The sequence below is a fragment of the Frondihabitans sp. GW821-FHT04F02 genome (genome assembly GCF_059420045.1).
Map to the genome: position 1 here is coordinate 305,339 of NZ_JBWKSZ010000001.1, position 54,880 is coordinate 360,218.

57 protein-coding genes (1 of these 57 only partly in view) are annotated in these 54,880 nt (G+C 70.7%); 24 read left to right on the forward strand and 33 right to left on the reverse strand.

The features are described from left to right. Positions 1 to 101: 101 nt before the first annotated feature. The 6 genes from AC07TY_RS01460 to aroA form a co-directional block, all read right to left on the reverse strand. A complete protein-coding gene (locus tag AC07TY_RS01460) occupies positions 102 to 848 on the reverse strand; it encodes an ABC transporter permease (protein ID WP_494784122.1) in 747 nt (248 codons plus the stop codon). Next, the gene (locus AC07TY_RS01465) at positions 845 to 1,957 is read right to left on the reverse strand and encodes a sensor histidine kinase (RefSeq protein WP_494784123.1); all 1,113 of its coding nucleotides are present in this window, start codon (positions 1,955 to 1,957) and stop codon (positions 845 to 847) included. Before AC07TY_RS01465 ends, AC07TY_RS01460 begins: the two co-directional genes overlap by 4 nt. Next, positions 1,954 to 2,622: a response regulator transcription factor gene (locus tag AC07TY_RS01470; RefSeq protein WP_494784124.1), complete on the reverse strand. Its 669-nt coding sequence runs from the start codon at positions 2,620 to 2,622 to the stop codon at positions 1,954 to 1,956. The genes AC07TY_RS01465 and AC07TY_RS01470 overlap by 4 nt, the downstream gene beginning before the upstream one ends. 90 nt (positions 2,623 to 2,712) lie before the next feature. Next, a complete protein-coding gene (locus AC07TY_RS01475) occupies positions 2,713 to 3,480 on the reverse strand; it encodes an inositol monophosphatase family protein (protein ID WP_494784125.1) in 768 nt (255 codons plus the stop codon). A 23-nt stretch (positions 3,481 to 3,503) separates the two neighbouring features. Then, a complete protein-coding gene (rsgA, locus tag AC07TY_RS01480; protein WP_123504900.1) occupies positions 3,504 to 4,562 on the reverse strand; it encodes a ribosome small subunit-dependent GTPase A in 1,059 nt (352 codons plus the stop codon). Positions 4,563 to 4,593: 31 nt separating this feature from the next. Then, positions 4,594 to 6,021 (reverse strand): 3-phosphoshikimate 1-carboxyvinyltransferase, encoded by a 1,428-nt coding sequence (gene aroA, locus AC07TY_RS01485; RefSeq protein ID WP_494784126.1) that lies wholly within the window; start codon positions 6,019 to 6,021, stop codon positions 4,594 to 4,596. 51 nt (positions 6,022 to 6,072) lie between these two features. Between aroA and AC07TY_RS01490 the strand changes: the two genes are divergently transcribed. The 3 genes from AC07TY_RS01490 to AC07TY_RS01500 all read left to right on the forward strand — a co-directional run bounded on the left by AC07TY_RS01490 (position 6,073) and on the right by AC07TY_RS01500 (position 7,535). Further along, positions 6,073 to 6,795, forward strand: coding sequence for a sigma-70 family RNA polymerase sigma factor (locus tag AC07TY_RS01490; RefSeq protein WP_123504898.1), 723 nt, complete (start codon positions 6,073 to 6,075; stop codon positions 6,793 to 6,795). Then, positions 6,792 to 7,031 carry a zf-HC2 domain-containing protein gene (locus AC07TY_RS01495; RefSeq protein WP_123504897.1) on the forward strand — a complete coding sequence of 80 codons (240 nt, stop codon included), beginning with the start codon at positions 6,792 to 6,794 and terminating at the stop codon, positions 7,029 to 7,031. The genes AC07TY_RS01490 and AC07TY_RS01495 overlap by 4 nt, the downstream gene beginning before the upstream one ends. A 63-nt stretch (positions 7,032 to 7,094) precedes the next feature. After that, complete coding sequence (locus AC07TY_RS01500; protein WP_123504896.1) at positions 7,095 to 7,535, forward strand: GNAT family N-acetyltransferase; 441 nt, start codon at positions 7,095 to 7,097, stop codon at positions 7,533 to 7,535. Between the two features lie 125 nt (positions 7,536 to 7,660). On the opposite strand, the gene AC07TY_RS01505 is transcribed toward AC07TY_RS01500, so the two are convergent. Then, entirely contained in the window at positions 7,661 to 11,461 is a 3,801-nt protein-coding gene (locus AC07TY_RS01505) for a multifunctional oxoglutarate decarboxylase/oxoglutarate dehydrogenase thiamine pyrophosphate-binding subunit/dihydrolipoyllysine-residue succinyltransferase subunit (protein WP_494784127.1), read from the reverse strand. 121 nt (positions 11,462 to 11,582) lie between these two features. Between AC07TY_RS01505 and guaB1 the strand changes: the two genes are divergently transcribed. The 3 genes from guaB1 to AC07TY_RS01520 all read left to right on the forward strand — a co-directional run bounded on the left by guaB1 (position 11,583) and on the right by AC07TY_RS01520 (position 15,614). Next, positions 11,583 to 13,022 carry a GMP reductase gene (gene guaB1 / locus AC07TY_RS01510; RefSeq protein ID WP_494784128.1) on the forward strand — a complete coding sequence of 480 codons (1,440 nt, stop codon included), beginning with the start codon at positions 11,583 to 11,585 and terminating at the stop codon, positions 13,020 to 13,022. A 124-nt stretch (positions 13,023 to 13,146) separates the two neighbouring features. Then, positions 13,147 to 14,580, forward strand: a complete 1,434-nt coding sequence (locus AC07TY_RS01515; protein ID WP_494784129.1) for a hemolysin family protein — start codon at positions 13,147 to 13,149, stop codon at positions 14,578 to 14,580. Further along, on the forward strand, positions 14,577 to 15,614 hold the full coding sequence (locus tag AC07TY_RS01520; RefSeq protein WP_494784130.1) for a hemolysin family protein: 1,038 nt from the start codon (positions 14,577 to 14,579) through the stop codon (positions 15,612 to 15,614). The genes AC07TY_RS01515 and AC07TY_RS01520 overlap by 4 nt, the downstream gene beginning before the upstream one ends. A 74-nt stretch (positions 15,615 to 15,688) precedes the next feature. On the opposite strand, the gene AC07TY_RS01525 is transcribed toward AC07TY_RS01520, so the two are convergent. Beyond that, entirely contained in the window at positions 15,689 to 16,864 is a 1,176-nt protein-coding gene (locus AC07TY_RS01525; protein WP_123504891.1) for an NADH:flavin oxidoreductase/NADH oxidase, read from the reverse strand. Between the two features lie 27 nt (positions 16,865 to 16,891). Next, complete coding sequence (locus AC07TY_RS01530) at positions 16,892 to 17,512, reverse strand: HAD family hydrolase (RefSeq protein ID WP_494784131.1); 621 nt, start codon at positions 17,510 to 17,512, stop codon at positions 16,892 to 16,894. Positions 17,513 to 17,549: 37 nt separating this feature from the next. On the opposite strand from AC07TY_RS01530, the gene AC07TY_RS01535 reads away from it, so the two are divergent. Beyond that, positions 17,550 to 18,371, forward strand: coding sequence for an ADP-dependent NAD(P)H-hydrate dehydratase (locus tag AC07TY_RS01535; RefSeq protein ID WP_494784132.1), 822 nt, complete (start codon positions 17,550 to 17,552; stop codon positions 18,369 to 18,371). On the opposite strand, the gene AC07TY_RS01540 is transcribed toward AC07TY_RS01535, so the two are convergent. Then, positions 18,368 to 19,057 (reverse strand): YceI family protein, encoded by a 690-nt coding sequence (locus tag AC07TY_RS01540; RefSeq protein WP_488626479.1) that lies wholly within the window; start codon positions 19,055 to 19,057, stop codon positions 18,368 to 18,370. The genes AC07TY_RS01535 and AC07TY_RS01540 overlap by 4 nt on opposite strands. 112 nt (positions 19,058 to 19,169) lie before the next feature. Here AC07TY_RS01540 and AC07TY_RS01545 point away from each other — a divergent pair, with 112 nt between their 5' ends. The 3 genes from AC07TY_RS01545 to AC07TY_RS01555 all read left to right on the forward strand — a co-directional run bounded on the left by AC07TY_RS01545 (position 19,170) and on the right by AC07TY_RS01555 (position 22,180). Beyond that, positions 19,170 to 20,420: a glycosyltransferase 87 family protein gene (locus AC07TY_RS01545; RefSeq protein WP_494784133.1), complete on the forward strand. Its 1,251-nt coding sequence runs from the start codon at positions 19,170 to 19,172 to the stop codon at positions 20,418 to 20,420. Next, positions 20,417 to 20,749 (forward strand): thiamine-binding protein, encoded by a 333-nt coding sequence (locus AC07TY_RS01550; protein WP_494784134.1) that lies wholly within the window; start codon positions 20,417 to 20,419, stop codon positions 20,747 to 20,749. Before AC07TY_RS01545 ends, AC07TY_RS01550 begins: the two co-directional genes overlap by 4 nt. A 156-nt stretch (positions 20,750 to 20,905) precedes the next feature. Further along, on the forward strand, positions 20,906 to 22,180 hold the full coding sequence (locus AC07TY_RS01555; RefSeq protein ID WP_494784135.1) for an MFS transporter: 1,275 nt from the start codon (positions 20,906 to 20,908) through the stop codon (positions 22,178 to 22,180). A 246-nt stretch (positions 22,181 to 22,426) separates the two neighbouring features. Here the strand turns inward: AC07TY_RS01555 and AC07TY_RS01560 are convergent, their stop codons facing one another. The 5 genes from AC07TY_RS01560 to AC07TY_RS01580 form a co-directional block, all read right to left on the reverse strand. Continuing rightward, positions 22,427 to 23,104: a response regulator transcription factor gene (locus AC07TY_RS01560; RefSeq protein ID WP_255410931.1), complete on the reverse strand. Its 678-nt coding sequence runs from the start codon at positions 23,102 to 23,104 to the stop codon at positions 22,427 to 22,429. Between the two features lie 102 nt (positions 23,105 to 23,206). After that, a complete protein-coding gene (locus AC07TY_RS01565) occupies positions 23,207 to 24,463 on the reverse strand; it encodes a hypothetical protein (protein WP_494784136.1) in 1,257 nt (418 codons plus the stop codon). A gap of 67 nt (positions 24,464 to 24,530) precedes the next feature. Next, positions 24,531 to 25,682 carry a sensor histidine kinase gene (locus AC07TY_RS01570; RefSeq protein WP_123504885.1) on the reverse strand — a complete coding sequence of 384 codons (1,152 nt, stop codon included), beginning with the start codon at positions 25,680 to 25,682 and terminating at the stop codon, positions 24,531 to 24,533. A 181-nt stretch (positions 25,683 to 25,863) separates the two neighbouring features. Further along, the gene (gene metX, locus AC07TY_RS01575; protein WP_494784137.1) at positions 25,864 to 27,069 is read right to left on the reverse strand and encodes a homoserine O-acetyltransferase MetX; all 1,206 of its coding nucleotides are present in this window, start codon (positions 27,067 to 27,069) and stop codon (positions 25,864 to 25,866) included. Positions 27,070 to 27,145: 76 nt separating this feature from the next. After that, a complete protein-coding gene (locus tag AC07TY_RS01580) occupies positions 27,146 to 28,465 on the reverse strand; it encodes a bifunctional o-acetylhomoserine/o-acetylserine sulfhydrylase (RefSeq protein WP_123504883.1) in 1,320 nt (439 codons plus the stop codon). Between the two features lie 292 nt (positions 28,466 to 28,757). Here AC07TY_RS01580 and AC07TY_RS01585 point away from each other — a divergent pair, with 292 nt between their 5' ends. Then, on the forward strand, positions 28,758 to 29,525 hold the full coding sequence (locus tag AC07TY_RS01585; protein ID WP_488626473.1) for an SDR family oxidoreductase: 768 nt from the start codon (positions 28,758 to 28,760) through the stop codon (positions 29,523 to 29,525). A 22-nt stretch (positions 29,526 to 29,547) separates the two neighbouring features. Here AC07TY_RS01585 and AC07TY_RS01590 read toward each other — a convergent pair whose 3' ends face one another. Further along, the gene (locus AC07TY_RS01590) at positions 29,548 to 30,339 is read right to left on the reverse strand and encodes a transglutaminase-like domain-containing protein (protein WP_123504881.1); all 792 of its coding nucleotides are present in this window, start codon (positions 30,337 to 30,339) and stop codon (positions 29,548 to 29,550) included. A gap of 65 nt (positions 30,340 to 30,404) precedes the next feature. On the opposite strand from AC07TY_RS01590, the gene AC07TY_RS01595 reads away from it, so the two are divergent. The 7 genes from AC07TY_RS01595 to AC07TY_RS01625 all read left to right on the forward strand — a co-directional run bounded on the left by AC07TY_RS01595 (position 30,405) and on the right by AC07TY_RS01625 (position 35,988). After that, on the forward strand, positions 30,405 to 31,982 hold the full coding sequence (locus AC07TY_RS01595; RefSeq protein WP_494784138.1) for an FAD-binding oxidoreductase: 1,578 nt from the start codon (positions 30,405 to 30,407) through the stop codon (positions 31,980 to 31,982). Positions 31,983 to 32,030: 48 nt separating this feature from the next. Then, the gene (locus AC07TY_RS01600) at positions 32,031 to 32,693 is read left to right on the forward strand and encodes an alpha-ketoglutarate-dependent dioxygenase AlkB (RefSeq protein ID WP_494784139.1); all 663 of its coding nucleotides are present in this window, start codon (positions 32,031 to 32,033) and stop codon (positions 32,691 to 32,693) included. 95 nt (positions 32,694 to 32,788) lie between these two features. Beyond that, a complete protein-coding gene (locus tag AC07TY_RS01605; RefSeq protein ID WP_123504878.1) occupies positions 32,789 to 33,343 on the forward strand; it encodes a phosphoribosyltransferase in 555 nt (184 codons plus the stop codon). Continuing rightward, positions 33,340 to 34,086 carry a Type 1 glutamine amidotransferase-like domain-containing protein gene (locus AC07TY_RS01610; RefSeq protein ID WP_233579788.1) on the forward strand — a complete coding sequence of 249 codons (747 nt, stop codon included), beginning with the start codon at positions 33,340 to 33,342 and terminating at the stop codon, positions 34,084 to 34,086. Before AC07TY_RS01605 ends, AC07TY_RS01610 begins: the two co-directional genes overlap by 4 nt. A 52-nt stretch (positions 34,087 to 34,138) precedes the next feature. Next, the gene (locus tag AC07TY_RS01615) at positions 34,139 to 34,819 is read left to right on the forward strand and encodes a uracil-DNA glycosylase (protein WP_494784140.1); all 681 of its coding nucleotides are present in this window, start codon (positions 34,139 to 34,141) and stop codon (positions 34,817 to 34,819) included. Between the two features lie 74 nt (positions 34,820 to 34,893). Continuing rightward, the gene (locus AC07TY_RS01620) at positions 34,894 to 35,487 is read left to right on the forward strand and encodes a GNAT family N-acetyltransferase (protein ID WP_123504876.1); all 594 of its coding nucleotides are present in this window, start codon (positions 34,894 to 34,896) and stop codon (positions 35,485 to 35,487) included. Positions 35,488 to 35,496: 9 nt separating this feature from the next. Beyond that, positions 35,497 to 35,988 carry a hypothetical protein gene (locus AC07TY_RS01625; RefSeq protein ID WP_494784141.1) on the forward strand — a complete coding sequence of 164 codons (492 nt, stop codon included), beginning with the start codon at positions 35,497 to 35,499 and terminating at the stop codon, positions 35,986 to 35,988. 33 nt (positions 35,989 to 36,021) lie between these two features. On the opposite strand, the gene AC07TY_RS01630 is transcribed toward AC07TY_RS01625, so the two are convergent. After that, positions 36,022 to 36,540, reverse strand: a complete 519-nt coding sequence (locus tag AC07TY_RS01630; RefSeq protein WP_123504874.1) for a MarR family winged helix-turn-helix transcriptional regulator — start codon at positions 36,538 to 36,540, stop codon at positions 36,022 to 36,024. Positions 36,541 to 36,777: 237 nt separating this feature from the next. On the opposite strand from AC07TY_RS01630, the gene AC07TY_RS01635 reads away from it, so the two are divergent. Continuing rightward, on the forward strand, positions 36,778 to 36,933 hold the full coding sequence (locus AC07TY_RS01635) for a hypothetical protein (RefSeq protein WP_158614140.1): 156 nt from the start codon (positions 36,778 to 36,780) through the stop codon (positions 36,931 to 36,933). Between the two features lie 76 nt (positions 36,934 to 37,009). Beyond that, positions 37,010 to 37,240 (forward strand): hypothetical protein, encoded by a 231-nt coding sequence (locus AC07TY_RS01640; protein WP_123504873.1) that lies wholly within the window; start codon positions 37,010 to 37,012, stop codon positions 37,238 to 37,240. A gap of 253 nt (positions 37,241 to 37,493) precedes the next feature. On the opposite strand, the gene AC07TY_RS01645 is transcribed toward AC07TY_RS01640, so the two are convergent. Further along, on the reverse strand, positions 37,494 to 37,871 hold the full coding sequence (locus tag AC07TY_RS01645) for a hypothetical protein (protein ID WP_488626469.1): 378 nt from the start codon (positions 37,869 to 37,871) through the stop codon (positions 37,494 to 37,496). A 198-nt stretch (positions 37,872 to 38,069) separates the two neighbouring features. On the opposite strand from AC07TY_RS01645, the gene AC07TY_RS01650 reads away from it, so the two are divergent. Then, complete coding sequence (locus tag AC07TY_RS01650; RefSeq protein WP_494784142.1) at positions 38,070 to 38,366, forward strand: DUF4193 family protein; 297 nt, start codon at positions 38,070 to 38,072, stop codon at positions 38,364 to 38,366. Between the two features lie 28 nt (positions 38,367 to 38,394). Here AC07TY_RS01650 and AC07TY_RS01655 read toward each other — a convergent pair whose 3' ends face one another. Continuing rightward, positions 38,395 to 38,724 carry a DMT family transporter gene (locus AC07TY_RS01655; RefSeq protein WP_494784143.1) on the reverse strand — a complete coding sequence of 110 codons (330 nt, stop codon included), beginning with the start codon at positions 38,722 to 38,724 and terminating at the stop codon, positions 38,395 to 38,397. A gap of 2 nt (positions 38,725 to 38,726) precedes the next feature. Next, positions 38,727 to 39,221 carry a DinB family protein gene (locus AC07TY_RS01660; protein ID WP_488626467.1) on the reverse strand — a complete coding sequence of 165 codons (495 nt, stop codon included), beginning with the start codon at positions 39,219 to 39,221 and terminating at the stop codon, positions 38,727 to 38,729. A gap of 190 nt (positions 39,222 to 39,411) precedes the next feature. Between AC07TY_RS01660 and AC07TY_RS01665 the strand changes: the two genes are divergently transcribed. After that, positions 39,412 to 40,839 carry an amidase gene (locus AC07TY_RS01665; protein ID WP_494784144.1) on the forward strand — a complete coding sequence of 476 codons (1,428 nt, stop codon included), beginning with the start codon at positions 39,412 to 39,414 and terminating at the stop codon, positions 40,837 to 40,839. Positions 40,840 to 40,860: 21 nt separating this feature from the next. Here AC07TY_RS01665 and AC07TY_RS01670 read toward each other — a convergent pair whose 3' ends face one another. Genes AC07TY_RS01670 through AC07TY_RS01690 form a run of 5 tightly spaced genes read right to left on the reverse strand, consistent with a single transcriptional unit; the run spans position 40,861 to position 45,765 of the window. Next, positions 40,861 to 41,643 (reverse strand): ABC transporter ATP-binding protein, encoded by a 783-nt coding sequence (locus AC07TY_RS01670; protein ID WP_494784145.1) that lies wholly within the window; start codon positions 41,641 to 41,643, stop codon positions 40,861 to 40,863. Next, positions 41,640 to 42,434 (reverse strand): ABC transporter ATP-binding protein, encoded by a 795-nt coding sequence (locus AC07TY_RS01675; protein WP_494784146.1) that lies wholly within the window; start codon positions 42,432 to 42,434, stop codon positions 41,640 to 41,642. The genes AC07TY_RS01670 and AC07TY_RS01675 overlap by 4 nt, the downstream gene beginning before the upstream one ends. Next, positions 42,431 to 43,294, reverse strand: coding sequence for an ABC transporter permease (locus AC07TY_RS01680; protein ID WP_494784147.1), 864 nt, complete (start codon positions 43,292 to 43,294; stop codon positions 42,431 to 42,433). The genes AC07TY_RS01675 and AC07TY_RS01680 overlap by 4 nt, the downstream gene beginning before the upstream one ends. After that, positions 43,291 to 44,244 (reverse strand): ABC transporter permease, encoded by a 954-nt coding sequence (locus AC07TY_RS01685; protein ID WP_494784148.1) that lies wholly within the window; start codon positions 44,242 to 44,244, stop codon positions 43,291 to 43,293. Before AC07TY_RS01685 ends, AC07TY_RS01680 begins: the two co-directional genes overlap by 4 nt. Continuing rightward, positions 44,245 to 45,765 carry an ABC transporter substrate-binding protein gene (locus AC07TY_RS01690; RefSeq protein ID WP_494784149.1) on the reverse strand — a complete coding sequence of 507 codons (1,521 nt, stop codon included), beginning with the start codon at positions 45,763 to 45,765 and terminating at the stop codon, positions 44,245 to 44,247. A gap of 241 nt (positions 45,766 to 46,006) precedes the next feature. Between AC07TY_RS01690 and AC07TY_RS01695 the strand changes: the two genes are divergently transcribed. Beyond that, the gene (locus AC07TY_RS01695) at positions 46,007 to 46,429 is read left to right on the forward strand and encodes an SIP domain-containing protein (protein WP_494784150.1); all 423 of its coding nucleotides are present in this window, start codon (positions 46,007 to 46,009) and stop codon (positions 46,427 to 46,429) included. Between the two features lie 158 nt (positions 46,430 to 46,587). Here the strand turns inward: AC07TY_RS01695 and AC07TY_RS01700 are convergent, their stop codons facing one another. The 7 genes from AC07TY_RS01700 to AC07TY_RS01730 all read right to left on the reverse strand — a co-directional run bounded on the left by AC07TY_RS01700 (position 46,588) and on the right by AC07TY_RS01730 (position 53,399). After that, positions 46,588 to 47,382 (reverse strand): ABC transporter ATP-binding protein, encoded by a 795-nt coding sequence (locus AC07TY_RS01700; protein WP_494784151.1) that lies wholly within the window; start codon positions 47,380 to 47,382, stop codon positions 46,588 to 46,590. Then, positions 47,382 to 48,473 (reverse strand): FecCD family ABC transporter permease, encoded by a 1,092-nt coding sequence (locus tag AC07TY_RS01705; protein ID WP_494784152.1) that lies wholly within the window; start codon positions 48,471 to 48,473, stop codon positions 47,382 to 47,384. Before AC07TY_RS01705 ends, AC07TY_RS01700 begins: the two co-directional genes overlap by 1 nt. Next, entirely contained in the window at positions 48,470 to 49,531 is a 1,062-nt protein-coding gene (locus tag AC07TY_RS01710; RefSeq protein ID WP_494784153.1) for a FecCD family ABC transporter permease, read from the reverse strand. The genes AC07TY_RS01705 and AC07TY_RS01710 overlap by 4 nt, the downstream gene beginning before the upstream one ends. Further along, entirely contained in the window at positions 49,524 to 50,579 is a 1,056-nt protein-coding gene (locus tag AC07TY_RS01715) for an iron-siderophore ABC transporter substrate-binding protein (protein ID WP_494784154.1), read from the reverse strand. Before AC07TY_RS01715 ends, AC07TY_RS01710 begins: the two co-directional genes overlap by 8 nt. A 35-nt stretch (positions 50,580 to 50,614) precedes the next feature. Next, positions 50,615 to 51,637 carry an iron-siderophore ABC transporter substrate-binding protein gene (locus AC07TY_RS01720; protein ID WP_494784155.1) on the reverse strand — a complete coding sequence of 341 codons (1,023 nt, stop codon included), beginning with the start codon at positions 51,635 to 51,637 and terminating at the stop codon, positions 50,615 to 50,617. Continuing rightward, a complete protein-coding gene (locus AC07TY_RS01725; RefSeq protein ID WP_494784156.1) occupies positions 51,634 to 52,551 on the reverse strand; it encodes a siderophore-interacting protein in 918 nt (305 codons plus the stop codon). The genes AC07TY_RS01720 and AC07TY_RS01725 overlap by 4 nt, the downstream gene beginning before the upstream one ends. A 167-nt stretch (positions 52,552 to 52,718) precedes the next feature. Beyond that, positions 52,719 to 53,399, reverse strand: coding sequence for a hypothetical protein (locus tag AC07TY_RS01730; RefSeq protein ID WP_494784157.1), 681 nt, complete (start codon positions 53,397 to 53,399; stop codon positions 52,719 to 52,721). Between the two features lie 216 nt (positions 53,400 to 53,615). Between AC07TY_RS01730 and AC07TY_RS01735 the strand changes: the two genes are divergently transcribed. After that, entirely contained in the window at positions 53,616 to 54,086 is a 471-nt protein-coding gene (locus tag AC07TY_RS01735) for a hypothetical protein (RefSeq protein ID WP_494784158.1), read from the forward strand. Between the two features lie 35 nt (positions 54,087 to 54,121). On the opposite strand, the gene AC07TY_RS01740 is transcribed toward AC07TY_RS01735, so the two are convergent. Then, positions 54,122 to 54,880 carry the 3' portion of a hypothetical protein gene (locus AC07TY_RS01740; RefSeq protein WP_494784159.1) on the reverse strand. Its footprint extends 45 nt past the window's final position, so the window shows 759 of its 804 coding nt (coding positions 46–804); the start codon falls outside the window, past its right edge; it ends in the stop codon at positions 54,122 to 54,124.

A 54,880-nucleotide genomic window follows, 5' to 3' on the forward strand; every position in this document is an offset into this window, starting at 1 on the left:
GGGCGGGGCGGAGCCGATCCGGTAGGGCGGAGCCGATCCGGTAGGGTGGGGCCGATCCGGCGGGGCGGGGCCGATCCGCCGGGGCGGGTCGGCCGCACGGGTCACGCGAGCGGCGCGGGCTCGACGGGCAGCCGGCGGGGCGCACCGAACCGCCAGGTCATGAGGGCGACGGCGAGGGCGCCGGCCGCCAGGAGCGCGGCGAGCACGACGACCTGGAACTGCGCGGCGGCGAGCGGCGACGCCCCGCCGAACACGGCGCCGACGAACGCCCCGGGGAGCGTCACCAGCCCGGTGGTGCGCGTCTGGTCCGTCGCCGGGATGATGGCCGACGACGCGGCCGTCCGGGTCACGTGCGCTGCCGCCTGGCGCGGGCTGGCACCGAGGGCGAGCCAGCCCTCCACCTCGTCGCGCGCCGCTAGGAGCCCCGACGCGAGCAGGCGGCCCATCAGCGTCAGCACGCCCATGACTCCGCCGACGATGATCCCGCCGACGGCCAGGAGGTAGCGGGGCGTGGCATCGACGGCTCCGACGGCGAAGACGAGCGTCACGGGAACCGCCGCCGCGACGGCCACGCTCGCCAGCACGAACCAGGCGTGCCGCCGGAGAAGGCGCAGGCGGCTCTGCACCGTCCAGGCCGCCGCGATCACCATCACCGTCAGGAACGCGGCGACGAGCCGAACATCATCGATGATCCCGTGCAGGATCAGGCTGAGGACTCCGAGCTGAACGACCGCCCGCAGAATCGCCCACGGCTGCAGCCACGGCTTCTCGAGCCGGAGCCCGAAGACGACGGCGGCGGTGACCGCAGTCAGCACGGCGACCGCGATCGCGGTGGTGGCGAGCGTCACTCGACGGTCTCGCGCCCCGCCGGGGAGGTGGGCGCAGCCGGCAGCAGCAGCCGGAACGTCGTCCCTGCGCTCGAGGTGTCGACCACCTCGACGGAGCCGCCGTACCGGGTAGCGATGTCGCGCACCAGGGCGAGCCCGAGGCCGAAGCTCGCGCGCACCGGCGCCGCCGCTGCAGAGCCCGGCGCCGCCGCCCCAGCACCCAGCGCAGCCGAGCCAGCGCCACCCGGCGCCGCCACCCCGTGCCCATCCGCCGCCGCCGCAGCCACCGGCCCCGAGTGCGCGAACCGCTCGAACACGCGCGACGGGTCGATGCCGACGATGCCCGGCCCGTCGTCTGAGACGGTGAGCTCGACACGCTTTCCGCGGGGGGCGAGGGCGACGCGGACCGTGCCGCCCGCGGGGGAGTGCGCGACGGCGTTGTCGACGAGGGCGACCACGGAGCGGCGGAAGCTGGTAGGCGGGATTCTGACCGCCAGGAGTTCCTGCGCCCGGGGCATCGACGCGTGCAGCGAGAGGGTCACATCGCGCTCGGCCGCCAGGATCCGGAGGGAGTCCACGGCCTCGGCGGCCACCGCTGCGGCGTCGATCGGCGGGCCGGATCGAGGCGTGCCCTCGCCGCCGGCCGCCAAGAGCAGGTCGTCGACGATCTCGATGAGCGAGCGGGAGTCGGCCCTCAGCTCGGCCAGCGCTTCGGGGCTGACCGGAGTCCCTGCGCCGAGCCGCCGCTCCACGACCTGCAGCCGCGCGTCGAGGACGGCCAGCGGCGTGCGGAGCTCGTGCCCGGCGTCGGCGACGAACTGCCGCTGCAGGCGCAGAGCCTCGCCGAGCGGCTTGACGGCGCGCCGGGCGATGACGAGGCTGACGAGTCCGGCGAAGACGATGGCGCCGGCGCCGATCAGCGCGATGCCCTGCACCGTGTCGGTGAGATCGACGTAGACGTGGGGCGTCGCCGACGACGACTGCTCGAGCTGCTCGCTGGGCCGCGCCTGGTGCGTGAGGTAGACGATGGCGACCAGGATGATCCCGATCACGATGACGGCGCTGGCCAGCATGATCTGCCAGCCGATCGAGTAGGCCGCCCGTCCGGTGGATCGATCCTGCGCGGTCACAGTGCGCCCAGGCGGTAGCCGCGGCCGCGTACGGTGAGCACGACGTCGCGCTCGGTCTTTCGGCGCAGGTAGTGCACGTAGGTGTCGACGGTGCCGGGCATCTCGCCGGACGGGAACACGACCCGCAGCAGGTGCTCGCGCGAGAACGTCGTATCGGGTGCGGCCGCGAGAACCCGCAGCAGCCCGGACTCGCGCTCCGACAGCACGACACGGTCGCCGTACGGCGACGAGAGCAGGCGATCGTCGGGCAGGAACTCCCACTCGCCGACCGGCAGCCGGGGCCCGGACGACGCGAACGTCCGGGTCAGCGCCCGCAGCCGCGCGAGCAGCTCGTCGAACTCGAACGGCTTCACCAGGTAGTCGTCGGCGCCCGCGTCGAGACCGTCGACCCTGTCGGCGACGGTGCCGAGGGCGGTCAGCATCAGCACGGGCGTCGTGACACGGCCGCGGCGCAGCGCCGTGACGATGTCGGCGCCCTCGATCGACGGCAGCCGGCGGTCGACGACCATCGCGTCGAAGTCGCCGTCGAGCCCGGCGATCAGCCCGGCACGGCCGTCTGCGTGCCGCACGACGTCGTAGACCTCGGCCAGCACCTCCTCGATGAGCGGGCCGAGGGCCGGGTCGTCCTCGATGAGGAGCACCCGGAGGCGCGCGGTGCGATCCATGCGTCGAGGGTACTGCGCGGGTCTCCCAGAAAGTCCCCAGGAGGGACGAGAGCCTGAGAGGCGCAGGGCGCAGGAACTGCCTGCCGGGGCCTACGGCGCGACGGCCCGCACCGCGGCGTCGTGCAGCAGCCCGTTGGTCGCCAGCGCGCTTCCGTGCCAGATGCCGTCGCCGCCGTCGATCCCGCCGAACCGCCCGCCGGCCTCGGTCACGATCGGATAGAGCGCCGCCATGTCGTACGGCTGCAGGTCGAACTCGCCCGAGATGTCGACGGCTCCTTCGGCGACGAGCATGTACGACCAGAAGTCGCCGTACGCGCGCGTGCGCCAGACCTGCTCGGCGAGGACGAGGAGCTGCTCGACCCGGCCGGCCTTCATCCAGTACTGCAGGCCGTTGTAGCTGAGCGACGCCTTGTCGAGCGTCGCCACGTCCGAGACCCGCACGGGCCCGGCGTCGCTGAATGCGCCCCGACCCTGGGACGCCCACCAGCGCCGTCCGAGCGCGGGAGCGCTCACGACGCCGACGACCGGCGTGCCGTCGACGACGAGCGAGATCAGCGTCGCCCAGACGGGAACCCCGCGCAGGAAGTTGGCGGTGCCGTCGATCGGGTCGACGATCCACTGGCGGGAGCTCTCGCCGGTCGTGCCGCCCTCCTCGCCGTAGAACGAATCGCCGGGGCGCTCCTTCGCGAGTCGATCGCGGAGGGTCGCCTCGACGGCCCGGTCGGCGTCGGTGACGTGCGTGTGGTCGGCCTTGAGCAACACGTCGAGGTCGGCGGCCCGGTAGCGGGCGAGGCTGATGGCGTCGGCGGCGTCGGCGAGCCGGAGGGCGAGGTCGAGGTCGGCTGCGTAGTCGGTCACCTCCCCAGCGTATCGGCAGGGGGTCAGCCGACCGACGAGCCCCGGTTTCCGAGCAGCGTCTGCAGCGACTCCATGCGCTCGCGCCCGACCTGGCCGAGCTCGCCCGCCGCCACGCGGTCGACGATCTCCCAGTCGTGCGCCTGATCGAGGGGGATGCCGTCGCGGGGCCGGTAGCCGTCGGGGAAGACGGCGTGCGACGCGAACGACTGGAGGATGTTCTCGGGGTTCACATGGCCGAGGCCGAACGACCGGACGCCCGGCGTGTCGATGATCCAGCCGCCTGACGGCACCTTGAACGACACGGTGGACGACGAGGTGTGGCGGCCACGGCCGGTGACCGTGTTCACGACGCCGACGGCGCGGTTCGAGCCGGTGAGCGCGTTGACGAGGGTCGACTTGCCGACGCCGGAGTGACCGACGGTCACGGTGACGTGGCCGTCGAGGATCGAACGCAGCTCGGCGAGTTCCTGCTCGGTGAACTTCGTGGAGGAGGTCGTCACGACGCGGAGGTCGAGGCAGGAGAAGTGGGCGGCAAAGGGCTCGGGGTCGGCGAGGTCGGTCTTCGTGATGCAGAGGATCGGCTGCACTCCGGCGTCGAACGCCGCCACGAGGTAGCGGTCGACCAGGCGCGGCCGTGGTTCCGGATCAGCAGCCGCCACCACGATGAGCATCTGGTCGGCGTTGGCGACGATCACGCGCTCCACGGCATCGGTGTCGTCGGCGCTGCGGCGGAGGAGGGTGGTGCGCTCGTGCACGCGGACAATGCGGGCCAGCGAGCCCTCGGCACCGGTCGTGTCGCCGACGACGTCGACGCGGTCGCCGGTCACGACCGACTTCTTGCCGAGCTCTCGGGCGCGCGCCGTCGTGATCTCGCGCTCCTCGGGCGTTCCGGCGTCCATCAGCACGCCGTAGCGGCCTCGGTCGACCGTCCAGACGACGCCCTCCTCGGCCTCGGCGTAGGCGGGGCGCTGCTTGGTGCGGGGCCGGTTGGCCTTGGGGTTGGGGCGCACCCGCACGGACGACTCGTCGTACTCGGAGTACTCCTCGTCGTCGGCCTCGTCGCCGTCCGACCACCAGCTCATCGGAGACCCGCTCCGGCCGTGCCGCGACGGATCACAGGAAGCCCAGCAGATCGGAGGCCGGAGACACCGACACGCTGCGGCCCAGGAGGTCGTTCCACAGCTCGACGAACTGGGGGAGCGTCTTCGACACGACGCGGACGTCGTCGAGCTCGATGTCGGGCACGGCGAGGCCGATCACCGCGGCGGCGTGCGCCATGCGGTGGTCGCCGTACGTCTTCCACTTGCCGGCGTGGAGCGGTGCGGGCTCGAGGTGGATGCCGTCGGGCAGCTCGGTCGCGCGGCCGCCGAGCCCGTTGATCTCGGCGACGAGGGCCGCGAGACGGTCGGTCTCGTGACCGCGGAGGTGGCCGATGCCGGTGAGGGTGCTGGGGCCGGAGGCGAGTGCCGCGAGGGCGACGAGCGCCGGGGTCAGCTCGCCGCCGCGCGAGAGGTCGATGTCGACGCCGGGGAGCGCGCTGCCGCCGACGAGGCCGTCGCCGCCGTCGACGGTGAGCACGTCGCCGTCGCGCGTGACGGTGGCACCCCAGAGCGGGAGCAGCGTCTCGAGGTCGGCGCCGACCTGGGTCGTCTCGGTCGGCCAGTGGCGGATCGAGACCCTGCCGCCGGCGACGAGTGCCGCGATGAGGAAGGGCGCCGCGTTCGACAGGTCGGGCTCGATCGTGACGTCGCGCCCGGCGATCGGCCCTGCGGGCACGACCCACGTGCCGACCTCGGGAGTCTCGACGGTCACGCCGCGCTCGGCCAGGGCGTCGATGGTCATCTCGATGTGGGGGAGGCTCGGGAGCGTCTCCCCGGTGTGGTGGAGGGTCAGCCCGTCGGCGAACCGCGGGGCGGAGAGCAGGAGACCGGACACGAACTGGCTCGAGGAGGAGGCGTCGATGGCGACCGTGGCGGCTGCGACCTCGCCGGTGCCCTGGACCACGAAGGGCAGGGTGCCGCGGCCCTCGTCGCCGACCTCGACGCCGAGGCCGCGGAGCGAGTCGATCGTCGTGCGCATCGGGCGGCGCCGGGCCGCCTCGTCGCCGTCGAACGTGACCGGGCCGGTCGCGAGGCCCGAGAGAGGGGGCAGGAAGCGCATGACGGTGCCGGCGAGGCCGCAGTCGACGGAGACGCCGCCGGTGAACGCGGCGGGGACGATCTCGAGGTCGGGGCCGAACGGCTCGCCGTTCTCGACCTCGGTGATCGAGGTGCCCAGGGCGCGCAGGGCCTCGACCATGAGGGAGGTGTCGCGCGAATGCAGCGGCAGGCGCAGCCGCGACGGCTCGGACGCGAGAGCCGACAGCACCAGCTCGCGGTTGGTCAGCGACTTCGAGCCGGGGAGCGAGAGCGTCGCCCGCACCGGGCCGGTGACCGTGGGCGCGACCCAGAACCCCTCGTCGACGGTCGAGCCGTCTTCGGACTCGCGTGCGCCATCGCCGTAGGGGTTGAACTCGGGACCGGAATACCTGAATACCTGCATCGGTTGTCAAGGGTAATGCAAGCATCGACACGCACCCCGGGAGGTCGCGGCATGGCAACGACCACTTTCGCTGACGCCCCCGTCATGGTCGACCTAGAATTGGCCCTGATGAGCACCTCCGACGGCGCAGCCGCGAATTCCACCCCCACCGCTCCTGCCGAGCGCAGCGTCGACGAGACGCGGGCTCTCTTCGAGGAGCAGGCTCTGCCGTTCATGGACCAGCTGTACGCCGCCGGCATGCGCATGACGCGCAATCCCGCCGATGCCGCCGACCTGGTCCAGGAGACCTACGTCAAGGCGTTCGCGGCGTTCGGCCAGTTCACCCAGGGCACCAACCTGAAGGCCTGGCTGTACCGGATCCTGACGAACACGTTCATCAACACGTACCGCAAGAAGCAGCGCGACCCCTACCAGGGCACCATCGACGAGCTCGAGGACTGGCAGATGGGCGGCGCCACCTCGGCGACTCTGACCACGACGTCGCGCTCGGCCGAGGCCGAGGCCATCGACCACCTGCCCGACAGCGCCGTGAAAGAGGCTCTCCAGAAGGTGCCGGAGGACTTCCGACTGGCCGTGTACCTGGCCGACGTCGAGGGATTCTCGTACCAGGAGATCGCCGACATCATGAAGACGCCGGTCGGCACCGTGATGAGCCGACTGCACCGCGGGCGCCGATTGCTTCGCGATCTGCTGGGCGACTACGCCCGCGACCGCGGCATCGTCGTGCCCGAAAAGACGACCCGTGCATCATCCACGAAGGGGAAGAAGAAATGACCGACTGCGGCTGCGACAAAGCCAAGGCCGAGCTCGAAGAGTACCTGCACAACGAGCTGGCCCGTGACGACGCGAAGGACATCCGCGAGCACATGGACGGCTGCGCCGACTGCTCGAGCGAGTTCCACGTCAACGTCGTCATGACGGAGGCCGTCCAGCGCGCCTGCCGCGAGACGGCACCCGAAGACCTGCGTCTGCAGGTGCTGACGAAGATCAGGGATCTCCAGGCGCACTGACGCTCCTGCGGGTTGCGAAGCGACCGTTCGTCACACCGTGCGCGTGTCCTGTAGCTTCGCTTCATGACCGCCACCGTGGAGCCCCTGGGCGCACCCACCCCTGACGACCTTGACGACGTGGTCGACCTCATCCGCACCCTGGGCTACTCGCTCGATCGAGACGATCTGTCGTCCCGGCTGGCCCGGCTGACCCCCGAGGCCGGCCACGAGACCTGGGTGGTCCGCGACTCCGCCGGTCGCGTCAGCGCCGTCGCCGGCGCCCATGTCATGTGGGCCTACAACGCCGACCGGCCGACCGCGCAGCTCCTGCTGCTCGTGGTCCGCACCGACGTCCGCCGCGATGGGCTCGGGTCGCAGCTCCTCACCCACTTCGAGGAGTGGGCGCACGGACACGGCGCCCTCGCGCTCTCCGCCGTCTCAGCCGCGGCAACCGACAGCGCGCATCGCTTCTACCAGAAGCGCGGGTACCACGAGAGCGGCACCCGCTACACCAAGCTCGGCTAGCCGGCTCGGCGGCGGCGGCCCCCTCGAATATCAGGGGCCGCAGCCGTCGCACCGCCGCCGCGCTCCCGCGTCGTTGCCGCTCGTCAGGCTCCCTGCCGTCTGCGCCGCGGTGTGGTCTTCGTCGACTACAGCGTGAGTGCGCGGCTCACCAGATCGGCGAGCTCCGCGGCGCTGCGCTTGGGCGAGCCCGTCGCCGGCGCCGCCGACGCAGGGCGCGACGCGACCGTGATCGTACGGCCGAGCTTCGGAGCGAGCTCCAGCGCGATGAACGGCCACGCGCCCTGGTTCTCGGGCTCCTCCTGAGCCCAGACGAGCTCGGCGTTCGGATAGGCGTCCAGCACACCGCGCATCTCATCGAGGGGGAGCGGGTAGAGCTGCTCGAGGCGCACCAGGGCGATCTCGTCGCCGATCTCGCGCTTGTCGAGCTCGGCGAGCAGGTCGTAGTGCACCTTGCCCGAATGCAGCACGACCCGCTTGGTGGCCGACCTGTCGCCGACGCGGGTGCAGTCGAGCACGGGTTCGAACCGGCCGCTCGTGAACGCCTCGACGTCGCTGGTCGCCCCGCGCAGTCGCAGCATCGCCTTCGGGGTGAAGACGACCAGGGGGCGGCGGGGGCGCGCGTAGGCCTGGCGGCGCAGCAGGTGGAAGTGCGACGCCGGCGTCGACGGGCGCGCGATCGTCATGTTGTCCTCGGCGCAGAGCTGCAGGTACCGCTCGATGCGGGCCGACGAGTGGTCGGGGCCCTGGCCCTCGTAGCCGTGCGGCAGCAGGAGCACGACGCTGGAGCGCTGCCCCCACTTCTGCTCGGCGCTCGAGATGAACTCGTCGATGATCGTCTGGGCGCCGTTCGCGAAGTCGCCGAACTGCGCCTCCCAGAGCACGAGGGCGTCGGCGCGCTCGACCGAGTAGCCGTACTCGAATCCCATGGCGGCGTACTCCGAGAGCAGGGAGTCGTAGATCCAGAGCTTCGCCTGGTTGTCGGCGATGTTCTGGAGCGGGATCCACTCCTGGTCGTTCTCGCGGTCGTGCAGCACGGCGTGGCGCTGGACGAAGGTGCCGCGACGGGTGTCCTGGCCGGCCATGCGGACGGGCGTTCCCTCGGTCAGCACGGAGCCCAGGGCGAGGAGCTCGCCGAACGCCCAGTCGATCTGGCCCGAGCGGGTCATCTCGACGCGCTTCTTCAGCAGCTGCGTGAGCTTCGGGTGCACGGTGAATCCGGCCGGAGGGTTATCGAACGCGTCGCCGATGGCCCGCACCAGGTCGTCGGGGATGGCCGTCGCGAACGACTCGCCGGTGACGCCGGTGTCGTCCTGCTGGGCCTTGGGGCGCTCGAGGTCGGCCACGGCGCTGCCGTCGGTGATGACCGGGATGGAGCCGGTCTGGGCGGCGTGGGTCTCGCCGAACGCGCGCTCGAGGCGGTCCTGGAAGTCGCGGTGCGCGCCCTCGTACTCCTCCTGCGTGATGTCGCCGCGACCGACGAGGGCCTCGGTGTAGAGGGTTCGGACGGACCGCTTCGCCTCGATGAGGCTGTACATGAGCGGCTGGGTCATCGAGGGGTCGTCGCCCTCGTTGTGCCCGCGGCGGCGGTAGCAGATCAGGTCGATCACGACGTCGCGCTTGAACTCCTGGCGGTAGGCGAACGCGAGCTCGGCGACACGGGCGACGGCCTCGGGGTCGTCGCCGTTCACGTGGAAGATCGGCGCCTGGATGGTCTTGGCGACGTCGGTCGAGTAGATCGACGAGCGCCCCTCGGAGGGCGACGTCGTGAAGCCCACCTGGTTGTTGATGACGATGTGGATCGTGCCGCCGACGCGGTAGCCGCGCAGCTGCGACATCTGCATCGTCTCGACGACGATTCCCTGGCCGGCCATGGCCGCGTCGCCGTGGACCAGGATCGGGAGCACGGCGAAGGCGAGCGGGGCGCCGCGATCCTGCTTCGCCCGCACGATGCCTTCGAGGACGCCGTCGCCGGCCTCCAGGTGCGACGGGTTGGCGGCGATGTACACGGGGATCGTCTTGCCCGACGCGCTCGTGAACTCGCCCTCGGTGCCGAGGTGGTACTTGACGTCGCCCGAGCCCTGCACGGTCCTGGGGTCTTGCGTGCCCTCGAACTCTCGGAAGATCTGGCCGTAGGTCTTTCCGGCGATGTTGGTCAGGACGTTGAGGCGGCCGCGGTGCGCCATCCCGATCGCGACCTCCTGGAGGCCGGCCGACGCCGCCTCCTGGATGACGGTGTCGAGCAGCGAGATCGCCGACTCGCCGCCCTCGAGGCTGAAGCGCTTCTGCCCGACGTACTTCGTCTGCAGGAAGGTCTCGAACGCCTCGGCCTCGTTGAGCTTGCCCATGATGCGCATCTGCTCATCGTGGGTCGGCTTCGTGTAGGGCACCTCGACGTGCTGCTGGACCCAGCGGCGCTGCTCGGGGTCCTGGATGTGCATGTACTCGATGCCGATCGTGCGGCAGTACGAGTCGCGCAGGACGCCGAGCACGTCGCGAAGCAGCATCGACGCGCGACCGCCGAAGCCGCCCGTGACGAACTCGCGGTCGAGGTCCCAGAAGGTGAGCCCGTGGCTCTCGATCTCGAGGTCGGGGTGGGTGCGCTGGCGGTACTCGAGCGGGTCGATGTCGGCCATCAGGTGGCCGCGCACGCGGAAGCTGTTGATGAGCTCCTGCACGCGCGCCGTCTTGCCGACGCGCTCGGCGAGGTTGACGTTGATGTCGGGGTTCCACTTGATCGGCGCGTAGGGGATGCGCAGGGCGCGGAAGATCTCGTCGTAGAAGTCCCGCTGGCCGATGAGCATTTCGTGCACGATCTTGAGGAACTCGCCCGATCCGGCGCCCTGGATCACGCGGTGGTCGTAGGTCGATGTGAGGGTGATGGTCTTGCCGATGCCGAGCTCGACGAGCGTCTTCGGAGACGAGCCCTGGAACTCGGCGGGGTACTCGAGCGCGCCGGCGCCGATGATCGCGCCCGCGCCCTTCATCAGGCGGGGCACGCTGTGCACGGTGCCGATGCCGCCCGGATTGGTCAGCGAGATCGTGTTGCCGGCGAAGTCGTCGGCCGTGAGCTTGTTGGCCCGCGCCTTCTTGACGATGTCTTCATAGGCGCTCAGGAACTGGGCGAACGTGAGCGTTTCGGCCTTCTTGATGCCCGGCACCAGCAGTGCGCGCGTGCCGTCGGGCTTCGGGATGTCGATGGCGAGCCCGAGGTTGATGTGCGCCGGCGTCACGACCGACGGCTTGCCGTCGACGACGTCGTAGAAGACGTTCTGGCTCGGGAACTCCTTGAGCGCCTGCACCAGCGCCCAGCCGATGAGGTGGGTGAACGAGATCTTGCCGCCGCGGGCGCGCTTGAGGTGGTTGTTGATGACGATGCGGTTGTCGATCATCAGCTTCGCCGGGATCGTGCGGACGCTCGTCGCGGTCGGCACGGTGAGGCTGGCGTCCATGTTGGTCGCGAGGCTCTTCGACATGCCGCGGAGGGGCTGGACCACGTTCTCGGGTTCGGCGGCGGGCTCCTCGCCCTGCGGCTTCTTAGCGGACGACGGAGCGGGCGCGTCGGCGGGAACCGGCTTCTGACGCGGGGCGACCGAGGTGGTGCGGGCCGAGACGACCGGCGAGGTTCCCGTGGCCGGCGCCGGTGCGGCCGCGGACACGGGTGCCGATGCGGGTGCGGGTGCGGCCGACGAAGCGGGTGCGGCCGCCGCCGGTGCGGCCGCCGCTGCCTCCTCGGGAGCGCTCGGCTGGGCGACCTGGCCCTGCTTGTAGCTCTCCAGGACCGGCCACCACGACTTGTCGACCGAGTTCTTGTCGGCCACCCACTGCTCGTAGAGCTCGTCCACGAGCCACTCGTTGGCTCCCCACACCTCGTCGGCACTGCCTGCGGAAGTACCCTCGTCGGTCGTTCCGGTCACGTGGCTAGACACAGCCGATCGCCCACTCTCCGTTGATTGTTGATCCGTCACGGTCTTGCGACCGGTGCCTGTCAAGACTAATCGCTCGACCTCGGGAGAGTGGGAGGGAAGTGCAGGGAATAGGTTGAGTGTCATGAGGTACTACGAGACGACTCCGACGCACGACCTGACGTACTCCGACGTGTTCCTCGTCCCGAGCCGATCCGGCGTGACCAGCCGTCTCGACGTGTCGCTCGAGACCGGCGACGGGACGGGTCAGACGATCCCCATCGTGTCGGCCAACATGAACTCGGTGACCGGCCCTCGGCTGGCAGCGACGCTGGCCCGCCGGGGCGGCCTGGGAGTGCTGCCGCAGGACATGCACCTGCAGGATCTCGACGCCGCCATCCGCTGGGTCAAGGAGCAGCCCGTCGTCTTCGACACCCCGTACGCGATGGCGCCGGGCGACACGGTCGAGGCCGCGCTGCGCAAGCTGCCGTCGGTCGATGGCCAGGGCATCGTGCTGCATGAGGCCGACGGCGGCTACGTCGGGTGCATCGCGGCTTCCAGCCTCGCGAAGGCGTCCAGCGACGCCGTCCTCGGCGACCTGCTGCACGGCTCGCTCACCTCGCTCGACGCCGACGACATCGACGGGCCGCGCGCGGCCTTCGACCTGCTGGTGGCGGCCGACCTCGACTTCGCGCCGGTGCTCCACCAGGGGCACGTGATCGGCACGCTCAGCCGCCGCAGCGCGCTCCGCTCGACGCTCTACAAGCCCGCGCTCGACGCGTCGGGGCGCCTCCGCGTCGCGGCTGCCGTCGGCGTCAACGGCGACGTCGCGACGAAGGCCAGGGCCCTGGCCGCGGCCGGAGTCGACGTGCTCGTGCTCGACACCGCCCACGGCCATCAGGAGGCGATGATCGCGGCTCTGAAGGCCGTGTCGGCGCTCGACCTCGGCCTGCCCATCGTGGCCGGCAACGTCGTGACCTCCGAGGCCGTGCGGCACCTGGTCGCGGCCGGTGCCTCGATCATCAAGGTCGGCGTCGGGCCGGGTGCGATGTGCACAACGCGCATGATGACCGCGGTCGGCCGGCCCCAGTTCTCGGCCGTGCTCGAGACGGCCGAGGCCGCGCGGGCGCTGGGCGCCCACGTCTGGGCCGACGGCGGCGTGCGGTATCCGCGCGACGTCGCGCTCGCCCTGGCAGCAGGCGCCTCCAGCGTGATGATCGGCTCGTGGTTCGCCGGCACCATCGAGGCGCCGGGCGAGCTCGTGACCGACGCCGAGGGAAAGGTCTTCAAGGAGAGCTGGGGGATGGCATCGACCAAGGCCGTCCAGGGGCGCTTCGAGAGGCTCGACCCCTACGAGCTGGCTCGCAAGACCCTGTTCGCCGAAGGCATCTCGTCGTCGCGCATCTACCTCGATCCGCTGCGCCCGTCAGTGGAGGACCTCCTCGACATGATCACGTCGGGCGTCCGGTCGTCGTTCACCTACGCGGGTGCGCGCACGCTGCCGGAGTTCGCCGAGAGGGCTCTCGTCGGAATCCAGTCGGCTGCGGGGTACGAAGAAGGCAAGGCGCTGCCCGTCTCGTGGTGAACTCTCGGCTCTCGGGTCCTGGCGCCGGGGCACGAGGCCGGTAAACTGCTCGGACAATGGACGACCATCATAGACAGCCGCCCTTCCTTCCCCTCTCGACCGGCACCGAGCGGAGGTCGCACTCGTGAACGAGTGGATCCTGCTCGCCATCGGCCTCGTGCTCACCGTCGGCACCGGCCTCTTCGTGGCCAGCGAGTTCTCGCTGGTCAACCTCGACCGCGCTGACCTCGAGGCACGCGAGGCCCGCGGCGAGAAGCGGCTGGGCACGACGATCGGCGCTCTCAAGGTCACGTCGACGCACCTCTCGAGCGCGCAGCTCGGCATCACGCTGACGACGCTGCTCACCGGCTTCACGATGGAGCCGGCGATCTCGACGCTTCTCGAAGACCCGTTCCACCAGTTCGGCGGGCCCATCGAGATCGTGGACGTCATCGCCCCCATCGTGTCGATCGTCATCGCGACGCTCATCTCGATGCTGATCGGCGAACTGGTCCCGAAGAACTTCGCGCTGGCCCTGCCGCTCAAGACGGCCCAGCTGGTCATGCCCTTCCAGGTCGGCTTCACGATGGTCTTCCGCCCCGCGGTCGCGCTCCTCAACGGCACGGCGAACGCGATCCTGCGCGGCATCGGCATCGAGCCCAAGGAGGAGCTCTCGGGCGCCCGCACGGCCGAGGAGCTGTCGTCGCTGGTCCGGCGTTCGGCGTTCGAGGGCAGCCTCGACCTCGACACGGCGACCCTGCTCGCCCGCACGCTCGTCTTCAGCGAGCACACGGCGTCCGACGTCATGACTCCGCGCCCGCGCCTCAGCAGCGTCTCGCGCACCGACAGCGCCGAGACGGTGCTGGCGCGTGCCCGCAGCACCGGCTACTCGCGCTTCCCTGTCACCGACGACGACATCGACGACATCGTCGGCCTCGTCCACGTCAAGCAGGCCGTCTCCGTGCCGCGTGAGAAACGCGCCGACGTGCCGGTCAGCGCCCTGCAGACCGAGGCGATCCGGGTTCCCGAGACGATGAAGCTCGACAGCCTGCTGTCCGAGGTCCGCGGCAAGGGGTACCAGATGGCCGTGGTCGTCGACGAGTACGGCGGCACGGCCGGCGTCGTCACGCTCGAAGACCTGATCGAGGAGCTCGTCGGGGAGGTCTCGGACGAGCACGACCGGTCGCGGGTCGACGTCGTGCGCTCGCGGGACTGGCTGACCTTCCCCGGCCTGCTCCGCCCCGACGAGCTGCTCGAGCGCGCCGGCGTCAGGGTGCCCGAGGAGGGCCCCTACGAGACCGTCGGCGGCTGGGTGATGAGCGAGCTCGGCCGGCTTCCGTCCATCGGCGACGCCGTCGAGACGGAGGACGGCCAGTTCCGGGTCGAGCGCCTGGAAGGCCGCCGGATCGACCGCATCCGCTTCACCCCGACGTCCGAGCCCGAGGTCGTGACCGACTCGGTCGCCGCCGAAGACGTGCAGGCTGCCATGGCCGAGCGCACGCTGGAGCGCCGCCGACACGCCGACTCGCCCAATGCCGACTCGACGAGAGCCGACGCCCCGAAGGAGGCCCGCCGATGAGCGACTGGTGGGGCATCGTCTGGCTCGTCGTGCTGCTGCTCGGCAACGCCTTCTTCGTCGGCGCCGAGTTCGCCGTCATCTCGGCGCGCCGCTCGTCGATCGAGCCGAAGGCCGAGGCGGGCAATCGCGCGGCCAAGACCACTCTCTGGGCCATGGAGCACGCGACTCTCATGCTCGCGACCAGCCAGCTCGGCATCACGGTCTGCTCGCTGCTGATCCTGAACGTCTCCGAGCCGTCGATCCACCACCTGCTCGAGGGGCCGCTGCATCTGACCGGCATCTCGGACGGCGCCGTCGACACCGTCGGCTTCATCATCACGCTGGTGCTGGTGTCGTTCCTGCACGTGGTCTTCGGCGAGATGGTGCCGAAGAACCTCTCGTTCTCGGTGCCCGACCGCGCCGCCCTGCTGCTCGCGCCGCCGCTGGTGTTCGTCGGCCGCATCTTCGGCGTGGTGATCCGCACCCTGAACTGGCTGACCAACCACATCATCCGGGCGTTCGGCGTCGAGCCGAAAGACGAGGCGACGAGCGCGTTCACCGTCGAGGAGGTCCAGACGATCGTCGCGCAGTCGCAGCGGGAGGGCGTCCTCCGTGACACGACCGGAGCTCTGACCGCCGCGTTCGAGTTCACCGAGAAGAAGGTTTCCGACGTGGCCGTGTCGATGGTCGACCTCGTCACGCTGAGCGAGGCCGCCACTCCGGCCGACATCGAGCGCGCGGTCGCCCAGCGCGGCTTCTCGCGCTACGTGCTCGTCGACGACCTGGGGCAGCCCACCGGCTACCTCCACCTCAAAGACGTGATCGACCTCGACGACGGCGAGTTCTCCGAGCCGGTGCCGCCGAAGCGGATCCGCCAGCTCATCTCGATCTACGAGGGAACCGAGCTCGAGGACGCCCTGGCGACCATGCGTCGCGTCGGCGTGCACGTGGCCCGCTCGTTCGATGCCGAGGGGACCACGCGGGGCGTGCTCTTCCTGGAGGACATCATCGAGGAGCTGATCGGCGAGGTCCAGGACGCCACCCGGAGGAGCTAGTCGACCGAGTGCAGAGAGAATGCCCCCGCGGAGTCTTCCGCGGGGGCATCTTCACGCACTCGGCGGGCGAGGTCTCAGGCGCGGGCCTCGACGAGAGGGCTGCGTTCCTCCGTCACGCCGGACGCCCCGGAGCCTGTCGAAGGGGCCGGCGCGGCGGCGGGACGCTGCTGGGGATGAAAAGGCGCGCGGTGGTACTGCTGCGGGTAGTACGGCAGCTCCTCGCCGAGCTCCGACGCGGCGCGAAGCGCGAAGTGCGGATCGCGCAGGAACTCGCGCCCGACGAAGACGACATCCGACTGGCCCGAGGCGACGATCTGCTCGGCCTGCTCGGCCGTGAGGATGAGCCCGACGGCCCCGGTCTCGACGCCCCCGTCGGCCTTGACCGACGCGGCCAGCGGCACCTGGTAGCCGAGGCCGACCGGGATGACGGCGTTCGCCGCGATTCCGCCTGACGAGATGTCGAAGAGGTCGGCGCCGGCGGCGCGGGCCCAGTCGGCGACGGTCGCGGTCTCGTGCTCGTTCCAGCCGCCCTCGACCCAGTCGGTGGCTGAGAAGCGGACGAGGATCGGGAAGGCCTCGCCGGTGGCGGCCCGGATGCCGCGGACGGCGTCGATCACGATGCGGGCGCGGTTCTCGAGCGATCCGCCGTACTGGTCGGTGCGCGTGTTGCTGAGCGGCGACAGGAACTGGTGCATGAGGTAGCCGTGGGCGGCATGCAGCTCGACGAAGTCGAACCCGGCCTGCTGCGAGCGGACGGCGGCGGCGACGAAGGCATCGACGACGCCCTGCACCTCGTCGGCACTGAGCTCGCGGGGCACGTCGTAGCCGTCGAACGCGATGGCGGACGGCCCGACGACGGGCCAGCCGTGCTCGGCCTCCGAGAGGGTGCCGTTCTGCGGCTCCCAGGTGCGCGGAGTCGACGCCTTGCGGCCGGCGTGGGCGAGCTGCACGCCGATGGCGGAGCCCTGCGAGTGCACGAAGTCGACGATGGGGCGGTAGGCCTCGCGCTGCTCGTCGTTCCAGATGCCCAGGTCCTGCGGCGAGATGCGGCCCTCCGGGACGACGGCGGCGGCCTCGGTGACGATCGCGCCGGCACCGCCGCGCGCGAAGGAGCCCAGGTGGACGAGGTGCCAGGTCGACGGCATGCCGTCGAAGTTCTCGGCCGAGTACTGGCACATCGCCGGTACCCAGAGACGGTTGCGGAAGGTGGTGCCACGGAGGGTGATGGGGGCGAAGAGTTCGGATGCCATACGGAAGTCAACCGCCCGCCCGCGGGATCATTCCGCCTGGAGGGCCACCAGGAACTCGCGCAGGGCCGGCGGGGTGGTGAACACGTGGCCGGTGATGCCGAGTTCCTGCGCCCCGTCGATGTTGACCGCCTTGTTGTCGATGAAGACCATCTGCTCGGGCGTGATGCCGAGCTCGTCGAGGACGGTCCGGTAGATCGACGCGCTCGGCTTGAGGTCGTGCATCTCGGCGCTGACGAAGACGCGGTCGAAGAGCGTGCCGACGGGCGAGAACCGCAGGGGCGAGCCGAAGTCGAAGCCGGCGTTCGAGAGGACGCAGACAGGCGTGCCGCCGCCGCGGAGCTCTTCGATGATGTCGATGGTGCCGGGCTCGGGGCTGATCCAGGCGGGGAAGTCGAGGGCCCAGAGCTCGTGGATGCGCGACAGGCTCCACTCCGTGCCGGTCGCGCGGGCGAGTGCCCGCCAGTACTCGACGACGGACATCTCGCCCGAGTCGAGGGCGTCGCGGTTGGAGTCGTAGGCGGCCCAGAACGGCTCCGGCTCGACGTCGGCGAGTGCGACGATGGCCTCGCGGACGGACGCGTGAGGCGTCTTCGAGATCACCTCGCCGTAGTCGAAGACGACGGTGCGGCCGGGGAGGGAGATGCTCATGCAGTCCACGCTAGCGGGGCGCGCCTATCGTGGGCGGGTGACCCCGTATCAGGACTGGACCCCCGCCGACGCCGCCGACTGGATCGCTGTGCCGCAGGCCGACGACGACAAGTACAGCCGGGGGGTGCTCGGAGTCGTGACCGGCTCGGACCAGTATCCGGGCGCCGCAGTGCTCGGCGTCGAGGCGGCGCTGCACACGGGTGTCGGCATGCTGCGCTACCTCGGGCCCTCGCGAGCGTCGGACTTCGTGCTGCATCGCCGGCCGGAGTCGGTGACCAGCGCCGGGCGCGTGCAGGCGTGGCTGCTCGGGTCGGGCATCGACCCGTCGACCGCCGACGGCCTGACCCGGTCGCGGTTCGCCGAGGCCGCCGCGTCAGGGCTGCCGCTCGTGCTCGACGCCGGCGCGCTGGCGGTCCGGGCCGAGGCCACGGGGCCGATGGTGGTGACGCCGCACTTCCGCGAGCTCTCGAAGGCGTCGGGCATGGACCTCGACGCGGTCCGCGACGATCCCGCGATCGCCGCCGCGCGCACCGCCGACGAGTGGGGCGCGACCGTCCTGCTGAAGGGGCACCGCACCTACGTGGCCGCGCCCGGGGGAGTGCGCCTCGTCGCCTCGAGCGCGCCCGCGTGGCTGGCGACGGCCGGGGCGGGCGACGCGCTCGGCGGAATACTCGGCGCGCTCGTGGCGACGCACCACGACGAGATCGCCGCCGACGAGTCGGCGCTGGCGCGGCTGGCTGCCACCGCCAGCGTCGTGCACGGGCTGGCGGCGTCGCGTGCATCGGGCGGCGGACCCCTCACCGTTCTCGGGCTGGTGGACGCGCTGCCGGCGACGATCGCGGAGCTGCTCCGCCGCTAGCTGGCAGGCGCCGCCTTCAGCAGGAACTCCACCGACCCGGTCTTCTCGACGGTGACGAACCCGAGGCTCGGTGCCGTGACGTCGTAGTCCGAGAACGTGATCGGCACCGACCCGCTCACCTCGGCGCCGGAGCCCGACAGGGCGGCCTCCATCGGCACCGACACGGTCTTCGTGACGCCATGCAGTGTGAGCGCCCCGGTCGCCGTGAACGTGGCGACCTCGCCCGACGACAGGTCGCCGGTGTCGACCGGAGTGGTCAGCGCGAACGTGGCGTCGGGGTGGATGTCGGTCTCGAGCGCCGACGTGCGGAAGTACTCGTCGCGGCTGCCGGAGTCGGTCGCGATCGTGCCGGCCTCGACGGTGATCTGCGCCTTCGTGATCGAGTCGGAGTCGAAGGTGACGGTGCCGCTCACGTCGCTCGTCTTGCCGACGACCGTCACGTCCGTGCCCCTGAGGACCTCCTTGACGCGGTAGCCGGCAGTGCTGCCCGAGCCGATCGTCCAGGCGCCGGTGAGGTCGGAGCCCGCGAGGTCGGAGCTCCCCGGTGTCACCGACACGGTCGGCGCGGCCTCCGGCTCGCCCACGATCACGTCTCGGTAGAACGCGGGGCCGGCGATCGCGGCGACGGTGGCGACGACGACGACAGCCGCGCCGACGCCGATCAGGACTTTGCTTCGAGTTCTCACGGGATATCCTCTGGGGGGTCGGGTGTCCCTGAACGATGACGTGTCACCCTAGGCATGGCCTGAGAAACTCCCGGGCGCCCGCTGGCACGGGCCGGTTCGCTACCCTCGGGGCATGGCCCGACACCGCTCTCCCCTCGGCCTCGCGGCCCTGTGGATCGGCTTCGTCGCCGTCCACCTCTGGCTCTCGTACACCGTCCTGAACGGTCCGCACACGCCACTCAACGACGTGAGCACCGTCTACCGCGACTGGATGCTCGACGGCGCGCGCGGCCTCGGCTGGGTGGGGCTCGACGTCGCCTGGGTCTATCCGCCCGCCGCGCTGGCGCCGATGCTGTTGTCGGCCTCATTCGGCTTCGCTCACTACTCGGGCACCTGGCTCGTCCTCGTGGCGGCGCTCGATGCGGTCGCTCTCGCGGTCGTCGCCCGGCGCTCGCCGGCAGCCGGCGCATGGTGGCTCGTGTTCCTGGTCGCGCTCGGCCCGATCGCCGTCGGCCGCATCGACAGCATCACCGTTCCGCTCGCCATCGTCGCGCTCCTGATCGCGGCCCGGCGTCCGGCCGTGGCAAGCGCCCTGCTCGCCCTCGCCACCTGGATCAAGGTCTGGCCGTTCGGCCTCGTCGCAGCCGTCCTGATCGCCGGTCGCCGCCGTCTCGTCGTGCTCATCTCGGCGGCCGCCACCAGCGTCGTCGTGGTGCTCGCGGCCCTCCTCGCCGGCGGGACCGCCACCGGAATCTTCGGCTTCGTCGCCAAGCAGACCGGCCGCGGCCTGCAGCTCGAGGCGCCCGTCACGACGATCTGGCTGTGGCTCGAGGCCTCGGGGGTGCCCGGCGTGCGCACCTACTTCGACCACGAGATCATCACCTACCAGGTCGCAGGAACGGGCACCTCCCTCGCGGCCGCCCTCATGACGCCGCTGATGGTCGTCGTGCTGGCCGGCGTCGCCGGGCTCGGCCTCGTGGCCGCTCGTCGCGGCGCCGATCCCGCCCGCCTGCTGGCGCCGCTCTCGCTCGCGCTGGCGACGGCGTTCATCGTCACCAACAAGGTCGGCTCGCCGCAGTACGAGACGTGGCTGGCCGCGCCCGTGCTGCTGGGGCTCGTGGTGGTGGGGCGCGAGTTCCTGCGGCCGGCGATCCTGACGGTGGTCGTCGCGGCGCTGACCCAGGTCGTCTACCCGTGGCAGTACGACGCGCTGGTCTTCGCGCTGCCGTGGATGGTGGTCGTGATCACGTTGCGGAACCTGCTGCTCGTCGTGCTCCTCGCGGATGCCCTGCGGCGGGTCTGGCTGGCCGGGCGCGCCGTGCCGTCGAGCGTCGTGCCGGGTCGAGCGCCGGTGTCGGGGGTCGGTGCCAGGATGGACGCATGATCGTCGCATTCAGCGTCTCCCCGTCCGGTGGCTCCGCCTCGTCTGACGCGCCCGCGTCGGGCTCCCAGCCCGACTCGGTGCACAGCGCCGTGGCCGCCGCCGTGAAAGTCGTGCGCGACTCGGGGCTGCCCAACCGCACGTCGTCGATGTTCACCGAGATCGAGGGGGAGTGGGACGAAGTGATGGCCGTGGTCAAGGCCGCCACCGAGGCCGTGGCGCCGTTCGGGCGCCGGGTGTCGCTCGTGCTGAAGGCCGACATCCGCCCGGGGCACACCGGCGAGCTCGACGGCAAGGTCGAACGGCTCGAGGCGGCGCTCGACACGCTCTGACGTGCCCGCTGGAGGCCCGCGGGCTGCCCCGACCGGCGCTGACGTGACCCGCGTCGGCACGGGGCGGCCCTACGATTGCAGGGGAGCCTCACCTGCTCCATCCTGCGACTCGACGAAGAGCCGTCACCTCTCTTCTCGTAGAAACGGCAGCCGCTCGTGTCCCAGATCACCACGCCCACGATCTCGTCGCGCCGTCGGCGGATCGCCCTGATCTCTCTGGCGCTGGGCGGGTTCTCGATAGGCTCGACGGAGTTCGTCGCGATGGGGCTGCTGCCGAACATCGCGCGCGACCTCCTGCCGACCGTGTACCAGGCGTCGGTCGACAACGCGACGGCGCAGGCCGGAATCCTGATCAGCGCCTACGCGCTCGGCGTGGTCGTCGGCGCCCCGACGATCGCCGCCACGACGTCGCACATGCCGCGCAAGAAGCTCCTGCTCATCCTGCTCACGGCGTTCGTCGTCGGCACGGTCGCGTCGGCGGTGCTGCCGAGCTTCGGGCTGGTTGTGCTCGCCCGGTTCGCCGCCGGGTTACCGCACGGCGCCTACTTCGGCATCGCGTCGCTGGCGGCCGCCGAGCTGATGGGGCCGGGCAACCGCGGCAAGGGCGTCGCGTTCGTCCTCGCCGGCCTCACGATCTCGAACATCGTCGGCGTGCCTCTCATCACGGCGCTCGGCCAGGCAGCCGGGTGGCGCGCCGCCTACGCCGTCGTCGCGGCGCTGTTCGCCTTGACCTTCCTCGCGGTGGCACTGGCGCTGCCGAAGACGCCGGCGCCGCACGGGGCGTCGATCAGGCGCGAGCTGAGCGCGTTCCGGCAGCCGCAGCTCTGGCTCGTCATGGGCGTCGGGGCGATCGGCTTCGGCGGCTTCTTCGCCGTCTACAGCTACGTGGCGACGGCCGTGACCGAGGGCGCCCATCAGCCCGAGTCGATCGTGCCGCTCGTGCTCGTCGGGGTCGGCGTGGGCATGACGATCGGCAACCTGCTCGGCGGCTGGGGCGCCGACAAGAACCTCCGGCGCACGATCTACATCGGCTTCGCCGGCCTGATGCTCTCGCTCGTCGGCTACGCCGTGACGTCGCACCACCTGGTCGGCATCTTCGTCTTCGCCTTCACGCTCGGGCTCACGAGCTCGGTGATCAGCCCGGCCATCCAGACCCGCCTGATGGAGGTCGCCGGCGACTCGCAGGTGATCGCGGCGGCGCTCAACCACTCCGCGTTCAACCTCGGCAACTCGCTCGGCGCGTACCTGGGTGGCGTCGTCATCGCCGCCGGGCTCGGGGCCGGGGCTCCGGCGTGGGTGGGGCTGGGACTCGCCGTGCTGGGCCTGATCCTCGTGACGGTGAGCTTCGCGACCGAGCGGCACGGCAGGGCGCGCAAGGCGCTGACGGGACCGACGCCGGAGACGCAGCCGATCCCGGTCGGCGGGCTCTGAGCCTGGGGCGTCCAGCGCGGGGCTAGGCCCCGCCGTATCGGCACGTTCCCTCGTGCGCGACGGCGGGGCCGTGCCGATTCGGCGGGGAGCTGTGCCGGTCAGGCGGGGCTGTGCCGGAGCGGCGGAGGGCGCGCCGGGTCGGCGGAGCGGGCGGCGGCAGGGCAGTTCCTGCGCCCGGGGGTTAACGGCCGAGAGCGCAGGAGCGGCCGGGCGAACCCGACCACTGCTGCACTCTCGGCGACGTGGCTAGAAGCCCGACGGAGCGGCGTCGTCGGTCTGGAGCAGGATGCCGTCCTGGATGGCGCGCTTTCGCAGGGCGACCTTGGTGCCCACGTCGAAGCCGGCGACGCGGTACTTCTCGCGGATGCGCTTGAGGTACGACTTGGCGGTCTCCTCGGAGATGCCGAGCTGGTAGGCGACGGCCTTGACGGGCTCGCCACCGCCGTAGAGGGCCATGACGCGGCGCTCCTGGGCGGAGAGCTTCGGCACTCCGCCGACCTCGGCCGCATTGAGGGCCAGGTCGAGCTCGGCCGAGATGTACGACTCGCCGACGGACGCATTGCGGATCGCCTCGACGATCATCTCGGCGTCTTCGCTCTTGACCAGGTAGCCGAGCGCGCCGGCGGCCAGCGCCTCGCGCACGACGTTCGGCTCGGAGTACGTGCTCATCAGCACCGTCTTCACGCCCGCCGTCTTCAGCGTCGAGATCTTCAGCGAGATCGGCAGGTTGTCTTTGAGGTCGAGGTCGAGCAGGACCACGTCGACGGGGAACTCGGGGTGCGTGAGCAGCTCGGGCCACGAGGCGACGGCGCACACCATGCTGATGTCGTCGGCGGCGCTGCGGATCCACTCGCTGAGCGCGCCGAGGAGCATCTTGTGATCGTCGACGAGGGCGAGGCGGATGCGTCCTTCGGAGTCAGGCACTGGTTTCTCATCTTTCGATGAGCTTCGATGAGCCGCTGGGTTTCGATGAGCCGCTGCTGGGAGGAGCTCAGGCGACCGGCGACAGCGGAGATGGGGCTTATGTTAGGCGTCTGCGGGGTTCTCGACCGAACAGCGGATGGCGAGCCGCAGACTGCCCTGGTGGGTGGAGGTCTGGAAGTCGCCGACTCGCTCGAGGGCGTTCCAGGTGGCGGGCACGACGCGGTTGCGTCGGATGCCGGTCGACGTGACGTCGATCGGCACCTCGATGGTGCGACCCGCCATCGACGCGATGGTCGTCGGAGTCTGGATGGGGCCGAGCGTCAGCGTGATGCTCGTGCCGGCGGCGCGGGTGCGGCGATCGCCCAGAAGGAGCCACACGGCCTGCAGGAGGCCGTCGCGCTGCTCGGGGGTGAGGAGGCCCGCGAGCGACGACGGGTCGGCGAGCTTGACGGCGCGGCCGAGGTACTCCGACTCGGTGACGGCGTGGTAGAGCCAGGTCTCGCGGCGGCCCTCGATGAGATGCAGGCGGAGCTCGGTGGCGAGCGTCGACGCCGTGGAGGCCACGTGCGGCTCGAGGGGCAGAGCGATCTCGCCGATGGCGACGCCGTCGAGGAGCTTCTCGGCGGCGAGGTCGAGGCGGGCCAGCTCGTCGCTGGCGAGCATGCCGACGGCGAAGCGGGGCTGGGTGACCGTCGACTGGACGAGGACGCGGTCGAGCTCGATCTGGATCATGCGGCGGAACCGCTGGACGGCGTAGATGGCGATCGACGGCGGCAGGATCGCGATCGCGACGACCGTGACCTGCTGCGGGAAGGTGATGCGGTCGATCGGCGTCGTCAGGATGACCGCGGCGACGAGCAGGACGAACAGGGCGGCGGTGGCGATGACGAGCTCGCGAGCCGGACGGAGCGTGACCAGCGGCAGGAGGCCGAACCCGACGGCGACGCTGGCGGTGGCGTACGCGCCCACGTTGTGGAGCTTCCAGATGGCGACGAAGTCGAGGATCACGACGACGAGCAGGGCCGCGCAGATGATCACCATGACAGGGCCGGTGAGGCGCTCGCCCTGGATGGCGACCAGGGTGACGCTGCCGATGAAGGCGGCGAGGTAGATGAGCCAGGCGACGATCGCGGGGGCGGCGACCGGGTACTGGGAGAGGTGCACCAGGAAGAAGATGAGTCCGTAGATCGCCTGGACTGCGGCGACGGCGGCAGCGCCCATGCCGAGGTAGCCGGTGCCGAGGGTCGCTCCGGCCTGCTGGGCCTGGCGGAGCGAGCGGGCTCCGGTGGACGACGTGGGGAGGCCCCGCGGTGCTCGACGGTGTCGGGGGACGCCGAGTGTGTTCTCGTCGATGCTCATCGGGTGACCCCCTTCCGGGAGGGACTGTCGTCCGTCACCGGAGATTCGTTAGAAGAAAGCTCAGTTCTCATCGCGGTGCCTCGAGCACGACGGTGGTGCCGGCACCCGGCGCGGAGAAGAGGCGGGCGGTTCCGCCGACCTCGCGGAGGCGGTTGACCACGCTCTCCTTGAAACCCAGGCGCTCTTCCGACACGCCCTCGAGGTCGAAGCCGACGCCGGCGTCGGTGACCATGGCGCGGACCATCTCGTTGTCGTGGATGATCGTGACGTGCGCCTCGGCGACCCCGGCGTGCCGGCGGACGTTCTCGAGGCACTCGGCGAGGGCGAGCAGGAACGCGTCGAGCACGTTGGTGGGGAGCAGGACCTGGCCGGTGCCGTGCCAGCTGACCTCGAGGCCCATCCGGCCGAAGCGCTGCTTGACCGACTCGAGAGTCTGTCCGAGGGGGCTCTCCTCGGACGTGTTGAGGTTGTAGTCGCCGGAGGCCTGCGGCTGGGGCGTCGAGCCGAGACGGAGGTGGCGCAGCAGCCGGGCGTCCTCGGCGGCCTGGGCCTGAAGTGCGGCGGGCGTGACGCCGAACCCGGAGTGCGCGAGGAGGGTGAGGGTGGCCAGCACGGTGTCGTGGAGGAGGCGGGCGCCCTGGCGTCGCTGGGCCTCGGTCTCGCTGGCCTGGCGCTCGGCGCGGTGCGCGTTGCCGATCGAGTAGATGCGGCGGGCGGCCCGGGGGACGCTGTTGCCGATCCAGAAGCCGGCGACGAAGCAGAGCACCCAGCCGAGCAGGACGGCGGCGACCTGCACCGAGAGGACGGAGTGGGTGCCGACGACGACCTCGGCGACGACCAGGACGGCGGCGACCGCCCCGAGCACGACGCGGCGGGTGGACGACGAGAGCAGGAGGGCGAACGAGGCGACCGCGCCGCCGACCAGCGGGATGACCGCCGTCGCGAGGGGACCGTCGATGCCGCCGGGGATCAGGGCGACGCCGCCGGCGGCGAGGCCCGCGGCCATTCCGAGGATGACCCACAGCAGATTGCGGGAACGGCCGACCATGATGAGGAAGACGACCATGGCGGCGGAGCAGAGTGCGATCAGCGCGAGCCGCGGGTAGTCGATGACGCCGGGGTAGCTCAACGCCACGAGCGACACCACGGTGCACGCGATTCCTAGGAACCGGGTCGTGGTTCGGAGGAGCCGATCACGCTCCTGGGCGAAGAGATCCATTCGAGTCCAACGGTCATGGTGGGAAGCGGCCTGCGGGGGCGCCTAGACACATCGTTCCACAATTTGTCCCCCGAGGCGGGGCACGGCGCGCAGTCCTGTGGGTCTCTGCGCTCAAGCGAGACGGGTGTCCGTGCGGGATCCGGATGGTTCCCGAGCGAGTCTCATTGTGGCCTGTGCGGCGTCATCCTTCAAGCAAGGCTCGAAGGTGTGTCCCGACGAGCTCGTTCTCGATGAGGAATCCGTCGTGCCCGAACTCGCTGGGCAGGATCACGGCGTCTGTCGCCGCCGTCTGCCGCAGGCCCGCCGCGATGAGCTCCTGGTCGTGCGGCGGGAAGAGGCGGTCGGTGTCGATCCCCAGCACGAGCGACGTCGCGGTGACTCGGGCGAGGGCGGCCGTCACGCCCCCGCGGTCGCGACCCAGGTCGTGCGAGTTCATGGCGCGCGCGAGCGCCACGTAGCTGTTCGCGTCGAAGCGTCTCGTGAACTTGTTGCCGTGGAAGTCCAGGTAGCTGGACACGGCGAACCGACCCTGCCCGACCAGGGGGGAGAGGTCGCTCTGCCAGCCGCGCCCGAAGCGCTTGTTGAGCTCATCGGGCGAGCGGTAGTTGAGGAGCGCCATGCGGCGGGCCAGGGCCAGACCCCGATACGGGCCCTCGCCGTCGGGCGACTCGTAGTAGTCGCCGCCGGCGAAGCCCGGATCCATGTGGATGGCCTCGACCTGCACCGTGTTGAGAGCGATCTGGTCGGCGCTCGAGAACGCCGTGGTCGAGAGGACGCCCAGACGCTCGACGCGGTCGGGCGAGCCCACGGCCCACTCGAGGGCGTGCATGCCGCCCATGGAGCCGCCGATGACGGCCTTCCAGCGGTCGATCCCGAGGGCATCCGAGAAGGCGACCTGAGCCGCGACCTGGTCGCGGATGGTCAGGCGCGGGAAGCGCGAGCCCCATTCGACGCCGTCGGGGGCGAGCGACGAGGGGCCGGTCGAGCCCTGGCAGCCGCCGAGCATGTTGGGCGCGACGACGAACCAGCGGTCGGTGTCGATGGCGAGACCCGGGCCGACGACGCCGGGCCACCAGCCGGCCGTGGTGTGGCCCAGGGAGGCGGGCCCGGTGAGGTGGCTGTCGCCGGTGAGGGCGTGCAGCACGAGCACGACGTTGGAGTCGTCGGCGGCGCGCGTGCCGAACGTCTCGTACGCGATGCGCGGACGGGGGAGCACCTCGCCGGTCTCGAGGAGCAGGTCGTCGATCGACTCGAACCGGCGGTCGCCGACCGGGTCGCCGTCGCGCCAGGCCCCGGTGACCGGAGGCTTGCCCAGCATCGTCCGGCGGGTGCGCTCGGTGACGACGCTCGACGGGACCGTGTCTTCGGGTGTCGTCTGCCAGTCCATTTGACTCCAGCATGTCAACAAAGAGCGGCGGCTGCCGGAACATTACGTCCAGGAGCCGCCGCTTCGGGGTGGATCGTCAGTTGCTCTTGAGGAGGCCCGCCGTCACGTCGGCGGCCGCCGCGAAGCCCGCCGCCAGGTCGGCCTTGAGATCGGCGACGTTCTCGAGCCCGATGGAGAGCCTGACGAGGCCGGGAGTGACTCCGGTCGTGAGCTGCTGCTCGGGGGTGAGCTGCGAGTGCGTCGTCGATGCCGGGTGGATCACGAGGGAGCGCACGTCGCCGATGTTGGCCAGGTGGCTGAACAGCGACAGGCCGTCGACGAGCGCCTTGCCCGCGTCGACGCCGCCCTTGAGCTCGAAGCTCAGCACGGCTCCGACGCCCTTGGGAGCGTACTTGTTGGCGGCGGCGTACCAGGGGCTGGTGGGGAGGCCGGCATAGAAGACGTTGGCGACGTCGTCGCGGGCGTCGAGCCACTCGGCGATCTCCTGGGCGTTCTGCACGTGGCGCTCGATGCGGAGGCTCAGAGTCTCGATGCCCTGGATCAATGCGAAGGCGGTGTCGGCCGAGTTCGACGAGCCGAGGTCGCGGAGCAGCTGCACGCGCGCCTTGATGATGTACGCGAGCGAGTCGCCCACTGCTGTCGTGTAGCTGGCGCCGTGGTACGAGGGATCCGGGACGGTGAGCTCCGGGAACTTCTCGACGTTCTTCGACCACTCGAACTTTCCGCCGTCGACGATGAGACCGCCGATGACCGTGCCGTGGCCGCCGAGGAACTTCGTCGCCGAGTGCACGACGATGTCGGCGCCGTGCTCGAACGGGCGGATCAGGTAGGGCGTCGCGATCGTGTTGTCGACGATCAGCGGCACGCCGGCCTCGTGGGCGACGCTCGACACCAGCGAGATGTCGAGGATGTTGATCTTCGGGTTGCCGATCGTCTCGGCGAAGAACAGCTTCGTGTTCGGGCGCACGGCGCGGTGCCACTCGTCGGCGTCGTCCTGGTTCTCGACGAACGTGGTCTCGATGCCGAGCTTCGCGAGCGTGTACTTGAACAGGTTGTAGGTGCCGCCGTAGATCGACGACGACGAGACGATGTGGTCGCCCGCCTGGGCGATGTTCAGGATCGCGAGGGTCTCGGCCGCCTGGCCCGACGAGACGAGCAGCGCGCCGGAGCCGCCCTCGAGCGTCGCGATGCGCTGCTCCACGACGTCGTGGGTGGGGTTCATGATGCGCGAGTAGATGTTGCCGAACTCGGCGAGCGCGAACAGGTTCTTCGCCTGCTCGGCGCTCTCGAACACGTACGAGGTCGTCTTGTAGATCGGCGTCGCGCGAGCGTGCGTCGTGGGGTCGGGCTGGGCGCCCGCGTGGATCTGCTGGGTCTCGAACTGCCAGTCGCTCATGATGCTCTCCTGAAGTCGTGCGGGTGTCTGACGGGCCCGTCGACGGTGATCGGACCCCGGTTGAGGCCGAGCCTAGGAGCGCGGGCCGGTGGCCGGCAACGGAGCGGACACGCGGCGTAACCTCGGCCCGCGGGCACGCTCATCGCAGCAGGGATCGTCTTGCTCGACGGCTTCATCGTCGACGCCGGCGGCACGATGTACGCGCGGTGCGCCGTCGAGCGCCGGCGGATGACCGCCCGCCGCGAGCAGTAGCGTTGCAGGGACGCACGCAACCTAGGGAAGGCGCACACGCATGGCGAAGAGAGCACTGGTCACCGGAGCGAGCTCGGGCATCGGAGAGGCCACCGTGCGCCTGTTCCGCTCTCACGGCTGGGACGTCCTCGCCGTCGCCCGCCGCGAGGACCGCCTCGCGGCGCTCGCCGACGAGACCGGCGCCACCTGGTTCCGCGCCGACGTCACCAGCGACGACGACATGGCCGCCCTGCGCGCGCACGTCGAGTCGACCGGACCGCTGCACGCCCTCGTGAACAACGCCGGCGGCGCCTTCGGCCTCGACAGCGTCGAGACGGGCTCGATCGACGACTGGCAGCGCATGTTCGACGTCAACGTGCTCGGCACCAAGCGCGCGCTCAGCGCCCTGCTCCCGTCGCTCCGCCGCGGCGCCGACGAGGCGGGCTCGGGCGACATCGTCACGATCACCTCGATCGCCGGGCACATCGCCTACGAGAACGGCGGCGGCTACAACGCCGCGAAGTTCGCCCAGCACGCCGTCGTCGCAGCGCTCCGCCTCGAGCTCAACGGCGAGCCCCTCCGGGTCATCGAGATCGCCCCCGGCATGGTCAAGACCGACTTCTCGCTCGTGCGCTTCGCCGGCGACCAGGAACGCGCCGACGCCGTCTACGCCGGCGTCGAAGCTCCACTCACCGCCGACGACATCGCCGAGGCCGTTGTGCACGCCGTCGAGCTGCCGCCGCACGTCAACCTCGACCTCGTCACCGTCAAGCCCGTCGCGCAGGCGCAGCCCTACAAGCTCGCGCGCGGTCCGCTCTCCACCCGCTGAGCCGGGACCGCGCAGGGAGCCGCTAGCCGATCGAGACGAAGTCCGAGACGGTGTCGCGCGGCAGCACGTCGGCGGTCGCCATGACCTCCATCTCGAGCAGCTTCACCCAGCCGCCCGACGACGACAGGAACGCGGTGTCGGACGCGTCGCGCCCCGTGGCGATCCGCACCAGGCTCTGCCGGGGAGCCAGCCCCGTCGCGTCGATCGCGTACCAGACGCCGTCGACCAGGGCCTCCGCGACCGCGTGGAAGTCCATCGGCCACAGCCCCGGCGCGTAGACCGACACCAGCCTGGCCGGCACGTCCCGCGCTCGCAGCAGGGCCACCACGAGGTGCGCGTAGTCGCGGCACACGCCCCGACGGTCGAGGAACGTCTGCACCGCGCCGTCCGTCGGCGAGCTCGACCCCGGCACGTACGACAGGTGCCCGTTGACCCACGTCCCGATGGCCGACACGAGCTGCTGCCCCCGCAGCCCGCCGAACTCGCTCTTCGCCATCGGGAAGAGCGTGTCGGACTCGCAGTACCGGCTCGGCCGCAGGTACTGGATCGTGTCGAGCGCCCCCAGCTCGATCGGCTCCGTGCGCCCCGACACCTCGACGCGGTACTCCATCTCGAGGACGCCCGGCTGCATCGTCGCCACCTGGAGCCGCGTGCCCCGATCGTCGACGACCTCGCGCACCGGCACGTCGACCCCACCCTGCCGCACCGACAGCGACTCGACGACCGACTGCCCCTCGGCGGCGGCGACGGACAGCACCAGCTCCGCGGGCTCGGTCGCTGACAGGACGAGCCGGGACGATGCGTTGCGCTTCATCCGACGAGCATCCCACGCCCCCGGGGATCCCCGTCGCCGCCATCCCGACGACGTAGGGTCGTCGGGTGACCTCGATCGACCGCCGCACGTTCCTGACCGGAGCCTCCGTCGCCGGAGTGGCAGCCGTCAGCGCCGTCGCGCTCGCCGCCTGCACCAGCCCGAGACCGTCGCCCACCGCGACCACCACCGTCACCGAGACGCCGACCGCCGCCGGCCCCTCGACGTGGCAGGCGCTCGCCGCCGCCGTGTCGGGAACGCTCCTGCGCCCGTCGAGCGTCGGCTACGGCTCCGCCAAGCAGACCGAGAACCCGCGCTTCGACGACGCCGCGCCGCTCGGCATCCTCCGGGCGGCCTCGACCTCCGACGTCATCGCCGGGCTGGCCTTCTGCAGGAACTCGGCCACCCCTCTCGCGGTCCGATCGGGCGGGCACAGCTACGCCGGCTGGTCCGCCGGGGGTGCCGCAGGAACGGACGTCGACCCGTCCCTCGTCATCAGCACGGCCGCTCTCGACACCGTCGAGCTCTCGGGCGACGGAGCCTCGGTCACCGTCGGGCCGGGCGCTCCGCTGGCCGCCGTCTACGAGAAGCTCGCCGCCGCCGGCCGCGCGATCGGCGCGGGCTCGTGCGGCACCGTCGCCATCGGCGGCCTGACGCTCGGCGGGGGAGTCGGAGTGCTCTCGCGCTCGTTCGGCCTGACCTGCGACCAGCTCGCCGCCGTCGAGATCGTGACCGCCGACGGTGTCGTCCATCACGCATCGGCGACCGAGGACGCCGACCTCTTCTGGGCCTGCCGCGGCGGCGGCGGCGGCCTCGTCGGGATCGTCACGTCGATGACCTTCACCACCCGGCCCGCCCCGACGGTGACCATGTGGTCGATCGAATGGGACTGGCGATGGGCGGTGCGGGTCCTGAACGTGTGGCAGGGCTGGGCGCCCGGGGCGTCCGACCAGCTGTGGTCGACGCTGAAGCTGCTGGCGGGGTCGACGCACGGCAGCACGCCGTCGCTGACCGTCTCGGGCACCTGGACCGGGAGCACGCCGCTCGAGGACGAGCTCGCGCCGTTCCTGGCCGCGGTCAAGGCGACGCCCTCGTCGCAGACGGCGGTCGCCCACGAGTACGGCGACGCGATGCTCCGGTACGCGGGCTGCGCAGGCGAGCCGGCGTCGGCCTGCACGACCGGTGAGGGCGGTGTCCTGAAGCGCGTCTCCGAGTCGGGCACGTCCAGCATGCCGACCGTGACGCTCGACGGCGACGCGATCCGTCGGCTCGTGGCCAAGGTCGAGGCCGCGGGCGGCATCGTCGGCCTCACCGAGGGCGGGATCTCGCTCGACGCCCTGGGCGGCGCAGTCGGCCGCGTCGCCGCCGCCGACACGGCCTTCCCGCACCGGACCGCTCTCTTCAGCGTCCAGTACACGGCCACCTTCGCGGACGGTGCCGACCCCCGGGCCTACGACGAGTACGTGCGCGACTTCCGTCGCTCGCTCTCGACGCCGTGGGGTGACGCGGCCTACGTCAACTACGCCGACCCCTCGCTCACCTCACCCGGGCAGAGCTATTTCGGCGAGAACCTGGCGCGCCTGACGAAGATCAAGACGACCGTCGATCCGAAGAAGCTCTTCGATCAGCCGCACCTGCTCTCGTGACGGCACATCATTCGAACACATGTTCGATTGATCGGCTAGGCTGAGGCTATGTCCCTCTCGTTCCAGACGTCGCTCTTCGACGATCCAGCCCTCCTCGACGACCCGGTCCTGGGTGCGACGCCGGTCCTCGGCCCGCTGGGCGCGTCCGTGCAGCGGATCGAGCTCGGCGAGGGCGCCTGGCTCGACCTCCGGCCCGGCTGGGTCGGCCACTCCGACGACCTCTTCGAACGGCTCGTCGACCGCGTGCCGTGGCAGGCCGATCGCCGCGAGATGTACGACCGCGTGGTCGACGTGCCGCGCCTCGTGTCGTGGTTCGGGCCGCGAGCCGTGCTGCCCGACCCGGTCCTCGCGAAGGCCCAGTCCGCACTTAACGACCACTACCGCCGACCACCCGGTCAGGTCTTCGAGACGGCTGGCCTGTGCTTCTACCGCACAGGAGACGACAGCATCGCCTGGCACGGCGACAAGGTCGGCAAGGCCATCGACCGCGACACGATGGTCGCGATCGTGTCCGTCGGCGCCGAGCGGACCCTGGCGGTGCGGTCGAGGTCCGGCGGCGAGGTGCGGCGGTTCCCCCTCGGGCACGGCGACCTGCTCGTGATGGGCGGCAGCATGCAGCGCACGCACGAGCACTCGATCGCCAAGACCAAGCGGGCCGTCGGGCCGCGGATCAGCGTGCAGTTCCGGCCCGACTGGTCGAGGTCGGCGTAGCGGCCGTCCGGCCGTCCGGGCCGGCACGCCGGCACGCCGGTCGAGCCGCCTCGAACGGGTCGCACCGCGGGGCCGCTCGGCACTACGGTTGATCCATGGTTGCCCTCCCCGAAGACGCGCCGGTCGCGTCCCCCGACGTCGACACGGCCGAAGCGGCCACAGGCCCGGCGCGCGACGCCAGCCGCGAGATCCTTGGCTGGCTCGAGTTCGGCGAGGCATCGCGCGAGCTCGCCCAGGACGTTCTCGCATCGGGCTTCCGCCCCGACGTCGTGGTGGCGATCGCCCGCGGCGGGCTCCTGCTCGCCGGCGCGATCTCGTACGCGCTCGACACGAAGATGTGCGGCTCGATCAACGTCGAGTTCTACACGGGCATCAACTCGGTGCTCGAGAAGCCCGTCATCCTCCCTCCGGCGCTCGACGCCCCGGCGCTCAGCGGCAAGCGCGTCCTGCTCGTCGACGACGTCTCCGACTCGGGCCGCACGCTCGAGCTCGTCCGCGACATCCTCCGCGGCCACGGCGCCGACGTACACACGGTCTGCCTCTACGCGAAGCCGCGCACGATCCTCGAGCCCGACCACGTCTGGCGCCACACCGCCGACTGGATCACCTTCCCCTGGAGCGCGCTGCCTCCGGTGACGGTGAGCACGTGAGCATCCACCTCGTCGGCGGCGGCTGGGCGTCGGACTCCACGGAGGTCTACGAGCTCTTCGTCGCCGAGGCGTCGACCCGCGCCGCCCGCATCGGCCGCGACGTGCCGCGCATCGCGGTGCTCGTCGTCGTCGAGGACGACGTCCCGTCGGCCGACTTCCGCACCGGGTTCCCCGAGATGCTGGCCTCGATCGGGCCGTGCGAGCCGCTCGTCACCGAGGTGATCTCGAGCGACGTCTTCGATACGACCGTTCTCTCCGACATCGACGGCCTGCTCATCGCCGGCGGCATGACTCCCGCGTACTTCGAGGCGGTCGTGCCCCTCGTCGACCAGGTGCGGCTGCTCGTCAGCGACGGCCTGCCCTACCTCGGCTTCTCGGCCGGAGCGATGATCGCGGCCGACACGGCCATCCTCGGCGGATACCGCATCGGCGGCGTCGAGGTGTGCCCGCAGGACAGCTCCGAAGACCTCGACGAGGTCACCCTCGTGCAGGGCCTCGGCCTGGTCGACCTCGCCGTCGACGTGCACGCGGCCCAGTGGGGAACCCTCACCCGGCTCATCGCCGCGACCGAGGCCGGCATGGTCACCGGTGGCGTCGCCATCGACGAGAACACCGCGCTGATCGTCGGCGAGGGCGCCCTGGCGGTCATCGGCCAGGGCAGCGTCTGGCGGGTCGAGCCTCAGCTCGACGACGACGGCGAGATCGTCGGCGTCTCGGTCGGGACGCTGGCGGTCGAGCAGTGAGCGGCCTTCAGTGAGCGGCCTTCAGTGAGCAGCGAGCAGTGAGCGGCGCGCCGTGAGCGTCCATCCGCTCCACGAGCTCGTGGAACCCGGATGGGCACGGGCTCTGGAGCCCGTCGCCGGCCGGGTGGCCGAGATGGGGCAGTTCCTGCGCCAGGAGACCGAGGCCGGGCGCGGCTACCTGCCGCACGGCGACGACGTGCTGCGCGCGTTCACGTACCCGTTCGACGACGTCCGGGTGCTGATCGTGGGGCAGGATCCCTACCCCACGCCCGGCCACCCGATCGGGCTGTCGTTCGCCGTCGACCCTCACGTGCGGCCCGTGCCGCGGAGCCTGGCCAACATCTACCGCGAGCTCGACGACGACCTGGGGATCGCGCCGGTCGCGCACGGCGACCTGACGCCGTGGGCGCGGAACGGCGTGATGCTGCTCAACCGGGTGCTGACCGTGCAGCCGGGGCTCGCCGCCTCGCACCGGCGCAAGGGCTGGGAGCAGGTCACCGACCGGGCCATCGAGGCGCTGGTCGCCCGCGATCGGCCGCTCGTCGCGATCCTCTGGGGGCGCGACGCGCAGTCGCTGAAGCCGCTCCTCGGCGACACCCCCCGCATCGAGTCGGCGCATCCGTCGCCGCTGTCGGCGTCGCGCGGGTTCTTCGGCTCGAAGCCGTTCAGCCGCGCGAACGCGCTGATCCGCGAAGCGGGCGGCGAGCCCGTCGACTGGCGGCTGCCGGCCTGACGGAGCGACGGACGTCGGCCTGAGCCCCTGCGTGGGGGCGTGCGCCCGCGGCCCGGTCGTGCAAGGGTTGGCGGGTGCTCGAAGAGGAATACCAGCCGCGTCGCGTCCTGCCGCGCCACCTGCGGCCCGAGCCTGTGCCCGAGGCTCCGTTCTCGTACGAGATCCGCACGGCCGTCGCCGCCGACCTGCCGGCGGTTCGCGACGTCTACAACCTGTACGTCGCCAACTCGACGGTGACCTTCGACACGAAGCAGAAGTCGCTGCACGAGTGGCGCGCCGTCTTCAGCCGATCAGAGCGGCTGGAACTGCCCTTCCTCGTCGCGGTCTCTCCCGCCGGCACGCTCCTCGGCTACGCGCACGTCGTGCCGTGGGGCAACCGCGCCATCAATCGCACGGTCGTCGAGACCTCTATCTACCTGGGGCCGGCGTCGACCGGGAAGGGCCTCGGCAAGGCGCTTCTGGCCGCGCTGCTCGATGCCTGCCAGCAGGCCGGGGTGCGCCAGGTGATCGCCATCATCGGCGACCAGGGCGCCGATGCATCGATCCGGCTGCACGCGTCGTTCGGGTTCAAGGAGATCGGCCGCATGGGGCGTGTCGGCTTCAAGTTCGACCGCTGGCTCGGCACGGTGACGATGCAGAAGAACCTCAAGAAGCTCAAGAGGCGCTAGGTTTTCGGCATGCCTTTCGAGCAGTGGTACGACGACGAGACCCGCGAGGCCGCGACGGCACGAGTGCTGCAGCGACTCGCCACGAACCCCGGCGACCGGCACGTGTTCACCGTCGTGGCCGACGAGTTCACCGTCGACCAGCCGTCGCTGCGGGCCTGGGTGGAGGCGGCGTCGCCGGAGTCGGTCGCACCCGCGCGTGCATCGCGCCGGCCCAAGTTCTCGCCGGTGGTGCGGACTCGGATCGCGCCCGCCGCCCGCGCCTCGGCGGACGAAGCGCCCGATCCTGCGCCGGGATCAGCACCGGAAGCTCCCGGAGAGGTCGAGCCTGCGGATGCCACGTCGCCCGGGCCTGACGCTGTCGCGGACGAGCCGTCGATCGAACCGGCCCGCGAGCCGACTCCCGTGAGCGACCGCGTGACGGCACTCGAGGCCGAAGCGGCGGCGCTCCGTCGGGACAACGCGGCACTCACGGACGCGATGCGGGTCGTCCTGGGCGCCTGACCGAGAGTTCGACCCAGTCGGCCGCCCGAGGGCTCAGTCGGTCACCGACGCGTCGACCGCTTCCGTCATCTCGGCGAGGAACGCGACGATGCCTCTGGCGGCCTCGGGGCTCAGTCGCTCGGCCGCGAGGATCATGCGCGCGTGCATGCCGGCCATGGTCGCTCGCACCTCGTCGTCGCTGTTGCCGGTCGCCGTGAGGAAGATGCTCCGCTTGTCGGACGGGTTCTTGCTCCGGACGATGTGACCGGAGGCCTCGAGCCGGTTGATGAGGACCGCCGTCGAGGCGGAGGTGATACCGAGGTGCTCGGTGAGTCGAGAGGCGGTCACGCTCCGATCGGCTCGCTGCTCGCGGAGGAGGAAGCGGATGGCGGCCAGATCGGTCTCGCCCATCTTCATCGAGAGCCGGGTGCGTGCGCGCATCTCCTTCTCGGCTTGGCGATAGCGCCGGAGCGCATTCAGAACCGCCGCACCTCTCTCGGCGCCGTCCTGGGCATACCAGTAGCCCGACTCGTCGAATGTCGCCGCCGCCGCTGAGTGGTGTGTTCCCGCCATGACTAGAGACTATTGCCTAGACGGTGTAGGTAGGCCTTGCGATGGTTTCAGGGGGGCCTTCGGATCGGGGATTATCCGAATAGCGCAGACTTCGGACGAAATAGGTAGTCCGTCTAGGCAACTGGGTCATACTGAGGGTGTGCCACCGGTTCACGGCGGGGGCACGTCCCGATTCACGGCGGGACTATCCGCACCACCGTTTACCTCAGGCTGCAGGGCCGGAAATGAGTTGAACCAATGTCCATTCATCGCGCCGAAAACGCATCTTCCCCGTTCTCCGAGGTCCGGCAGATCCATCGGGATCGCACCTGGGCCGTCATCGCGGTCGCCACGCTGTCGGCGAGCAGCTTCGTCATCGCCGGCGCTCTGACCGCACTGGGGGTCCTGGCATGAATCCCGAGTACGACCTCGACGAGACCCAGCCGCTCGACCTCGCCGAGCTGAGGGACCTCATGGCGGCGGACGCCGCATGAGCGCCTACCTCCGCGAGAGGGGTATCGCGCCGGCTCGAATCGGCGTCTACCCCAAGCGATATGGACGCAGCTCGTTCCCGCGTACGGCCCAGCGGATCACCCAGAGCGACGTGCTCCAGGAGGAGCTCCGGCGCGGACCCGTGTCGGCTCCGGACCTCTGCTATGCCGACTTCTTCGTCTCGGCAGCCGCGGCGCCGACCCGGCTCGGCACCTCCAAGGTCGCCTGAGGCCTCCCTTCGCGCGGCCCGGCCGCGGTGCATCGAATACCTCTTGCCCATCCTGATCGACGACGACCAGGACTACGAGAAAGAACTCCCATGTCGAAGAACTCCATCCCCAGCCTGTCGCAGCTCGTCCACGAGGACCTCGTCGGCTACGTGTCACAGCAGTTCGGCGAGATCACGAGCTGGACTGACGAAGACTGATTCGTCTCGTCCGGACTCCGCCCAGGTGTCTCATGCTCGTCTGGGCCGATCGGGCTCAGCGGACCCGGCTGTCTTGGGCCTCGCGCCAGATCGCCTCGGCCTGGGGGCGATCCAGGCGCATGCCGCGGGACATCAGATCGTGGACGACGTCGCCCTTGGTCACGCCGCACCAGGCGGGACTGCGGCAGGTGCACCGCTCGTCGTCGCCGGGTGAGAAGTCGTCGTCCGGCTGGCGTTCGACTCCCGGGTGCGGCGGGGTCGACTTCGCCGTGGTGACGACCGGGGGATTGGCGGCGGCCTCGGTGACGGCAGCCCGAGCGACCCTGCGGAGGAACGAGAGATTCTCCCGGACCTGCTTGCCGATCGGGGTGAGGGAGGCCGCGCGCACGGTGCGGGCGGAGATCCGTGCGGCAGCGTCGAGTCGTTCTCCCACGGGCTTCCCTTCCGTCCGGTCCGTCCAGACTACGGGCCCGGAAGCCCGATCGACCAGCCTCTTCCCGGTGCTGGAGCACGACTCGATACAGCCGTCGGCGAACATGGTCGGAGCACGGGCGACTACCCCTTATAGTTGCGGCGGGCAACAGGCCTGACGGGCGTTCCGCCCCCCCGCACGACTTCGCAGGAGAACAGCATGGCAGCCGATTACGACGCACCCCGCAACGCCTCCGAGGGCGACAGCGACGACACTGTCCGCTCGCTGGCCGCACGTGGTCCGCAGGCGACCGGTCTGGTCGCCGACCTCGACGACGGCGACGCCTCGGGCGGGTTCCAGCTCGACGCCACCGACGTCGACGAGGCGCTCGACGTCGTCGTGCTCCCGATGCAGGAGAACGAGTTCACCTGCGTCGAGTGCTTCCTGGTGCGCCCGCGCATCCAGCTCGACCACGAGTCGAAGCTGGGCCCGGTCTGCATCGAGTGCGCCTCCTAGCCGTCCGGTTCTCGTCACCGGGCGCGCCCTACCGGTGCTTGCCGCCCAGCTCCAGCAGACCGACTCCCGCGATCACGAGCACGATCCCGCCGATCTGCGTCAGGGTGAGCGGCTCATGGAACACCAGCCAGCTGATGGCTGCGACGAGCACGACCCCGACCCCCGCCCAGACGGCGTAGGCGACGCCGAGCGGCACGTCGGCGCGCAGGGTCTGCGACAGGAAGAAGAACGACGCCACGTAGCCCACGACGACCACGGTGTACGGCCACCACGGGGCGTTCGGAGAGCTGACGACACGGAGGAACGTGGTCGCGACGACCTCGCTGACGATCGCGAGGGCCAAGAACAGGTAGCCCACGGTCACTCTCCCGTCACGCCGTCGAGCTGCTCGCGCAGGATGTCGACGTGACCCGCGTGGCGCGCCGTCTCCTCAATCAGGTGCAGCAGCACCCACCGGAGCGTGAACCGACCGTCGCGGGTCAGCGTGTCGAGCGGCACGTCGCGGATCGCATCGGAGGCCTCGTTGCACGCGGCCTCGTACTCGGCGAGGGCCGTCGCAAGCGTGGTACCGGGCTCGATGCGGAACTCGCCGTCGGGGTCGGCCGAGTTCCAGCGCGTCTCGAACGGAAGGCCGAGCAGGTCGTCGAGGATCCAGCTGCGCTCGACGTCGGCCAGGTGCTGCAGCAGCCCGATGACGGTGGTGAGCGACGGCAGGGGGCGGGTCGCGGCGAGGGCGTCGGTGAGCCCCTCGGACTTCAGGGCGACGGTGGAGCGCTGGAACTGGAGGAACCCCTCGAGCATCGCGCGCTCGTCGCCTGTCTCAGGAGCGTCGAGCCGGGGCAGAAGTGCAGTCATGGCGTCCACGGTATCGGCGGCGGGTGAACGCGCCGGTGCCGCCGGCATCCGGTATTCGTTTCTGGCCACTTTCCCTGGGCGTGAATTCACGCACGGGGAAAGTAGCCGGAGACGAACTCCCCTGGGTGCTCGGGCGCGCCTGTCGGCGCCCGACGAATGCTCGTCGGGATCCGTGGCTAGGCTCGGACCGATGTTCGAACTCCACCACCTGAGCGCCCAGGAGCAGTACGACTGGCTGCGACGCCGCGAGGTCACCCCGCGCGAGCTCGTCGACCACTACCTCGAGCGCATCGAGCGCGTCGATCCCGGTGTCGGCGCGTTCGTCACCGTGACGGCCGACGCCGCACGCGAACGCGCCGACGCCCTGGGCGCCGCGGGTTCGACGACGGCGCCCCTGTGGGGTCTCCCGCTCGCCGACAAAGACCTGACCGACCGGGCCGGCGTCCCGACCTGGTCGGGGTCGCGGTTCTCGCGCGGCCGCATCCCGGCGCACTCGGCCGGCGTGGTCGAGGCGGTCGACGAGGCGGGCGCCATCAGCCTCGGCAAGACCGCGACCCCGGAGTTCGGCATGACCTCGTACACCGAGACGCTCATCGGCCCGCCGACGCGGAACCCCTACGACCTCGCGGCGAACGCGGGCGGCTCGAGCGGGGGCGCCGCGGCGGCCGTCGCGGCCGGTCTCCTGCCGTTCGCCCCGGGGTCGGACGGCGGCGGATCGATCCGGATCCCCGCCGCGGCGACAGGCCTCGTCGGCCTCAAGCCCTCGCGCGGGCGGGTGCCGTCGCAGTCGGGCATCACCAGCCTCGGCGGGCTCGCCGTCGGGGGCCCGATCAGCAGGAACTGCGCTGACGCGGGCATGCTCCTGGACGCACTCGTCGCTCCCGACTCCGCCGCCCCCCGCGACCAGTACGCGCTCCGGGCGCCCTCCGGCGACTCGTTCTCGTTCCTGGCGGCGGCCGTGCGCGGCGAGGGACGCTTCCGGATCGCCACCACGACCACGTCGCCGTGGCACGACGCCTACGACGTGCGCGTCGACCCCGCCGTGCTCGCCGCCCTCGACCTCGCGATGGACCACCTGGCGGCCGTCGGGCACGAGGTCGAGCCGGACGCCGTGCGCGTTCCGGTCGGGGAGTACGCGACCCACTTCCGCACGCTCTGGCAGGCCGGCGCCGCGACGATCCCGGCCGAGGGCGACGATCTCGACCTGCTCGAGCCCCTGACGCGCTGGCTCGTCGAGCGGGGGCGGGCGCTCTCGGCCCGCGACCTCGCGACGGCCCTCGCCGGGCTGACCGCCTACGAGCGCACGGTGATCGCCGACTTCGCGCCGTACGACGCCGTCCTGACTCCCACCGTCGCGCTCCTGCCGCGCCCGAACGGCTGGTACGACGCCGTCGATGGGGAGCGCAACTTCGAGCAGCAGTGCCTCTACGCGCCGTTCACCTCGTTCGTCAACGTCGCAGGCCTGCCCGCCATCACGCTGCCGGTGGCCGAGCACGAGGGCGTGCCCGTAGGCGTCCAGCTCGTCGGGCGACCGGGCCGCGAGGACGTCCTGCTCGCGATCGGCGCGCAGCTGGAGCGCCGCCTGAAGTGGCAGCGCCGGCACCCGCCGCAGTGGTAGCAGCTGGATCGCAACCGCCGTTCAGTCGAGCGTCGGCACCGCCGCGATGAGCTTCTGCGTGTAAGGGTCCTGCGGCGACCGCAGGACGGCCGACGTCGCCCCCTGCTCGACGATCCGCCCGCCGTTCATCACGGCGACGCGGTCGGCGAGGTGGTCCACGAGGCCGAGGTCGTGCGAGACGATCAGCAGGGCGAGGCCCATCTCGTCGCGGAGCTCGGCGAGCAGCTCCAGGATCTGCGCCCGCACCGTCACGTCGAGCGCGCTGAGCGGCTCGTCGCCGACGAGCAGCCGTGGGCCGTGCACGAGCGCCCGGGCCAATGCGATGCGCTGCCGCTGGCCGCCGCTGAACTCGTACGGGTAGCGGTCGAGGACGGCCATCGTCAGCCCGACCCGGTCGAGCGTCTCGATGACGGTCGCCGTGTGGTTGCCGGGGATGTCGAGGGCGCGCAGCGGCTCGGAGACGATGTCGAGCACGCGCATGCGGGGGTCGAGCGACGCGTACGGGTCCTGCAGCACGACGCCGGTCTGGCGGCGGAACCACCGCAGCGACGACGCCGTGCCGGGCGCGATCGGCCGGCCGTCGAACTCGACGGTGCCGGCAGTCGCCCGATCCAGCGCCAGCAGGATCCTCACGAGCGTCGACTTGCCCGAGCCGGATTCCCCGATCAGCCCGACGCTCTCGCCGACCCCGACCGACAGCGATGCGTCGACGACGGCGTGCCGCACGACGCCGGGGGTGAAGAGGGTCTGGCGGGGGAGCACGAAGTCACGGCCGATGCCGGTGCCGACGAGGAGCGGGGTCACGATGCCCTCCACGTGGTGGCGCGGGCGGCCGCGACGAGGCCCCGCGTCACCGGGTGCTCGGCACCACGCAGGATGCCGTCGACTGTTCCGCGCTCGACGGCGCGCCCGTGCGAGAGCACGACGACGTCGGAGGTGATCCTCGCGAGCACGGCGAGGTCGTGCGTCACGAACACGAGCGAGGCCCCGCGCTCATCCACGAGCCGCTGGAAGAGGTCGAGGATCGCCGCCTGGGTGGTGACGTCGAGCGCCGTGGTGGGCTCGTCGGCGAGGATCAGCGCCGGCCGGCAGGCGAGCGCGATGGCGATGCCGACCCGCTGCCGCTGGCCGCCCGAGAGCTGGTGCGGGTAGAGGCGCACGATCTGCGCAGGATCGGGCAGCCCGACCTCGGCCGCGGCGTCGACTGCCCGCTCCAGTGCGTCCCTCCGCGACAGGCCCTCGTGCAGCCGGAGCGGCTCGCCGATCTGGCGGCCGATCGTGTGGAGCGGGTTCAGCGCGGCGAGCGGGTCTTGGAACACCATGCCGATCTGGCGGCCCCGTACGTGCGCGAGCTCGCGCTCGGACAGCCCGACGAGCTCGCGGCCGTCGAGCCGGACGCTGCCGGCGACCACGGCGTCGGCGGGGGCCAGGCCGACGAGCGACAGGATGCTCAGCGACTTGCCCGAGCCGGACTCGCCGATGAGGCCGAGTCGCTCGCCGGTGGCGACGGAGAACGAGAGGTCGTCGACGACGCGGCGTCCGCCGATGTCGATCGAGAGTCCGGAGACCTCCAGGCCTGCTGCTTCCGGGCTCATGCGATCGCCTCCGCGGTGGCCCGCCGGGCGCGCAGCCGCGGGTCGGTGGCGTCGCGCAGCGCGTCGCCGAGCAGGTTGAAGGCGAGCACCGTGAGCGTGATGGCGGCGCCGGGCCAGACGACGCTGCCGGGATGGATCGCGATGTAGACCTGCAGGTCGTTGAGCAGCCGGCCCCACGACGCCGTCGACGCGGAGGCTCCGTAGCCGAGGTACGACAGGCCCGCCTCGGCGAGGATCGACGTCGCCATGGCCAGCGACAGCTGCACGACGAAGACCGGCGCGACGTTCGGCAGGATGTGGCGGCCGAGCACGCCGGCCGGGCCGACGCCGCTCGCGCGGGCTGCGAGCACGTAGTCGGTCCGGCCCACGCGGCGGATCTCGCCGCGCGATACCCGAGCGATGTTCACGCCGTAGCCGATCCCGACCGCCGTGATCACGACGCCGAGCGACCCGCCGAGGATCGACGACAGCAGCATCGCGATCAGGATCGTCGGGAACGCGATGAGGATGTCGATCAGCACCGCGGTCGACTCGCGCACCCAGCGCGCCGTGAGCGACGCGAGCGCGGCCAGGCCGATCCCGACGAGCGACGCGAGCACTCCGGCGAGGGCCGCGACGACGACCGTGGTGCGGGTGGCGGCGAACACGTAGCTGAAGATGTCGCGGCCGATGCCGTCGGTGCCGAACAGGTGGTTCAGCGACGGCGTCTGCCACGCCGAGTACGGGTCGGTGTCGAACGGGTCGTGGGGAGTCCACACGCTCGACACGACGGCCGCGACGACGAGGAGCACGATCCAGGCGGCCGCGGCGACGCCGGCGGGGCGCCGGAGGAGTTCCTGCGCCCAGGAATGCTTGGTCACTCGCCCGGCTCCCTCAGTCGCGGGTCGACCGCGCGGTGCACGAGGTCGACGATGAATCCGAGAATCAGCACGAGGCCGGTCAGAGCGAGCAGCTCGCCCTGCACCTTCGTCAGGTCGCGGACGCCGACGTCGGCGACGAGCATGCGGCCGACGCCCGGAAGCGCGAACAGCTGCTCGACCAGCACGGCGCCCACCAGCAGCGCGGCCATCTGCACGCCCAGCACCGACACGACGCTCAGCAGCACGTTCGGCAGCCCGTGCGTCAGGACCGCGCGGGTGCGGGTCATGCCCTTGGCGGCCGCGGTGCGCACGTAGTCCTCGTCGAGGGCACCGAGCGTCGCCGACCGCGTGAAGCGCAGGATCACCGCGCCCTCGATGATCCCGATCGTCAGAGCCGGCAGCAGCAGGCTCCGGAGCGCCCTGCCGGGCTCGGCCCAGCCGTCGCTCGGGTAGCCCTGCGTGGGCAGGAGCTTGAGTGCGACGGCGAACACCGCGATGAGGATCATGCCACCCCAGACGGCAGGAACTGCGGCCAGTGCCTGCGCCACCACCGACAGGGCCGTGCCCTCGGGCCGCCGGTTCCTCACCGCCGCCACCACGCCGAGCGGAATACCGACGAGCAGGCCGATCACCAGCGACATCCCCGCGAGCGGCAGCGTCACGGTCAGCTTCTGCAGCAGCTGCGACGACACCGACGAGCCGGTGACGAGCGACGTGCCGAGGTCGCCGTGCAGCATCCCGGCCAGCCAGTCGAGGTACTGCACCGGCAGCGGGCTGTCGAGGCCGAGCTGCGTCCGGATCGCGGCGACCTGCGCGGCGGTGCCCTGGGTGCCGGCGATCACCTGGGCGACATCGCCGGTCAGGAGCCGCAGGGTGAAGAAGATCAGGGCGCTGGCAACGACCAGGCCGATGACCAGCAGCACCAGCCGCGACAGGACGAAGCGGAACACTTACGACTTCGCGAGATCGGCCAGGTCGAGGCGCGCCGAGGTCGACGACGTCGGGAAGCCGGTCACGCCGTCGTGGATCGCGGTCAGAGTGGTCGCCGTGTACAGCCAGTCGGCCGCCGCGTCGTCCGAGACGATCTTGGCGGCCTCGGCGAGCTTCTCGTCGACGACGGTCTGATCGGTGGCCGCGAGCGACTCTGCGTACAGCTCCTGCACCTTCGTGTTGTCGTAGCCGAAGTAGTACTTCGGGTTCGCCCAGTTGCCGAAGTCATGCGACTCGGCGTGGTTTACGATGCTCAGCTGGTAGTCGTGCTTCACCAGGACGTTGTTGATCCAGGTCGTGAAGTCGGTCTGCTTGACGGTCAGCGTGATGCCGACCTTCTTGAGCTGCGACGTCAGCACGTCGCCGAGCGAGGCCGGGTAGAAGTTCGCGTACGTGAGGCTGAGCTTCAGGTTCGTCGCACCCGCCGCCTTCAGGAGCTTCCTCGCGTCGTCGGGGTCGTACGAGTCGACGCTCGTGAGGTCGTCGTAGCCGGGGTCGAGCTCGGGGATGGGCCCGCCCTGCTCGACGCCGGAGCCGCCGACTGCCGTGATGATGGCCTTGCTGTCGATGGCCTCGCGGATCGCCTTCCGCACCCGGATGTCGGTGAACGGCGCCTCGGCGTTGTTGAAGGCGAGCGTGTACTTGTCGGTGGTCTTGCCCGACTTCAGCGAGATGCCGTCGACGCCGGTCAGCTGCGACTTCAGCGTCGCGTCGACGGCGGTCTGCACGTCGACGTCGCCCGAGATGACGGCGTTGATGGCGGCGGACGCCTGCGTGTAGTACTTGAAGGTCACGCCGGCGACCTTGGCCTTCGTGCCCCAGTAGTCCGAGAACCGCTTCAGCTGGATGTTGTCACCCTGCTTCCAGCTCGCGAGCGTGTAGGGGCCGGTGCCGTTGGCCGTCGTCTTCAGGTCGTTGGTCGCGGCCTCCTCGAGCACGAGCCCGGCGCGCCCGCTCAGTGCCCACAGCAGGTTGGAGTCGGGCTCGGAGAGCTTCAGGACGACCGTGTCGGCGTCGGGGGAGCTGATCGACTTGACGGCGGCGAGGTCGGCCGTGTTCTGGAACGTCGCAGTGTCCTTGACCTGCTGGAGCGACCAGACCACGTCGGCGGCCGTCAGGTCGGCGCCGTCGTGGAACCTCACGCCCTGGTGGAGGGTGAACGTGTAGGTGAGGCCGTCGCTCGAGACCGTGTGCTTCGTGGCGAGGACGTCGACGATGTCGTTGGTCGAGGTGCGGCCGACGAGACCCTGGTAGACGTTGTCGATCAGGACCTGGTCGAGGGCGATGCCGGCGGTGGTGCGGATGTCGAGGTCGGTGGGCTCGAGCACGAGGCCGACGTTCACGACGGCGGCGGCGTCGGGCTTGCCGGTCTCGCCGGTCGTGCCGCCGGACGAGCAGCCCGCCACGACGACGGCGGTGGCGACAGCGAGCGAGGCGGCTGCGAGAAGCCGCTTGGGGAGAGGGAAGCGAGCAAAGCTCATCAGTGAAGCAGACCTTTCGGGACGGGTGTGGACGCCGGGAGACCCGTGTCGCTTGTGAACACCGGGTCGCTGCGGACCATTCCGTCGCTGCTGAACGGATGATCGCCCCCGCCGATGATCACTGCTGAACCGTCGGCCTTGGAGAAATTACCACGGTGTCGAGAGATCGTCCGTGAGTTTGCCCCGACAAGGCGGCCAGCGACTGGCGCAATAGGTAAGGCTTACCTATTCTTGGAGCACAATGTTCCTCGCCAGTCGCACCCCCGAGCTCCAGCCGTCGGCCACCCGCATCTTCTTCGCCGGCGACACGTCGTCCATCGACGACATCCAGACGATGCTCGAGGTCCTCCCCATCTGCGCTCGAGGCCAGGTCTTCATCGAGGTCGCCGACGCCGGCGATATCGTGCCCGTCACGGCACCCGGCCGCGTGTCGATCACCTGGCTCGATCGATCGCGTCGCTCCGGCCGTCCCGGCACGGGCGAGCGCTGCCTCCCCGGCGTCGCCCTCGACCGAGCCGTGCGCGCGTGGATCGGCGAGTTCTTCGTCGAGCGGGCCGACCTCGTCGGCAGCGACTACGTCTTCTGGCTCGGCGGCCCGACGTCGTTCGCCTACGACCTGCGCCACGACCTCGGCGAGCTCTTCGACGCGGCCCCGGCCCTCTAGGTCGGGTCGGGCGGGGGCGCGCCAGTTCCTGCGCCCTGGCTGGTGTGCGGCCCCGCCTTTTCGGTTCAGCCCCGCTGAATCGGGCCAGCCCCGCGGAATTGGACTAGCCCCGCCCAGTCGGCTCAGCCCTGCCGAAGAGTCGGCGGGGCTGAGCCGTTTCAGCGGGCCTGGGCCGTGGGAGCCGCCAGCGGCACCACCATCGGCGTGTGCGTCTGCGGGTCGTCGATGATCTCGCACGGCAGGCCGAAGACGTCCTCGACGAGCGGTGCCGTGAGCACCTCGCCCGGGGTGCCCGACGCCACGATCACGCCGGCCTTCATCACGACGAGGTGCGTGGCGTAGCGCGCCGCCTGGTTCAGGTCGTGCAGCACGGCGACGAGGGTGCGCCCCTCTCGGTGGAGGCGCGCGCACAGCTCGAGCACCTCGTACTGGTGCGCGATGTCGAGGAACGTCGTCGGCTCGTCGAGAAGCAGCAGCTCCGTCTCCTGCGCGAGGGCCATGGCGATCCACGCGCGCTGGCGCTGGCCGCCCGACAGCTCCGAGACGTGGCGGTCGGCGAGCTCGGCGACGCCGGTTGCGACCAGAGCCGCCTCGACGGCATGCTCGTCGGCGTGCGACCACTGCCGGAACACGCCCTGGTGCGGGAAGCGCCCCCGGCCGACGAGGTCGCGCACCGTGATCGACTCGGGCGCGATCGGGCTCTGTGGCAGCATGCCGAGGCGCTTGGCGACGTCTTTGCTGCGATACGACGACAGCGGCCGGCCGTCGAGCGTGACCGTGCCGGCCTGCGGCTTCAGCGTCCGCGCGAGCGCCTTGAGCAGCGTCGACTTGCCGCACGCGTTGGGCCCGATGATCACGGTGAGCTCGCCGTCGGGGACGTCGAATGACAGGTCCTCCGCGACGACGCGCTCGTCGTACCCCAGTCGGAGTCCTGCGGCAGAGAGAATTGCCATCAGACGGTGCCTTTCTTCCATTCGCGGACGAGCAGGTAGCCCAGGTAGACGCCGCCGACGAGGGCCGTGAGCAGGCCGACCGGCAGCTGCACGCCGAACGGCGACTGCTGCACGAGGAGGTCGGCGGCCGTCATGATGACGGCGCCCATGATGCCTGAGAGGAGGATCCCCGCGCCGGGAGCCTTGGCGAGACGGCGAGCGACCTGCGGGGCGGTCAGCGCGACGAACGCGATCGGCCCGGTGGCCGAGACGGCGCCCGTGGCCAGGCCGATCGCGACGAGCACGACGAGCGACCGGGTGAGCGTCGTGCGGCCGCCGAGCGAATCGGCCAGCTCGTCGCCCATCTCGACCAGGTCGAGGCGGCGGCTCAGCAGCAGCGCGCACGGCACCAGCACCACGACCGTGAGACCCGAGATCGCGACGTCGCTCCACTGCCGGTCGGCGAGCGTGCCGCTGATGTAGGTCGCGAGCGTCGTCGCCTCCTCCTGGCCGGCGCGCGTCAGCACGAACTGCACGAACGCGACGGCCATCGCCGACACCCCGATGCCGACGAGGATCATCCGCCCGGGCGACGAGAACCCGCGTCCGGTGCCGATCCAGACCAGGCCCATGGCAGTGAGCGCGCCGACGAGCGCGCCGGCCGGTACCGGGATCAGTCCGGGGATCAGGAGCCCGAAGCAGGCAGCCCCCGCGCTCGCGCCCGCGCCGAGCCCGATCACGTCGGGGGAGCCGAGCGGGTTGCGCGTCACCGTCTGGAAAAGGGCGCCGGCGACTCCGAGGGCGGCACCCGTCGCTATGGCGGTGATCAGTCGAGGCCCGCGCAGCACGTTCAGCACGAACTCGGTGCGTCCCGGGGCCGGGTCGACGATCGCACGGGGCAGCTCGGCGAGCGGCACGCCGAGGGTGCCGAGAGTCAGCGTCAGGAGCGTCAGCACCAGCAGCCCGAGCGCGAGGATCGCACCGACGACCACCGAGCGGCGGCGCACCGGCAGACTGAGCCACGTTCCGATGCGCAGCACGGGTCGCGGTGAGACGGGGCCCTGGCGCAGGAACTGGCCCGACCCCGTCCAGCGCGAGCTCGGCGCGCTCATTCGCGCCCCCGCATCCGCCGCACGGCCCAGAGCAGCACGGGCGCGCCGAGGAAGGCCGTCACCACCCCCACCTCCAGCTCTTGCGGGCTCGCCACGACGCGGCCGATCACGTCGGCGAGCAACAGCAGCGCCGGCCCGAGCAGAGCGCTGAACGGCAGCAGCCAGCGGTGGTCGCCGCCGGCGAAGCTGCGGACGATGTGCGGGACGGCGAGCCCGATGAACGCGATGGGTCCGACGGCGGCCGTCGAGCCGGCGCAGAGCAGTGCGGCGGCGAGCCCGCCGATGATGCGGGTGCGGCCGATCTTGGCGCCGAGGGCCGTGGCCGTGTCGTCGCCGAGGGCGAGCGCGTTCAGGGAGCCGGGCAGGGTCAGCGTCAGCAGGAACCCCGCCACGAGGTAGGGGAGCACCTGGAGGATCACACCGGGGTCGCGCCCGGCGAGCGAGCCGAGGACCCAGAAGCGGTAGCTGTTGAACGCCGCCGGGTGGGTGAGGGTGACCGCCTGGATGTAGGCGGAGAGCACGGCGCTGATCACGGCGCCGGCCAGCACGAGCTTCACGGGCGTCGCGCCGCGGCGGCTGGAGCCGAGGGCGTACACGGCGACGACTGCGACGAGAGCGCCCGGCAGGGCGAGAAGGATGCGCGTCGACCCGTTGCCGATGCCGAAGAACGCGAGGCCGGTGACGATGGCCGCGGCGGCGCCGACGTTGACGCCCAGCAGACCGGGGTCGCCGAGCGGGTTGCGGGTGAGACCCTGCACGATCACCCCGGAGACGGCGAGGGCCGCGCCGACCAGCAGGCCGAGCACCGTGCGGGGGATGCGGCTCTGCACGACGGTGTCGTCGTAGGTCGTGCCGGGGTGGAGCAGGGCGTTCCACACCGTCGGCAGGGGCACGTAGTGCGTGCCGACCGCGACGCTGAGAAGCGTCGCGAGGGCGAGCACGCCGGCCGCCAGGAACAGGGCCGGGACGAGCGTGCGGGCGGCGGGCCCCGACGCCCGGCGAGGGCCCGGCGACGTGCGCCGGGCCCTCGGGGTGGTCGTCGAGAGGGTGTCAGCCAACCTTCGAGGCCGCCTCGGTGATCAGCGGCACGTACTCGTCGATCGCATACGGCACGCTGAGCGGGGTGATGAAGGTGGTGCCCATGACGAACTGCGGGTCCGTCGACGACACGACCGAGCCGCGCTTGATCGCGGGGATCGACGCGATGAGCGGCTGCTCGTCGATCTCGGCCTTGTTCGCCTTGTCGTAGTACCAGGTGAAGACGATGTCGGTCGAGTCGAGCAGGTCGGACTTCTCCAGGCCCAGCGTCGCGAGATAGGAGCCCGATCCCGAGTCGGCCTTCGCCGACTTCATCACGCTGCTCTCGGTGAGTCCCATCGCCTTGATCAGCGCCACGCGAGGGTCGCCGTCGAGATAGACGGCCAGACGGCCGGGCTCGCCCATCGACGCGTACGTGAAGGTCAGCTTCGAGAAGTCGGGGTGGTCGGCCTTGACGGCGGCCAGGCGGGTCGTTATCTCGTCGACCTTCTCGGCGGCGAGCTTCGGCTTGCCGAGCGCCTTGCCGATGGTCTCGATCTGGGTGTCCCACGGGGTGAGCCAGGCCTTGCCCGGGTACGCGACGGTCGGCGCGAGGGCGCTGAGCGTCTTGTACTGCTTGTCGGTGATGCCCGACTGCACGGCGATGATGAGGTCGGGGTTCAGCTCGGCCAGCTTCGTCATGTCGATGTCGGGGTAGACGTCGAAGGTCTCGGGCTGCGTGCCGCCCATCTTCGTGATCGCCTTCGAGACCCAGGGGTAGTCGTCGTTGGAGTCCTGCCCGTAGGTCACCTTCTCGATGCCGACGGGGACGACCCCGAGCGAGACGACCGTGTCGGCCGAGCCCCAGCCGATCGTGACGACGCGCTTCGGTACGGACTCGATGGTCGTGCTGCCGAGAGTCGAGTCGAGCGTGACCGGGAAGGCTCCGGCCTCGGCCCCGGCGCTCGAGCTGCTCTCGGTGGAGGACGGCGACGCGGACGTGCTGCAGCCGGCCAGGGCCAGGGCGAGCCCTGCGGCGACGGCGACGGCGACCGCGGCGGCGAGGCGGCGGGGGAGGGAGGTGTGCATGCTGTTCTCTCGGGTGGTGGGGAGCAGGTCGGGAATCAGAGCGCGTCGATGGCGCGGTGGATCATGCCGACGTAGTCGTCGACGACGTACGGAACGGTCAGCGGGGTGATCAGGCTCGACGCCGTCACGAACGACTGGTCGCTCGTCGAGACCAGCGAGCCGCGCTCGACGGCCGGGATCGCCCCGTACAGCGGCTGCGCCTCGATCTGCTTCTTCGACGCCGCGTCGCTGTAGAACGTGAAGATGAGGTCGGTGTCGTCGAACAGGTCGGCCTTCTCGAGGCCCAGCACGGACGAGGCCGTGCCCTCGGTGACCGGCTGCTCGGCGACGACGGGATCGATTCGCAGGCCCATCTTCGACAGGATCGCCGCGCGCGGCTCGTTCTCCTGGAAGACGCCGAGCGCTCCGACCTCGCCCGTGTAGAGGTACGCGAAGCTGTGATCCGCGAACTCGGGGTTCTCGGTCGCGACCGCCGCCAGCCGTGCGTCGATGTCGTCGACGAGGTCGTCGGCGTCGTCGCTCTGGCCGAGCGCCTGGCCGATGATCTCGATCTGGTCGTCCCACGCGGTGCTCCAGGCGTCGCCCGGGTACGCCACGGTCGGCGCGAGGGCGCTCAGGGTGTCGAACTGCTTCTGCGACAGGCCCGACTGCGGTGCGAGGATCACGTCGGGGTCGAGCTCGACGATCGACTCGACGTCGATCTCGGGCGTCGACGTGATCAGCTCGGGCAGGTCGTCGTCGGCTTTCTCGACGGCGGTGCGGAACCAGGGCTGGTAGCCGTCGGAGTCGCCTCCCCAGGTGTCGATCTCGACGCCGACGGGTGTCGTTCCGAGGGCGAAGACGGTGTCGGCGGAACCCTGGCCGAGCGTGACGACACGCTTCGGCTTCTCCGGGATGACGGCGTCGCCCAACGACGACTCGATGGTGACGGGGAAGCTGCCGCCGGCAGTTCCTGCGCCCTCTGTGGTGTCGTCGGGGGCGCAGCCCGTCAGGGCGGCGGCCAGCAGCGCGATGCCTGCGACGAGCGCGCCCTTCTTCACATCCGTGCTCGTCCTCACATCTCCGCCTTTCCGACGCGCCAGTAGCCCATGAAGGCCACCTGCGAGCGGTCGATGCCGACCTCGGAGACCAGGAATCGCCGCAGCGTCTTGATCGCCTGCGCCTCGCCGGCCAGCCAGGCGTAGAACTCCCCGGTCAGGTCGCGGCCCTGGGGCACCTCCCACAGGATGTCGTGGTCGACGTCGACGTCGGCCAATGTGGCGGAGTCGATCGGCTTGCCGTGGTGCGTCGCGGTGAGGTACCGGCTCGTCCAGTCGCGGACGGCGTCGATGAGGGGAGCTCCGTACGACGCCTCGTCGCGAGCCAGCCAGTGCACGTCGACACCCGCCGGCTTCGTCAGGTCGAGGATGTCGGCCGCCGTCGGGACCTCCAGGAACGCGCAGCCCCGGGCGTCGTCCGGCAGCTGCTCGAGAATCGCCGAGATCGCAGGAACTGCCGTCTCGTCTCCGGCCAGCAGCGTCGTCGCGGCGCCCGCCGGCTTCCACTCGATGCCGCTGCCCGTCCACCCGCTCGTGCCGTCGGGCCCGATCAGCATCATGTCGTCGCCGACCCCGGCGTGGTTCGCCCAGGCCGAGGCGGGCCCGGTGTCGCCGTGCGAGACGAAGTCGACGTCGACCTCGCGCTCGGCCCGGCGGATACGGCGGGCCGTGTAGGTGCGGAACGAGTTGCGCTCGTGGTCGGGCAGCTGGCGCCATTCGCCGTACCAGTCGTCGCTCGTCGGGAACGAGTCGTACCCGGTCGCCTCGGTGGGCAGGACGATCTTGATGCGTTGATCCAGGCCCTCGTCGCCGAAGTCGACGAGGTCGTCTCCGTGGAAGGTGATGCGGACGAAGCTCGGGCTGAGTCGCTCGACTCGCTTGACCGAGACTCGGAAGGCGCGGTGCGCCGGACGGGTCGGGGTGGAAGTTAGCACACCCTAACTATGGCATGCCTTACCTAACCGACTCGACCCGGGTCTCTCGATGTGGAGGCTCTTCGGAGGGTGTCGCGCTCGGCCGCGTCGCCGCTCGCCCCGCCGAAGCGGCTCGCCCCCGCCGTCGCGCAGGCGGGCGCGTGCCGATTCGGCGGGGGAGTGTCCCGTCAGGGCAGCGGCTCCCATCCCGGGATCGGATCGGACGACCACCGGGTGCGCCCGGCGAGGACGCAGGCGTCGCCGAAGAGGTCGGAGTCGCCGCCGCCAGCGTCCCGCGGGACGACCCCGGTACCCGCCCACAGGGTCTCCCGCATCCATTGCCCGGCTCCGTAGACCCGGAAGTTGCCCACGCCCGCGGGATCGTCGGCTCGCTTCTCCAGAATGACGAGGAGCCGATCGGTGTCGATCTCGTGGCTGAACACCGTCTCGGCCTCGTTGTCTTCGCCGTATTCGAGCGGATCGAACCCGTCGAGCTCGGTATCGAGGGCGTTCGATAAGTAGTACTCACGGTCCCATCCAGAGAGATGACTTCGGATCAGGGTGCGATCCTTGATCGTGAGGAGCGCGACGACCAGAGCGCGATCCACGTGCTCGTCGAAGAAGTGCTCGGCATGCACGTCCGGATCCACGGGCTCTGCTCCGAGCCCCTCCAGCCATAATCGAACAGCGGCAAGATCGGCGAGTTCGGGGACGTCGTAGTGCGTCCGCGCCAGGCGAAGGAGCTCAGCTCGGTCGCCTGTCACGACGATGTCGTAGCTGCCCGGGTCGGGTCTTATGAAGCGCTCGAACACGACGTTCGCCCAGTAAGCGTCGATGAGGCCCGTCTTCCGTAGCAGCCAGTCGATCATCAGTGAGCCCTCCAATCGCGGGTGAGCGGTGGACTTGAGGCGTCTCCAGGAGGGTTAGGGCAGTGGCTTCCAGCCGGGAATGGGAAGCGACTCGAAGCGGGTCCGCCCGGCCAGGACGAACGCATCACCATAGAAGTCGGAGTCCGCGCCGCCCGAGTCGCGCGGGACGACTCCTGTCCCGGCCCAGAGCGCCTCACGCAGCCAATGGCCGGCCCCGTGAACTCGAAAATTTCCGACGGCATCCAAGTCGTCGGATCGGGACTCGAGCGTGATGAGAAGGCGTTCCCAACCGATCTCACGACTGAAGATCGTCTCTTTCTCTCGCTCGGGTCCGAAGTGGAGGCTGTCGACCTCGTCTTCGTCTGGCTCTTCCGAGTCGAAGAGCAGGTGATCCGACCGGGCCGCACGCGACCTGATCATCTCGGGATCTCTTATCGTCAGATTGATCGCAACGAGGTCTCGGTCGACATACTCGTCGTGAAATCGCTCAGGGTGCAGGTCGGGTGGCACCTCGCTCGCACCGAGCTCTGTCAGCCAGGCGACTGCGTCTTGCAGATCCCGGAGCGGCCGCACACCGAACTCACTTCGCGCGAGACGGACAAGCTCGTCCGGATCATTCGTGATCTTGATCTCGACGCCATCAGCATCTTGTTGACTCCGAGCGGATGGGGTGTCGGTCCGGCGTAGTGGGAGACGGCGCCTTCTTCGTGCGAACCAGCCGGTCACCATACCGGGCCGCCGAAGAACGAGTGCATCTCGGGCTTGTGATCCCACGGGTGGTAGTGACTGAGGTATCCCTTGCCGATTCCGTGATTCTCGGCCGATTTCGGAACATGCTTTCTATTCAGGTCCCACGCCAGCGACTTCGCCTTCGCCGCGCTGATGGACCAGACGTCTTTGCGAGCTTTCCCCTTGGCCAGGGCCTGGGCCTTGGTGTAGCCCTTGGGGCTGATCAGCACTTTGCCTCCGTTGCGAACGGCGGGGTAGTAGTCGCGCTTTTGGCTGGCTGGCTTCTTTCTGTTGGCCGCAACTATCTTTGCGACGGCCTTGCTGGCCTCGAGGGCCAGTAGTCCGCCGACGACGATTGCAGAGCCGACGGCGATGTAGTAGAGCGCCGTCGCCACGGAGACTGAGGCGAAGGCGATGGGGATGACGAAGACGATCCGCTTCATCGGCTTGGAGCTGTCGTACTGGAAGCTCTCGCCGGTGGCCGGGTCGGTGACGGTGAAGGCGAGGCGCTCGGTGGTCGCGGTCGCGACGGCGAGGGCGAGTTCCTGCTCTGCTTCATCACCGTTGTCGAGCCTGACGGTGCCTTCGCCCTCGTCGTCGAGCATGAGGTCGACGTCGGTGGTCGTGTCACCTTCGAGGCGCCCCTCGAACTCCACCTCGTCGAGTTCGATAGATGATCGTTCTTCGATGACGATGCGTTCGTCGACGGGAGCTACGAAACCGGCTTCAGCGACGCTCGGAGCGGGTGGAGG

What these genes read in the sequence shown, in the direction of transcription:
- AC07TY_RS01470 (WP_494784124.1), bottom strand. Translation starts at nt 2,622, where the DNA reads ATGGATCGCACCGCGCGCCTCCGGGTGCTCCTCATCGAGGACGACCCG.
- rsgA (WP_123504900.1), bottom strand. Translation starts at nt 4,562, where the DNA reads ATGAGCTGGTGGTCGGACGGCGACGAGGCCGACGACGAGGAGTACTCC.
- aroA (WP_494784126.1), bottom strand. Translation starts at nt 6,021, where the DNA reads ATGCAGGTATTCAGGTATTCCGGTCCCGAGTTCAACCCCTACGGCGAT.
- AC07TY_RS01490 (WP_123504898.1), top strand. Translation starts at nt 6,073, where the DNA reads ATGGCAACGACCACTTTCGCTGACGCCCCCGTCATGGTCGACCTAGAA.
- AC07TY_RS01495 (WP_123504897.1), top strand. Translation starts at nt 6,792, where the DNA reads ATGACCGACTGCGGCTGCGACAAAGCCAAGGCCGAGCTCGAAGAGTAC.
- AC07TY_RS01500 (WP_123504896.1), top strand. Translation starts at nt 7,095, where the DNA reads ATGACCGCCACCGTGGAGCCCCTGGGCGCACCCACCCCTGACGACCTT.
- guaB1 (WP_494784128.1), top strand. Translation starts at nt 11,583, where the DNA reads ATGAGGTACTACGAGACGACTCCGACGCACGACCTGACGTACTCCGAC.
- AC07TY_RS01520 (WP_494784130.1), top strand. Translation starts at nt 14,577, where the DNA reads ATGAGCGACTGGTGGGGCATCGTCTGGCTCGTCGTGCTGCTGCTCGGC.
- AC07TY_RS01525 (WP_123504891.1), bottom strand. Translation starts at nt 16,864, where the DNA reads ATGGCATCCGAACTCTTCGCCCCCATCACCCTCCGTGGCACCACCTTC.
- AC07TY_RS01530 (WP_494784131.1), bottom strand. Translation starts at nt 17,512, where the DNA reads ATGAGCATCTCCCTCCCCGGCCGCACCGTCGTCTTCGACTACGGCGAG.
- AC07TY_RS01545 (WP_494784133.1), top strand. Translation starts at nt 19,170, where the DNA reads ATGGCCCGACACCGCTCTCCCCTCGGCCTCGCGGCCCTGTGGATCGGC.
- AC07TY_RS01550 (WP_494784134.1), top strand. Translation starts at nt 20,417, where the DNA reads ATGATCGTCGCATTCAGCGTCTCCCCGTCCGGTGGCTCCGCCTCGTCT.
- AC07TY_RS01565 (WP_494784136.1), bottom strand. Translation starts at nt 24,463, where the DNA reads ATGAGCATCGACGAGAACACACTCGGCGTCCCCCGACACCGTCGAGCA.
- AC07TY_RS01570 (WP_123504885.1), bottom strand. Translation starts at nt 25,682, where the DNA reads ATGGATCTCTTCGCCCAGGAGCGTGATCGGCTCCTCCGAACCACGACC.
- metX (WP_494784137.1), bottom strand. Translation starts at nt 27,069, where the DNA reads ATGGACTGGCAGACGACACCCGAAGACACGGTCCCGTCGAGCGTCGTC.
- AC07TY_RS01580 (WP_123504883.1), bottom strand. Translation starts at nt 28,465, where the DNA reads ATGAGCGACTGGCAGTTCGAGACCCAGCAGATCCACGCGGGCGCCCAG.
- AC07TY_RS01585 (WP_488626473.1), top strand. Translation starts at nt 28,758, where the DNA reads ATGGCGAAGAGAGCACTGGTCACCGGAGCGAGCTCGGGCATCGGAGAG.
- AC07TY_RS01590 (WP_123504881.1), bottom strand. Translation starts at nt 30,339, where the DNA reads ATGAAGCGCAACGCATCGTCCCGGCTCGTCCTGTCAGCGACCGAGCCC.
- AC07TY_RS01600 (WP_494784139.1), top strand. Translation starts at nt 32,031, where the DNA reads ATGTCCCTCTCGTTCCAGACGTCGCTCTTCGACGATCCAGCCCTCCTC.
- AC07TY_RS01605 (WP_123504878.1), top strand. Translation starts at nt 32,789, where the DNA reads ATGGTTGCCCTCCCCGAAGACGCGCCGGTCGCGTCCCCCGACGTCGAC.
- AC07TY_RS01625 (WP_494784141.1), top strand. Translation starts at nt 35,497, where the DNA reads ATGCCTTTCGAGCAGTGGTACGACGACGAGACCCGCGAGGCCGCGACG.
- AC07TY_RS01630 (WP_123504874.1), bottom strand. Translation starts at nt 36,540, where the DNA reads ATGGCGGGAACACACCACTCAGCGGCGGCGGCGACATTCGACGAGTCG.
- AC07TY_RS01635 (WP_158614140.1), top strand. Translation starts at nt 36,778, where the DNA reads ATGTCCATTCATCGCGCCGAAAACGCATCTTCCCCGTTCTCCGAGGTC.
- AC07TY_RS01640 (WP_123504873.1), top strand. Translation starts at nt 37,010, where the DNA reads ATGAGCGCCTACCTCCGCGAGAGGGGTATCGCGCCGGCTCGAATCGGC.
- AC07TY_RS01650 (WP_494784142.1), top strand. Translation starts at nt 38,070, where the DNA reads ATGGCAGCCGATTACGACGCACCCCGCAACGCCTCCGAGGGCGACAGC.
- AC07TY_RS01660 (WP_488626467.1), bottom strand. Translation starts at nt 39,221, where the DNA reads ATGACTGCACTTCTGCCCCGGCTCGACGCTCCTGAGACAGGCGACGAG.
- AC07TY_RS01665 (WP_494784144.1), top strand. Translation starts at nt 39,412, where the DNA reads ATGTTCGAACTCCACCACCTGAGCGCCCAGGAGCAGTACGACTGGCTG.
- AC07TY_RS01675 (WP_494784146.1), bottom strand. Translation starts at nt 42,434, where the DNA reads ATGAGCCCGGAAGCAGCAGGCCTGGAGGTCTCCGGACTCTCGATCGAC.
- AC07TY_RS01690 (WP_494784149.1), bottom strand. Translation starts at nt 45,765, where the DNA reads ATGAGCTTTGCTCGCTTCCCTCTCCCCAAGCGGCTTCTCGCAGCCGCC.
- AC07TY_RS01695 (WP_494784150.1), top strand. Translation starts at nt 46,007, where the DNA reads ATGTTCCTCGCCAGTCGCACCCCCGAGCTCCAGCCGTCGGCCACCCGC.
- AC07TY_RS01700 (WP_494784151.1), bottom strand. Translation starts at nt 47,382, where the DNA reads ATGGCAATTCTCTCTGCCGCAGGACTCCGACTGGGGTACGACGAGCGC.
- AC07TY_RS01705 (WP_494784152.1), bottom strand. Translation starts at nt 48,473, where the DNA reads ATGAGCGCGCCGAGCTCGCGCTGGACGGGGTCGGGCCAGTTCCTGCGC.
- AC07TY_RS01715 (WP_494784154.1), bottom strand. Translation starts at nt 50,579, where the DNA reads ATGCACACCTCCCTCCCCCGCCGCCTCGCCGCCGCGGTCGCCGTCGCC.
- AC07TY_RS01730 (WP_494784157.1), bottom strand. Translation starts at nt 53,399, where the DNA reads ATGATCGACTGGCTGCTACGGAAGACGGGCCTCATCGACGCTTACTGG.